The organism is Streptomyces sp. NPDC047042, assembly GCF_040644035.1.
In the GTDB taxonomy this organism is placed as follows: domain Bacteria; phylum Actinomycetota; class Actinomycetes; order Streptomycetales; family Streptomycetaceae; genus Streptomyces.
Window position 1 is genome coordinate 113089 of the sequence record NZ_JBEYVP010000015.1, and the last position, 55077, is coordinate 168165.

Annotated in this window: 54 protein-coding genes and 1 pseudogene (1 of these 55 only partly in view); 31 read left to right on the forward strand and 24 right to left on the reverse strand. The window is 70.7% G+C overall.

What is annotated here, in order from left to right; genetic code table 11:
* Nucleotides 1–75: the 5' end (the start) of an excinuclease ABC subunit UvrC gene (uvrC, locus tag ABZ855_RS19200; RefSeq protein ID WP_360808248.1), read on the reverse strand. Its footprint begins 2097 nt before the window's first position; only the first 75 of its 2172 coding nucleotides appear in the window; its start codon is at nucleotides 73–75; its stop codon lies beyond the left edge, outside the window.
* Between the two features lie 320 nt (nucleotides 76–395).
* On the opposite strand from uvrC, the gene ABZ855_RS19205 reads away from it, so the two are divergent.
* The 3 genes from ABZ855_RS19205 to ABZ855_RS19215 all read left to right on the forward strand — a co-directional run bounded on the left by ABZ855_RS19205 (nucleotide 396) and on the right by ABZ855_RS19215 (nucleotide 3446).
* The gene (locus ABZ855_RS19205) at nucleotides 396–1358 is read left to right on the forward strand and encodes a hypothetical protein (RefSeq protein ID WP_360808250.1); all 963 of its coding nucleotides are present in this window, start codon (nucleotides 396–398) and stop codon (nucleotides 1356–1358) included.
* A gap of 115 nt (nucleotides 1359–1473) precedes the next feature.
* A complete protein-coding gene (locus tag ABZ855_RS19210; protein ID WP_360808252.1) occupies nucleotides 1474–2538 on the forward strand; it encodes a LacI family DNA-binding transcriptional regulator in 1065 nt (354 codons plus the stop codon).
* Entirely contained in the window at nucleotides 2535–3446 is a 912-nt protein-coding gene (locus ABZ855_RS19215; RefSeq protein WP_360808254.1) for a carbohydrate kinase, read from the forward strand. Before ABZ855_RS19210 ends, ABZ855_RS19215 begins: the two co-directional genes overlap by 4 nt.
* A 100-nt stretch (nucleotides 3447–3546) precedes the next feature.
* Here ABZ855_RS19215 and uvrA read toward each other — a convergent pair whose 3' ends face one another.
* The gene (uvrA, locus tag ABZ855_RS19220) at nucleotides 3547–6540 is read right to left on the reverse strand and encodes an excinuclease ABC subunit UvrA (protein WP_360808256.1); all 2994 of its coding nucleotides are present in this window, start codon (nucleotides 6538–6540) and stop codon (nucleotides 3547–3549) included.
* Between the two features lie 223 nt (nucleotides 6541–6763).
* Here uvrA and ABZ855_RS19225 point away from each other — a divergent pair, with 223 nt between their 5' ends.
* The 5 genes from ABZ855_RS19225 to ABZ855_RS19245 all read left to right on the forward strand — a co-directional run bounded on the left by ABZ855_RS19225 (nucleotide 6764) and on the right by ABZ855_RS19245 (nucleotide 11082).
* Nucleotides 6764–7450, forward strand: a complete 687-nt coding sequence (locus tag ABZ855_RS19225; protein ID WP_360808258.1) for a maleylpyruvate isomerase family mycothiol-dependent enzyme — start codon at nucleotides 6764–6766, stop codon at nucleotides 7448–7450.
* Nucleotides 7451–7480: 30 nt separating this feature from the next.
* A complete protein-coding gene (locus ABZ855_RS19230) occupies nucleotides 7481–8137 on the forward strand; it encodes an MBL fold metallo-hydrolase (RefSeq protein WP_360808260.1) in 657 nt (218 codons plus the stop codon).
* Between the two features lie 385 nt (nucleotides 8138–8522).
* Nucleotides 8523–9413 (forward strand): ABC transporter substrate-binding protein, encoded by an 891-nt coding sequence (locus tag ABZ855_RS19235; protein WP_360808262.1) that lies wholly within the window; start codon nucleotides 8523–8525, stop codon nucleotides 9411–9413.
* Nucleotides 9410–10318 carry an amino acid ABC transporter permease gene (locus ABZ855_RS19240; protein ID WP_360808264.1) on the forward strand — a complete coding sequence of 303 codons (909 nt, stop codon included), beginning with the start codon at nucleotides 9410–9412 and terminating at the stop codon, nucleotides 10316–10318. Before ABZ855_RS19235 ends, ABZ855_RS19240 begins: the two co-directional genes overlap by 4 nt.
* A 35-nt stretch (nucleotides 10319–10353) precedes the next feature.
* Nucleotides 10354–11082, forward strand: coding sequence for an amino acid ABC transporter ATP-binding protein (locus tag ABZ855_RS19245; protein ID WP_360808424.1), 729 nt, complete (start codon nucleotides 10354–10356; stop codon nucleotides 11080–11082).
* Between the two features lies 1 nt (nucleotide 11083).
* On the opposite strand, the gene aroQ is transcribed toward ABZ855_RS19245, so the two are convergent.
* Nucleotides 11084–11557, reverse strand: a complete 474-nt coding sequence (gene aroQ / locus ABZ855_RS19250; protein ID WP_360808266.1) for a type II 3-dehydroquinate dehydratase — start codon at nucleotides 11555–11557, stop codon at nucleotides 11084–11086.
* Between the two features lie 103 nt (nucleotides 11558–11660).
* On the opposite strand from aroQ, the gene ABZ855_RS19255 reads away from it, so the two are divergent.
* Together ABZ855_RS19255 and ABZ855_RS19260 are read left to right on the forward strand one after the other, a co-directional pair.
* A complete protein-coding gene (locus tag ABZ855_RS19255; RefSeq protein WP_360808268.1) occupies nucleotides 11661–12707 on the forward strand; it encodes a S66 peptidase family protein in 1047 nt (348 codons plus the stop codon).
* A gap of 59 nt (nucleotides 12708–12766) precedes the next feature.
* The gene (locus tag ABZ855_RS19260) at nucleotides 12767–14071 is read left to right on the forward strand and encodes an MFS transporter (RefSeq protein ID WP_360808270.1); all 1305 of its coding nucleotides are present in this window, start codon (nucleotides 12767–12769) and stop codon (nucleotides 14069–14071) included.
* A 15-nt stretch (nucleotides 14072–14086) separates the two neighbouring features.
* Here ABZ855_RS19260 and ABZ855_RS19265 read toward each other — a convergent pair whose 3' ends face one another.
* The 6 genes from ABZ855_RS19265 to ABZ855_RS19290 all read right to left on the reverse strand — a co-directional run bounded on the left by ABZ855_RS19265 (nucleotide 14087) and on the right by ABZ855_RS19290 (nucleotide 22799).
* A complete protein-coding gene (locus ABZ855_RS19265) occupies nucleotides 14087–15187 on the reverse strand; it encodes an ionic transporter y4hA (RefSeq protein WP_360808272.1) in 1101 nt (366 codons plus the stop codon).
* Nucleotides 15188–15487: 300 nt separating this feature from the next.
* Nucleotides 15488–16489 carry a TerC/Alx family metal homeostasis membrane protein gene (locus tag ABZ855_RS19270; RefSeq protein ID WP_360808274.1) on the reverse strand — a complete coding sequence of 334 codons (1002 nt, stop codon included), beginning with the start codon at nucleotides 16487–16489 and terminating at the stop codon, nucleotides 15488–15490.
* Nucleotides 16490–16774: 285 nt separating this feature from the next.
* The gene (locus tag ABZ855_RS19275; protein ID WP_360808276.1) at nucleotides 16775–18886 is read right to left on the reverse strand and encodes a TerD family protein; all 2112 of its coding nucleotides are present in this window, start codon (nucleotides 18884–18886) and stop codon (nucleotides 16775–16777) included.
* 51 nt (nucleotides 18887–18937) lie between these two features.
* Complete coding sequence (locus tag ABZ855_RS19280; protein ID WP_319200595.1) at nucleotides 18938–19504, reverse strand: TerD family protein; 567 nt, start codon at nucleotides 19502–19504, stop codon at nucleotides 18938–18940.
* Between the two features lie 249 nt (nucleotides 19505–19753).
* Nucleotides 19754–21892 carry an excinuclease ABC subunit UvrB gene (uvrB, locus tag ABZ855_RS19285; RefSeq protein WP_360808278.1) on the reverse strand — a complete coding sequence of 713 codons (2139 nt, stop codon included), beginning with the start codon at nucleotides 21890–21892 and terminating at the stop codon, nucleotides 19754–19756.
* Between the two features lie 40 nt (nucleotides 21893–21932).
* Complete coding sequence (locus tag ABZ855_RS19290) at nucleotides 21933–22799, reverse strand: MHYT domain-containing protein (protein ID WP_360808280.1); 867 nt, start codon at nucleotides 22797–22799, stop codon at nucleotides 21933–21935.
* A gap of 312 nt (nucleotides 22800–23111) precedes the next feature.
* Here ABZ855_RS19290 and ABZ855_RS19295 point away from each other — a divergent pair, with 312 nt between their 5' ends.
* Both ABZ855_RS19295 and ABZ855_RS19300 read left to right on the forward strand, forming a co-directional pair.
* Nucleotides 23112–23687 (forward strand): methylated-DNA--[protein]-cysteine S-methyltransferase, encoded by a 576-nt coding sequence (locus ABZ855_RS19295; protein ID WP_360808282.1) that lies wholly within the window; start codon nucleotides 23112–23114, stop codon nucleotides 23685–23687.
* Nucleotides 23688–23843: 156 nt separating this feature from the next.
* Nucleotides 23844–25136, forward strand: coding sequence for an MFS transporter (locus ABZ855_RS19300; protein WP_360808284.1), 1293 nt, complete (start codon nucleotides 23844–23846; stop codon nucleotides 25134–25136).
* Between the two features lie 27 nt (nucleotides 25137–25163).
* Here the strand turns inward: ABZ855_RS19300 and ABZ855_RS19305 are convergent, their stop codons facing one another.
* Nucleotides 25164–25592, reverse strand: a complete 429-nt coding sequence (locus ABZ855_RS19305) for a VOC family protein (RefSeq protein ID WP_360808286.1) — start codon at nucleotides 25590–25592, stop codon at nucleotides 25164–25166.
* Nucleotides 25593–25694: 102 nt separating this feature from the next.
* Between ABZ855_RS19305 and ABZ855_RS19310 the strand changes: the two genes are divergently transcribed.
* Nucleotides 25695–26600, forward strand: a complete 906-nt coding sequence (locus ABZ855_RS19310; protein ID WP_319199642.1) for a pseudouridine-5'-phosphate glycosidase — start codon at nucleotides 25695–25697, stop codon at nucleotides 26598–26600.
* Complete coding sequence (locus tag ABZ855_RS19315) at nucleotides 26597–27508, forward strand: sugar kinase (protein WP_360808288.1); 912 nt, start codon at nucleotides 26597–26599, stop codon at nucleotides 27506–27508. The genes ABZ855_RS19310 and ABZ855_RS19315 overlap by 4 nt, the downstream gene beginning before the upstream one ends.
* Nucleotides 27509–27595: 87 nt before the next feature.
* On the opposite strand, the gene ABZ855_RS19320 is transcribed toward ABZ855_RS19315, so the two are convergent.
* Nucleotides 27596–28390 carry a methyltransferase domain-containing protein gene (locus ABZ855_RS19320; protein ID WP_360808290.1) on the reverse strand — a complete coding sequence of 265 codons (795 nt, stop codon included), beginning with the start codon at nucleotides 28388–28390 and terminating at the stop codon, nucleotides 27596–27598.
* A 182-nt stretch (nucleotides 28391–28572) separates the two neighbouring features.
* On the opposite strand from ABZ855_RS19320, the gene ABZ855_RS19325 reads away from it, so the two are divergent.
* Nucleotides 28573–29700: a magnesium and cobalt transport protein CorA gene (locus ABZ855_RS19325; protein ID WP_319199639.1), complete on the forward strand. Its 1128-nt coding sequence runs from the start codon at nucleotides 28573–28575 to the stop codon at nucleotides 29698–29700.
* Between the two features lie 78 nt (nucleotides 29701–29778).
* Here ABZ855_RS19325 and ABZ855_RS19330 read toward each other — a convergent pair whose 3' ends face one another.
* Nucleotides 29779–30207: a CBS domain-containing protein gene (locus tag ABZ855_RS19330; protein ID WP_319199638.1), complete on the reverse strand. Its 429-nt coding sequence runs from the start codon at nucleotides 30205–30207 to the stop codon at nucleotides 29779–29781.
* A gap of 134 nt (nucleotides 30208–30341) precedes the next feature.
* Nucleotides 30342–30983 carry a uridine kinase gene (locus ABZ855_RS19335; protein ID WP_360808427.1) on the reverse strand — a complete coding sequence of 214 codons (642 nt, stop codon included), beginning with the start codon at nucleotides 30981–30983 and terminating at the stop codon, nucleotides 30342–30344.
* Nucleotides 30984–31078: 95 nt separating this feature from the next.
* On the opposite strand from ABZ855_RS19335, the gene ABZ855_RS19340 reads away from it, so the two are divergent.
* The 7 genes from ABZ855_RS19340 to ABZ855_RS19370 all read left to right on the forward strand — a co-directional run bounded on the left by ABZ855_RS19340 (nucleotide 31079) and on the right by ABZ855_RS19370 (nucleotide 38482).
* The gene (locus ABZ855_RS19340) at nucleotides 31079–31825 is read left to right on the forward strand and encodes a DUF2293 domain-containing protein (protein WP_360808292.1); all 747 of its coding nucleotides are present in this window, start codon (nucleotides 31079–31081) and stop codon (nucleotides 31823–31825) included.
* Between the two features lie 116 nt (nucleotides 31826–31941).
* Complete coding sequence (locus ABZ855_RS19345; RefSeq protein ID WP_360808429.1) at nucleotides 31942–32421, forward strand: anthrone oxygenase family protein; 480 nt, start codon at nucleotides 31942–31944, stop codon at nucleotides 32419–32421.
* Between the two features lie 116 nt (nucleotides 32422–32537).
* On the forward strand, nucleotides 32538–34025 hold the full coding sequence (locus ABZ855_RS19350) for a glutamate synthase subunit beta (RefSeq protein WP_360808431.1): 1488 nt from the start codon (nucleotides 32538–32540) through the stop codon (nucleotides 34023–34025).
* Nucleotides 34026–34304: 279 nt separating this feature from the next.
* Nucleotides 34305–36452, forward strand: a complete 2148-nt coding sequence (locus ABZ855_RS19355; protein ID WP_360808294.1) for a PEP/pyruvate-binding domain-containing protein — start codon at nucleotides 34305–34307, stop codon at nucleotides 36450–36452.
* On the forward strand, nucleotides 36430–36720 hold the full coding sequence (locus ABZ855_RS19360; RefSeq protein WP_360808296.1) for a PEP-utilizing enzyme: 291 nt from the start codon (nucleotides 36430–36432) through the stop codon (nucleotides 36718–36720). The genes ABZ855_RS19355 and ABZ855_RS19360 overlap by 23 nt, the downstream gene beginning before the upstream one ends.
* Nucleotides 36717–37619 carry a hypothetical protein gene (locus ABZ855_RS19365; protein WP_360808298.1) on the forward strand — a complete coding sequence of 301 codons (903 nt, stop codon included), beginning with the start codon at nucleotides 36717–36719 and terminating at the stop codon, nucleotides 37617–37619. Before ABZ855_RS19360 ends, ABZ855_RS19365 begins: the two co-directional genes overlap by 4 nt.
* Before the next feature lie 158 nt (nucleotides 37620–37777).
* Nucleotides 37778–38482 carry a tyrosine-protein phosphatase gene (locus ABZ855_RS19370; protein ID WP_360808300.1) on the forward strand — a complete coding sequence of 235 codons (705 nt, stop codon included), beginning with the start codon at nucleotides 37778–37780 and terminating at the stop codon, nucleotides 38480–38482.
* Between the two features lie 215 nt (nucleotides 38483–38697).
* Here the strand turns inward: ABZ855_RS19370 and ABZ855_RS19375 are convergent, their stop codons facing one another.
* Both ABZ855_RS19375 and ABZ855_RS19380 read right to left on the reverse strand, forming a co-directional pair.
* A complete protein-coding gene (locus ABZ855_RS19375; protein WP_055525969.1) occupies nucleotides 38698–38913 on the reverse strand; it encodes a DUF397 domain-containing protein in 216 nt (71 codons plus the stop codon).
* Nucleotides 38914–39023: 110 nt separating this feature from the next.
* Nucleotides 39024–39884 (reverse strand): helix-turn-helix transcriptional regulator, encoded by an 861-nt coding sequence (locus ABZ855_RS19380; protein WP_360808302.1) that lies wholly within the window; start codon nucleotides 39882–39884, stop codon nucleotides 39024–39026.
* Nucleotides 39885–40107: 223 nt separating this feature from the next.
* Here ABZ855_RS19380 and ABZ855_RS19385 point away from each other — a divergent pair, with 223 nt between their 5' ends.
* Together ABZ855_RS19385 and ABZ855_RS19390 are read left to right on the forward strand one after the other, a co-directional pair.
* Entirely contained in the window at nucleotides 40108–40788 is a 681-nt protein-coding gene (locus ABZ855_RS19385) for an ATP-binding protein (protein ID WP_360808304.1), read from the forward strand.
* On the forward strand, nucleotides 40779–41231 hold the full coding sequence (locus tag ABZ855_RS19390; RefSeq protein WP_360808306.1) for a hypothetical protein: 453 nt from the start codon (nucleotides 40779–40781) through the stop codon (nucleotides 41229–41231). The genes ABZ855_RS19385 and ABZ855_RS19390 overlap by 10 nt, the downstream gene beginning before the upstream one ends.
* Nucleotides 41232–41260: 29 nt before the next feature.
* Here ABZ855_RS19390 and ABZ855_RS19395 read toward each other — a convergent pair whose 3' ends face one another.
* The 3 genes from ABZ855_RS19395 to ABZ855_RS19405 all read right to left on the reverse strand — a co-directional run bounded on the left by ABZ855_RS19395 (nucleotide 41261) and on the right by ABZ855_RS19405 (nucleotide 44900).
* On the reverse strand, nucleotides 41261–41434 hold the full coding sequence (locus ABZ855_RS19395; RefSeq protein WP_319199629.1) for a hypothetical protein: 174 nt from the start codon (nucleotides 41432–41434) through the stop codon (nucleotides 41261–41263).
* A gap of 153 nt (nucleotides 41435–41587) precedes the next feature.
* Nucleotides 41588–42955, reverse strand: a complete 1368-nt coding sequence (locus tag ABZ855_RS19400) for an amidohydrolase (RefSeq protein ID WP_360808308.1) — start codon at nucleotides 42953–42955, stop codon at nucleotides 41588–41590.
* Between the two features lie 73 nt (nucleotides 42956–43028).
* Nucleotides 43029–44900 carry an FUSC family protein gene (locus tag ABZ855_RS19405; RefSeq protein ID WP_360808310.1) on the reverse strand — a complete coding sequence of 624 codons (1872 nt, stop codon included), beginning with the start codon at nucleotides 44898–44900 and terminating at the stop codon, nucleotides 43029–43031.
* Nucleotides 44901–45165: 265 nt separating this feature from the next.
* Here ABZ855_RS19405 and ABZ855_RS19410 point away from each other — a divergent pair, with 265 nt between their 5' ends.
* From ABZ855_RS19410 to ABZ855_RS19425, 4 genes and pseudogenes are all read left to right on the forward strand, one after another.
* A complete protein-coding gene (locus tag ABZ855_RS19410; protein ID WP_360808312.1) occupies nucleotides 45166–45861 on the forward strand; it encodes a hypothetical protein in 696 nt (231 codons plus the stop codon).
* 85 nt (nucleotides 45862–45946) lie between these two features.
* A complete protein-coding gene (locus ABZ855_RS19415) occupies nucleotides 45947–46885 on the forward strand; it encodes a GNAT family N-acetyltransferase (protein WP_360808314.1) in 939 nt (312 codons plus the stop codon).
* Between the two features lie 132 nt (nucleotides 46886–47017).
* Nucleotides 47018–47416: pseudogene (locus ABZ855_RS19420) on the forward strand (RidA family protein); the annotation flags it as partial.
* Nucleotides 47390–47872, forward strand: coding sequence for a GNAT family N-acetyltransferase (locus ABZ855_RS19425; RefSeq protein ID WP_360808433.1), 483 nt, complete (start codon nucleotides 47390–47392; stop codon nucleotides 47870–47872). The pseudogene ABZ855_RS19420 and the gene ABZ855_RS19425, both read left to right, overlap by 27 nt.
* A 38-nt stretch (nucleotides 47873–47910) precedes the next feature.
* Here the strand turns inward: ABZ855_RS19425 and ABZ855_RS19430 are convergent, their stop codons facing one another.
* Together ABZ855_RS19430 and ABZ855_RS19435 are read right to left on the reverse strand one after the other, a co-directional pair.
* A complete protein-coding gene (locus tag ABZ855_RS19430; RefSeq protein WP_360808316.1) occupies nucleotides 47911–48627 on the reverse strand; it encodes an aspartate/glutamate racemase family protein in 717 nt (238 codons plus the stop codon).
* Nucleotides 48628–48629: 2 nt separating this feature from the next.
* Nucleotides 48630–50126 (reverse strand): NCS1 family nucleobase:cation symporter-1, encoded by a 1497-nt coding sequence (locus ABZ855_RS19435; protein ID WP_360808318.1) that lies wholly within the window; start codon nucleotides 50124–50126, stop codon nucleotides 48630–48632.
* Between the two features lie 240 nt (nucleotides 50127–50366).
* Here ABZ855_RS19435 and ABZ855_RS19440 point away from each other — a divergent pair, with 240 nt between their 5' ends.
* The gene (locus tag ABZ855_RS19440; RefSeq protein ID WP_319199622.1) at nucleotides 50367–51023 is read left to right on the forward strand and encodes a GntR family transcriptional regulator; all 657 of its coding nucleotides are present in this window, start codon (nucleotides 50367–50369) and stop codon (nucleotides 51021–51023) included.
* Complete coding sequence (locus ABZ855_RS19445) at nucleotides 51020–51430, forward strand: (2Fe-2S) ferredoxin domain-containing protein (RefSeq protein ID WP_360808320.1); 411 nt, start codon at nucleotides 51020–51022, stop codon at nucleotides 51428–51430. Before ABZ855_RS19440 ends, ABZ855_RS19445 begins: the two co-directional genes overlap by 4 nt.
* 45 nt (nucleotides 51431–51475) lie before the next feature.
* Here ABZ855_RS19445 and pip read toward each other — a convergent pair whose 3' ends face one another.
* Nucleotides 51476–52447 carry a prolyl aminopeptidase gene (gene pip, locus ABZ855_RS19450; protein WP_360808322.1) on the reverse strand — a complete coding sequence of 324 codons (972 nt, stop codon included), beginning with the start codon at nucleotides 52445–52447 and terminating at the stop codon, nucleotides 51476–51478.
* 61 nt (nucleotides 52448–52508) lie between these two features.
* Nucleotides 52509–53249, reverse strand: coding sequence for a uracil-DNA glycosylase (locus tag ABZ855_RS19455; RefSeq protein ID WP_360808324.1), 741 nt, complete (start codon nucleotides 53247–53249; stop codon nucleotides 52509–52511).
* 89 nt (nucleotides 53250–53338) lie between these two features.
* Between ABZ855_RS19455 and ABZ855_RS19460 the strand changes: the two genes are divergently transcribed.
* Nucleotides 53339–53887 carry an RNA-binding S4 domain-containing protein gene (locus tag ABZ855_RS19460; RefSeq protein WP_360808326.1) on the forward strand — a complete coding sequence of 183 codons (549 nt, stop codon included), beginning with the start codon at nucleotides 53339–53341 and terminating at the stop codon, nucleotides 53885–53887.
* 55 nt (nucleotides 53888–53942) lie between these two features.
* Here ABZ855_RS19460 and ABZ855_RS19465 read toward each other — a convergent pair whose 3' ends face one another.
* Together ABZ855_RS19465 and ABZ855_RS19470 are read right to left on the reverse strand one after the other, a co-directional pair.
* Nucleotides 53943–54437 (reverse strand): DoxX family protein, encoded by a 495-nt coding sequence (locus ABZ855_RS19465; RefSeq protein WP_360808328.1) that lies wholly within the window; start codon nucleotides 54435–54437, stop codon nucleotides 53943–53945.
* An 87-nt stretch (nucleotides 54438–54524) separates the two neighbouring features.
* Nucleotides 54525–55067, reverse strand: coding sequence for an MOSC domain-containing protein (locus ABZ855_RS19470; protein ID WP_360808330.1), 543 nt, complete (start codon nucleotides 55065–55067; stop codon nucleotides 54525–54527).
* Nucleotides 55068–55077 lie beyond the last annotated feature (10 nt).

Genomic DNA, 55077 nt, shown 5'->3' on the forward strand with positions numbered 1-55077 from the left:
GTCGCGGAATTTGTACACCCCGGGAGAGTCCGGGATCTGTCCCGGCTGGGGGCGGTAGCTGGAGGGGTCGGCCATGTCTCACACCCTACTGGCGGGGTGTGACAGCGCGGCGGTCCTGTGGACCGAAGCCCCCGGTCCCGGGGTCGGGCGGGCGGGAAGGTGAGCCTCAGCTGTTGCGTCTGTTGCGCCTCAGGTGTTGTCCCGCCTTGGTCAACACGCTTCAATGCGGGGGAACTCGGGGGCGCTGAACGACCGCGCACACCCGTCAGGACACGGGGCACGAGGACACCAGGACACAGGGGCGAGAACGCCGTGGACGCCCGCCGGGCAACCCGGTTCGCCCCACGCACGCGGTCCGACCAGCCGCCGCGATCATTCACAGAAGGGCCCCCTGCATGCGACAAGGCACACCGCACGCGGACGACGTCGTCGCGGAGGACACCCCCGCGGAACTGGACACGGCTCTGCGAAACGGCCCCTTCCACGTGGCCCTGCGGGCCGCGATCACCGCTCGCGGTCTACCGCTGCAACGCGTCCAGCACCATCTGTGGCGGTACGGGGTCAAGGTCGGCGTCACCAGCCTGAGTTACTGGCAGCAGGGCGCCCGCCGCCCGCAGCGCCCCGAGTCGCTGCGGGCCGTCAGGGCCCTGGAGGAGATCCTCCAGCTGCCGGACGAGGCGCTGATCCGGCTGCTCTCCCAGGACGAGGAGCGCGCCGGCGTCCAGCGCCACGCCGGTCGCTCGTACCGCTCCCTGGTGGAGGCCTCCGGCGCCCTGGAACAGCTGCTGACGGAGCTGTCGGCGCCGCTCGACGGCGACCTGCACACGCTCGGCCTGCACGAACGGGTGCGGATCGGCACCCACCGTGAACTCCTCACCCGGGAGTCCCACCACATCGTGCGCGCCCACCGGGACGACACCGACCGTTTCGTCGCCGTGCACCACGGCGACCCGGGCTGCGCGCCGGACCGTATGTCGGTCCACGCGCTGGAGAACTGCCGCACGGGACGGGTACGCCGGCACCACGAGACCGGAGTGCTCGTCGCCGAGCTCCTCTTCGACACCCGGTTGCGCGCGGGCGACACCTTCCTGTTCCGGTACGCAGTCGAGGACGGCACCGCGGGGGTGTCCCGTGAGTACGTGCGCGGATTCGGTGTCGCGGGCGGCCAGTACGCGCTCCAGGTCCGCTTCGACGACGGTTCCCTGCCGGTGCGCTGCCACCGGTTCGCCCAGCACTCGGCCGCGGCCCCGCGCAGCGGGCGCCAGGACCTGCCCGTGAGCGCCCGCCACCGCTCGGTCCACCTCGTGGAACCCAGGCTGCGGCCGGGGCTCCTGGGCATCGGCTGGGACTGGGAGTAGCGGCTCCCGGCTTGCGTAAGCGCTTACGTAAACGCTTACGCAAGCGTTTACGTCCCGTCGTGGATGCGGTACGTTGCCGCCATCGCACCCGGTCCGGGACGAAAGGCGGGGACCCATGGCGACGATGGCCGACGTCGCACGGCACGCCGGTGTGTCCGTGGCGACCGTCTCCCATGTACTGAACGAGACCCGTGTCGTGCGTCCCGCGACCCGCCAGGCCGTGCTCGACGCGATCGAGGTGCTGGGCTACACCCCGAACACGCTGGCCCGTTCCCTGGTCACCGCACGGACCCGGTCCATCGGGCTCGCGGTGTCGGCGATCAGCAACCAGTACTTCACGGAGATCCTCCAGGGCGTCGAGGCCGGCGCCCTGGAACACGGCTACAGCCTGCTCATCGCCGACCCGCACGACGACCCGGAGCACGAGCGCAAGGTCGTCCAGCTGCTGCACGAGCGCCGCGTGGACGGCATGATCGTGGCCCCCTCGGCGGATCCCGGCGCGCTGATCGCCTATCTGACCCGGCACGACGTACCGACGGTGTTCCTGGACCGGTTGCTCGACACTCCTGCCGACAGCACTCCGCGCTTCGACCAGGTGTGTGCCGAGAACGCCGAGCCCATGGCCCTGGTGATGGACCACCTCATCTCCCTCGGCCACAAACGCATCGGGCTCGTCGCCGGACGCCGCGGCCTCAGCACGACGGCGGAACGGATCGCCGGCTACCGCATCGGCCTCGCCTCCGCCGGGCTCCCCCACGACGAACGCCTGGTGGTCCACGGCGACTCCGAGTCGGAGGGCGCCGAGCGGGCCACCGCCGCCCTCCTCGACCTCGCGGCGCCCCCGACCGCCCTGGTCACCGCCGACAACGCGATGACGATCGGCGCCCTGCGTGCCGTGCGGGAGCGGGGCCTCACCGTGCCGGAGGACGTTGCGCTGTGCTGCTTCGGCGACTTCGCCTGGGCCGATCTCTTCACCCCGGGGCTGACCGCGATAGCGCTGCCCGGCAGGGACATCGGCGCCCAGGCCGTGCGTCTGCTGCTGGACCGGCTGGCCGACCCGGACCGCCCGGCCCGCACCGTGCGCCTCCCGTGCACGTTCGTCCATCGCGAGTCGTGCGGCTGCGCCGACCGGAAACACCCCGCCAACGCCCCGCAGTCCGGGAAAGGACCCGTTTCGTGATCGTCGTCGCCGGTGAGGCCCTGATCGACCTGGTACCGCGCACGGCGGGCGCCCTCGCGGAGCTGCGTCCGGCGCTCGGCGGCGGGCCCTACAACACGGCGGTGGCTCTCGGCCGCCTCGGTTCCCCGACCGCGTTCTGTTCCCGCGTCTCGTCCGACGCCTTCGGCGAGGCACTGCTCGACGGACTCCGTGAAGCAGGCGTCGAGGTGTCGTCCGTGCAGCGCGGCAGCGAGCCGACCACCCTCGCGGTGGCCTCCATAGGCGTGGACGGCTCCGCCGCCTACTCCTTCTATGTCGAGGGCACAGCGGACCGGTTGTTCACGGCACCCGCCCAACTCCCGGACTCGGCCCGGGCGGTGTCCTTCGGTACCTGTTCACTGGTCCTGGAGCCGGGTGCGAGCGCGTACGAGGAACTGTTGCGGAGCTGCGCCGCCCAGGATGTGTTCACGGCGCTCGACCCGAACATCAGGGCGGTGCTCATTCCCGACGCTGACGCCTACAGGGCTCGTTTCCTGAGCTGGCTACCCTCGGTGTCGCTGCTGAAGCTCTCGGAGGAGGACGCGAGGTGGCTCGGCGGAAGCCCGCGCGAATGGCTGGCTGCCGGCCCCGCCGCCGTCGTGGTCACCCGGGGCGGGGACGGGCTGACCGTCTTCACGCGTGACGGCGCGGAACACTCCGTCCCCGGCGAGAAGGTCGACGTCGTGGACACCATCGGCGCCGGCGACACCGTGAACGCCGCCCTGCTGCACGGACTGTCGGCCCGGGACGCCCTCTCCCCGGCGGCCCTGGCCGCTCTCGGCCCCGACGACTGGACCGACCTGCTCCGTTTCGCCGCCCGCGCCGCCGCGATCACCTGCTCTCGAGCAGGAGCGGAACCGCCGTACGCGGCCGAGCTGGGCGCACCGTAGAGGCAGGTACGCACACGGCGGCCCGCGGGGAGTTCCCGCGGGCCGCCGTGTTCGACGTACTGTCCGAGTTCGTCGGCACCGGGTGCCGCTCGTCGGCGGTTCAGGCCTTGCGGGCCCTGGTAGTCGTCGTCTTCTTCGCCGGAGCGGCCTTCTTCGTGGCCGCGGCCGTCTTCGTCGCCGTCGACCTGGCCGCGACCGTCTTCTTGGCGGCCGTCTTGCGCGGGGCCTTCACCGAGGTGCCGTCGCTGACCCGCTCGGCACCCAGGATCTCGCGCAGGAACTTGCCGGTGTGGCTGGCGGGGATCCCGGCGACCTCCTCGGGCGTGCCCTCGGCGACGACGAGACCGCCGCCGGCCCCGCCCTCGGGGCCCATGTCGACGACCCAGTCGGCGGTCTTGATGACGTCGAGGTTGTGCTCGATGACGATGACCGTGTTGCCCTTGTCGACCAGGCCTGAGAGGACCTTGAGGAGCTTGCTGATGTCCTCGAAGTGCAGACCGGTGGTCGGCTCGTCCAGGACGTACACCGTGCGGCCCGTGGAGCGCTTCTGAAGCTCGCTGGCGAGCTTCACGCGCTGGGCCTCACCGCCGGACAGGGTCGTCGCGGACTGGCCGAGCCTGACGTAGCCGAGGCCGACGTCGTGAAGCGTGTTGAGGTGGCGGGCGATCGCGGGGACGGCCTCGAAGAAGTGCCGGGCCTCCTCGATCGGCATGTTCAGGATGTCCGCGATGGACTTGCCCTTGTAGTGGACCTCCAGGGTCTCCCGGTTGTAGCGGGCGCCGTGGCAGACCTCGCACGGGACGTACACGTCCGGGAGGAAGTTCATCTCGATCTTGATCGTGCCGTCGCCCGCGCAGTTCTCGCAGCGTCCGCCCTTGACGTTGAAGGAGAAGCGGCCGGGCAGATATCCCCGCACCTTCGCCTCGGCCGTCTCCGCGAACAGCCTGCGTACGTGGTCGAAGACACCGGTGTACGTCGCCGGGTTCGACCGCGGGGTGCGGCCGATGGGCGATTGGTCGACGTGGACGACCTTGTCGACGAGGTCGTCGCCGTCCACGCGCGTGTGGCGGCCGGGCACGCTGCGGGCGCCGTTGAGCTCACGGGCGAGGTGCGTGTACAGGATGTCGTTGACCAGCGTCGACTTGCCCGACCCGGACACCCCGGTGACCGCGGTGAGCACTCCCAGCGGGAACGACACGTCGATGTCCCGCAGGTTGTTCTCGCGGGCGCCGTGCACGGTGAGCCGGCGGGACGGGTCCTGCGGGCGCCGGATGTCGGGCAGCGGAATGGCCTTCTTGCCGGACAGGTACTGGCCGGTCATCGACTCGTCGTTGGCGAGCAGTTCCTTCAGGGAGCCGCTGTGCACGACCTTGCCGCCGTGCTCGCCCGCGCCGGGACCGATGTCGACGATCCAGTCGGCGACCTTGATGGTGTCCTCGTCGTGCTCGACGACGATGAGCGTGTTGCCCATGTCCCGCAGCCGGACCAGGGTCTCGATCAGCCGGTGGTTGTCGCGCTGGTGCAGACCGATGGAGGGTTCGTCGAGGACGTACAGGACGCCGACCAGGCCCGAGCCGATCTGGGTCGCGAGGCGGATGCGCTGGGCCTCGCCGCCGGAGAGGGTGCCGGCCGCGCGGTTCAGCGAGAGGTAGTCCAGGCCGACGTCGACCAGGAACTTCAGCCGTTCGTTGACCTCCTTGAGCACCCGCTCGGCGATCTTCTTGTCGCGGGCGTCGAGCTTCAGCTGCGCCAGGAAGTCCGCGCAGTCGCTGATCGACATCGCGGCGACCTCGGCGATGGACCTCTCCATGACCGTGACCGCGAGGACGATCGGCTTGAGGCGGGTGCCCTGGCAGGTGGGGCAGGGCACCTCGCGCATATAGCCCTCGAAGCGCTCCCGGCTGGCGTCGCTCTCGGACTCGCTGTGCCGCCGCTTCACGAACGGGACGGCGCCCTCGAAGGGCGTGGTGTACACGCGCTCCCTGCCGTACCGGTTGCGGTAGCGCACCTCGATCTGGGTCTTGTGGCCGTGCAACAGCGCCTTCCTGGCACGCTGCGGGAGACCGGCGAACGGGATGTCCGTACGGAATCCCAGCGCGTCCGCGAGGGCGGTGATGAGGCGGCTGAAGTAGTCCTTGGTGTGGCCGTGCGACCAGGGGTGGATGGCGCCGTCGTCGAGGGACTTGTCCTCGTCGGGGACGATCAGCTCGGGGTCGACCTCCATGCGTGTGCCGATGCCCGTGCAGTCGGGGCAGGCGCCGAAGGGCGAGTTGAAGGAGAAGGAGCGGGGCTCCAGTTCCTCGAAGGACAGGTCGTCGTACGGGCAGTACAGGTGCTCCGAGTACATGCGCTCGCGCTCGGGGTCGTCCTCGGGGAGGTCGACGAAGTCGAGCACGACCATGCCGCCGGCGAGACCGAGGGCGGTCTCCACGGAGTCGGTGAGCCGGCGCTTGGCGGTGTCCTTGACGGTGAGGCGGTCGATGACCACCTCGATGGTGTGCTTCTCCTGCTTCTTCAGCGCGGGCGGGTCGGACAGCTGGATCGTCTCGCCGTCCACCCGCGCGCGGGAGTAGCCCTTGGTCTGGAGGTCCGCGAACAGGTCGACGAACTCGCCCTTGCGCTCGCGCACCAGCGGCGACAGCACCTGGAAGCGGCTCCCCTCCGGCAGCTCCAGGACCTTGTCGACGATGGCCTGCGGCGACTGGCGCGAGATGGGGCGTCGGCACTCGGGACAGTGCGGCTTGCCGATGCGCGCGAAGAGCAGGCGCAGATAGTCGTAGACCTCGGTGATCGTGCCGACCGTCGAGCGCGGGTTGCGCGAGGTCGACTTCTGGTCGATCGAGACGGCCGGCGAGAGGCCCTCGATGAAGTCGACGTCCGGCTTGTCCATCTGGCCGAGGAACTGGCGGGCGTACGACGAGAGCGACTCGACGTAGCGGCGCTGGCCCTCGGCGAAGATCGTGTCGAAGGCCAGGGAGGACTTGCCCGACCCGGACAGGCCCGTGAAGACGATGAGCGAGTCGCGCGGGAGGTCGAGCGAGACATTTTTGAGATTGTGCTCGCGCGCGCCACGGACGATGAGACGGTCGGCCACGCCGGTCCGCACCTTTCTTGAGAGAAGTGACAGGGGCGGGGCCCCCGTGCTTTCTCAGACTAGGGGGAGCCACTGACAACGCCGGTCGGATTCCTGGGGCGGTAACAATCCCCGGCCATCCAGCATGCCCGACGCCGCACTCGACCATATAGCACGCACATTCGATTTGCGGGCCTGGTGAGCCGCCTTCACCCGAACGGGTGGCGGGACTATCGTCGAACCCATGGCCGATCATGAGCGCGACCTGGCATCTGTACGTGAAGCGACGGAACGACTGCTCACCGCAGCGGCGAAATTGAACAACGATTCGGTGGCCGAGCCGTCACGGTTGCCGGGCTGGACTCGCGGCCACGTCCTCGCCCACCTCGCCCGCAACGCGGACGCCCTGGTGAACGTCTTCGAGGGACGTCCTATGTACGCCTCCGGGGAGGCCCGGGACGCCGACATCGACCGGGACGCCCCGCGCCCCCTCGACGTACAGCTCGCGGACGTACGCGAGAGCGCCGCCCGTCTCCAGGACGCGGCGGCCGTGCCCGCGGACTGGTCCCGCACGGTGGAACTGCGCAACGGGGTCACCGACACCGCCTCCAGGGTGCCGTTCCGCCGCTGGATCGAGGTCGAGCTGCACCACGTGGACCTGGGGATCGGGTACGAGCTCGAGGACCTCCCGGCGGAGTTCATCGAACGGGAGATCGCCTTCCTGGCCGACCGGTTCACCGGCCACCCCGAGGTGCTCCACACAGTCGTCACGGACGGCACGCGCGCGTGGAGCACCGGAAGCGAGTCGAACGGACCCGGGGTCACGGTCACCGGGCCGGCGCCCGAGCTGCTGGGGTGGCTCTGCGGCCGGCGCGACGGAGCGGGACTCGACGTACAGGGTGGCACGCTGCCCGCGCTGCCCCCGCTCTAGGGGCGACCGCGTCGCTATAGGCTGACCGCCATGACGTACAGCGGAGCGGTGAAGGTCGGCGGCCCTGCCGATGTGCACGAGTTGCAGGACCTGATGATCACCAAGGTCGCGGTGGGCCCGATGAACAACAACGCCTATCTGCTGCGCTGCCGGGCCACCGACGAGCAGCTGCTGATCGACGCGGCGAACGACGCCCATACGTTGATCACACTGATCGGTGACGACGGGATCGCGTCGGTCGTCACCACACACCAGCACGGGGACCACTGGCAGGCGCTCGCCGAGGTCGTGGCGGCCACCGGCGCACGTACGTACGCGGGCCGGGAGGACGCCGAGGGCATCCCCGTACCGACCGAGGTGCCCGTCGACGACGGGGACACGATCCGCGTGGGGCGCGTGGAGCTCACCGCGCGCCACCTGGTCGGGCACACGCCGGGCTCCATCGCGCTCGTCTACGACGACCCGCACGGACACCCGCATGTGTTCACCGGGGACTGCCTCTTTCCCGGCGGCGTGGGCAACACCCGCAAGGACCCTGAGGCCTTCGCCAGTCTGATCCACGACGTGGAGACGAAGATCTTCGCCCCTCTCCCGGACGAGAGCTGGGTCTATCCGGGACACGGCAACGACACCACCCTCGGCGCGGAGCGGCCCCATCTGCCGGAGTGGCACGCGCGGGGCTGGTGAACCCGGCGGAGAAGAGCGCCCACGCGGTGGTGAACTCCTCTGCGCGGTGGTGAACCCCTCTGCGGGGGCGTGCAGTTGACGGCCGCACGCCCCGTGTGAAACGAACACACACGCTGGTGGCACACGCGCGCTCCCGGCGTGCGCCCTGGCGCAGTGCACTGGAGGCAGCCCCGCACAGGATGACGGCTCCTGGGCGGCACGGGCCGCCGACCTGTCGATCCCCGCCCTCGGTCGGCGGCCCCGGCGTTTTAGCCGACCTTCGCCACCGTGTTCACCCGGGGCCGTTCACCCCGTCGTTCACAGGAATGCAACACGCGTTCCCACTATGCGGACAATTCCGGCTGTGACCTGGACAAATAACACGCCCCGCTGCCACTCTCCCGCCATGTACCTTGCCCTTGCCCCTCATACGCTGCGCCGCGCAGTCTCCGCCGCCGCTGTCGCCCTGCTCGCCACCGCTGTCGGCTGCGCCCCGCAGCCGGAGGAGAAGAGCGCCGCCAAACCCACCGGGACGGCCGGAGCCACCTGCGCCAAGGGCAAGTTGGCCACCCAGACCGCGGGCAAGCTGACGATCGCCACCGACGAGCCCGCGTACGAGCCGTGGTTCAAGGACGACAAGCCGGCCAACGGCGAGGGCTTCGAGTCGGCGGTCGCCTACGCCGTGGCACAGCAGCTGGGCTATGACAAGGCGAACGTCGTCTGGCAGAGCGTGCCCTTCAACAAGGCGTTCGCGCCCGGGGAGAAGACCTTCGACTTCGACATCAACCAGGTGTCGATCAGCGCCGAGCGCAAGAAGGCCGTGGACTTCTCGTCCGGCTACTACGACGTGCGCCAGGCCGTCATCGCGCTGAAGAGCTCCAAGGCCGCGAAGGCGACGAGCATCGCGGACCTCAAGGGCCTCAAGCTGGGCGCCCAGGTCGGCACCACGAGCCTCGACTACATCGACGACGTGGTGAAGCCGGCCCAGGAGCCCGCCGCGTACGCCAAGAACGACCAGGCCAAGTCCGCGCTGCAGAACGGCCAGGTCGACGCCATCGTCGTCGACCTGCCGACCGCCTTCTACATCACCGCCGCCGAGGTGACCGACGCGAAGATCGTCGGGCAGTTCGAGAACCAGGGCGGTACGCCCGAGCAGTTCGGACTGGTGCTCGACAAGGGCAGTGCCCTCACCTCGTGCGTGACGACCGCGGTGGACGCCCTGCGCAAGGACGGAACCCTCGCCTCCCTCGAGAAGCAGTGGCTGTCGGACGCCGTCGACGCTCCGGTGCTCAAGTGACCGCAGTGAAGGAGGAGTCCGGGCAGGAGGACCCGGCCGGCCTGCCGGACCGGGGCGACGGTTACGTCCCCTCGCAGCGCCGGCTCGACCGTGAGCGGTACAAGCGCACCCGCGCGCGCCGCGCCACGTCGATCGCCGCGCTGTCCACCCTGGTCACCGGGGTCGTCCTCTATCTGGTCGTCGTGAGCGCGCCGGGCTGGCCGCGCACCAAGGAGACGTTCTTCAACGGGCAGTACGCGCGCGAGGCGTTCCCCAAGGTCCTCGAAGGGCTGTGGCTCAACGTACGGCTGCTGCTGATCTGCGGTGTCGCGGTGCTCGTCCTGGGCATGCTGATCGCCATCGCGCGCACGCTGCGCGGCCCGGTGTTCTTCCCGCTGCGCGCGCTGGCCGCCGCGTACACGGACTTTTTCCGCGGCCTCCCGCTGATCATCAATCTGATGATCGTCGTACTCGGTGTCCCGGCGCTGCGGCTGCAGGGCATTACCGTGGACCCGGTGCTGCTCGGCGGTACGGCGCTGACGCTGACGTATTCGGCGTACGTCGCTGAGGTGTTCCGGGCCGGCATCGAGTCCGTGCATCCGTCGCAACGGGCGGCCGCCCGCTCGCTCGGGCTGACCAACCGGCAGGCGCTGCGCCACGTCGTGCTGCCCCAGGCGGTACGGCGCCAGGTGCCGCCGCTGCTGAACGACCTGGTGTCGCTGCAGAAGGACACCGGGCTCGTCTCGATCGGCGGCGCGGTGGACGCCGTACGCGCGGCCGACATCATCGTGGGCCGCAGCCTCAACTACACGCCGTACATCGTCGCGGGGCTGGTCTTCGTCGCGCTGACCATCCCGATGACCCGCTTCACCGACTGGGTGACGGCCCGGATGGACCGGCAGCGGGCGCAGGGAGGAACACTGTGAGCGAGATTCCCGACGGCTCCTCCCCCGTGCTCCGTATGGAGTCCGTGCGCAAGACCTTCGGTGAGACGGTCGTCCTGCGGGACGTCGATCTCGAGGTCGCCCCGCACACGGTGACCGCGCTGATCGGCGCGTCCGGCTCGGGCAAGTCGACGCTGCTGCGGTGCGCGAACCTGCTGGAGGAGATCGACGACGGCGCGATCTGGCTGGACGGCGAGGAGATCACCGATCCGCGGACCGACCAGGACGCCGTGCGCCGCCGGATCGGCGTGGTTTTCCAGGCGTACAACCTCTTCCCGCACATGACCGTGCTGGAGAACATCACCCTCGCCCCGCGCCGGGTGCACGGCGTGGACCGCGCCGAGGCGGAGCGGTACGGCCGTGAGCTGCTGGAGCGGCTCGGGCTCGGCGCGAAGGCCGGCGAGTACCCGGACCGGCTGAGCGGCGGCCAGCAGCAGCGCGCGGCGATCGTCCGCGCCCTCGCCGTACGCCCCCGGCTGCTGCTCCTGGACGAGATCACCGCGGCCCTCGACCCGGAACTGGTGGGAGAGGTCCTCGCCGTCGTCCGGGATCTGAAGGCCGACGGCATGACGATGGTCCTGGCGACCCACGAGATGGGCTTCGCCCGCGATGTCGCGGACCAGGTCTGCTTCCTGGAGGGCGGTGTGGTCCTCGAACGCGGTACGGCCGAGCAGGTGTTCGGCGATCCGCAGCAGGAGCGCACCCAGCAGTTCCTGCGGCGGATCGTGGAGGCGGGGCGGCTGTAGGTCAGGCCTGCGCGGTCGCCGCCTGCACCAGCGCTGCGACCCGCTCCACCCCGAACACGTATCCCTGCACACCGCACCCCGCGATGACTCCGTCGGCGCGCAGTGAGACGTACGAGTGGTGCCTGAACGTCTCGCGCTGGTGGATGTTGGAGATGTGGACCTCCAACACCGGCAGGCCGTCGCAGGTGTTGAGGGCGTCGAGGATCGCGACGGACGTGTGCGAGTAGGCGCCCGGGTTGATCACGATGCCCGCGTGGTTCAGGCGCGCCTCCTGGATCCAGTCGACCAGCTCGCCCTCGTGGTTGGACTGCCGGAAGTCCACCGTGCCGCCGTGCCCGGCCGCCGCCTTGGCGCACAGGGCCTCGACGTCGGCGAGGGTGTCGGAGCCGTAGATCTCCGGCTGGCGCTGGCCCAGAAGGTTCAGGTTGGGTCCGTTGAGGATCATGATCGGGGCGTTGGCGAGGGTGCGGGGCACGGTTCCTCCGGTCCGTTCAGGTGTGGCGGCCTGTCGAGGACCGCTGCTCAGCCCCCGGTTTATCACGGTGCGCCGACAACGGGGCGGCCCGTACGCTCCCGGCATGACACACCCTGTGCATCCCCCCAAGCCCTCTCCCGGCGACCGCATAGCCGTCATCTCGCCCGGCGCGGCCCTCCCCGGGCTCTTCCCGCGCCCCCACGAACTGGGCCTGGAGCGGCTGCGCAAGGAGTTCGAACTCGAACCGGTCGAGTACCCGGCGACCCGGAAGATGGGTTCGACGCCCCAGGAGCGGGCCGACGACATCCACGCGGCGTTCGCCGACCCCGACATCAAGGCGGTCATCGCGACGATCGGCGGCGACGACCAGATCACCGTGCTGCCGTTCCTGGACCGGGAGTTGATCCGGGCGAACCCGAAGCCGTTCTTCGGGATGAGCGACAACACAAACCTGCTGGCCTACCTGTACAACACCGGGATCGTCGGCTATCACGGCGCGACCGTGATGACGGCGCTCGGACGTCCCGTGGCCATGGACCCGCTGACCGCCGAGTCCCTGCGGGCCGCCCTGTTCACCTCCGGCGAGTACGAACTGCGGCCCGCCGAGCGCTGGAACGACGTCAACCGCGACTGGGCCGACCCGGCGACCTTCGACGCCGAACCGGAGACCCGTCCCGGCAACGGCTGGACCTGGCTGAACGCCGACCGCGTGGTGGAGGGCCCCGGTTGGGGCGGCTGTCTGGAGATCCTCGGCTGGCTGCTGATGGCCGACCGCGAGATCTCCCACGACCTGACGGTGTACGACGGCGGAGTGCTGCTCCTGGAGACCTCGGAGGAGATGCCGAGCGGCGAGGAGGTCTTCCGCACCTTGCGCAACATGGGCGAGCGCGGACTGCTCCAGCGCTTCTCCGCGCTGCTGATGGGCCGCGCGAAGACCTGGTCCTTCGAACACCCCAACAGCCCCGAGGAGGCCGCTCGTTACGCCGTCGAGCAACGGAAGGCCGTCGAACGCGCACTGCGCGCCTACGCCCCCGGGACGATGACCGTCTTCGACGTGGACTTCGGACACACGGATCCACAACTCGTCCTCCCCTATGGAGGGCCGATAAGGGTGGACGGGGTCAACCGGCGCATCACCGTGACGTACTGATCCCGGTCGGCCCCCGCACGCCCCCGTAACGTGCGGTCACCGTGGGTAGTTGAAGCGGCATGCACGACGTACGCACGGTAAGGGCGCCTTCGATGGTGCGGCTGGCCGCCGCCTCGCTCGCGGGGACGGCCATCGAGTTCTACGACTTCTTCGTCTACGGAACCGCGGCCGCGCTGGTTCTGGGGCCGCTGTTCTTCCCGACCTTCTCCCCGCTGGCCGGGACCCTGGCCGCCTTCGGGACATTCGGTGTGGGGTTCGTCGCCCGGCCGCTGGGGTCGGTGCTGTTCGGGCACATCGGGGACCGGCGGGGGCGACGGCCGGTCCTCGTGGTCTCGCTGCTGCTGACGGGGGCGTCGACGGTCGCGGTCGGCTGTGTGCCGACGTACGAGTCGATCGGCACGGCCGCTCCCGTGCTCCTTCTGGTGCTGCGTTTCCTCCAGGGGCTCGGCCTCGGCGGGGAGTGGGGCGGGGCGGTCCTGCTGACCGCGGAGCACGCGCCCGCCGAACGGCGCGCCCTGTGGGCGAGTTTCCCGCAGATCGGCCCCGCGGTGGGCTTCGTCCTGGCCAACGGGGTGATGCTGGCGCTGTCGGCGTCGCTGACGGAGGCGCAGTTCGCGTCGTGGGGGTGGCGGGTGCCGTTCTGGGCGGCCGGGGTGCTGGCCGTGGCGGGGCTGTGGCTGCGTTCCTCGCTCGCGGAGAGCCCGCGTTTCCTGGAGATCGACGACCACGCGCGCGTGCCGCTCGCCGAGGTCGTGCGCGACCACTGGCGGCTGGTCCTGCTGACGGCGGGCGCGCTCGCGGTCGGCTACGCGGTGTTCTACGCGGTGACGACCTGGTCCCTCGCCTACGGGACGGAACGGCTCGGTGTCAGCCGTACCGTCATGCTGGCCTGCATCATGGCCGCGGTGGTGGTCAAGGGCGCTCTGACGCCGGTGGTGGCTCTCCTGGGTGACCGTTACGGTCGCCGGCCGCTGTGCCTCACGGGTTGTGCCGCCGCTGCCGTGTGGATGTGCCCGATGGTCGCTCTGCTGTCGACCGGTGAACCGCTGCTGATGTTCCTCGGCTTCCTGGTGGCGATGATCGCGTTCGTCACGATGTTCGCGGTGATCGCCGCCTATCTGCCGGAGCTGTACGAGCCCCGCGTACGGTGCACGGGTGCCGCGGTCGGCTACAACCTCGGCGGGGTGCTCGGCGGCGCCCTCACCCCGATCGTGGCGACCGCGCTCGCCGAGCACGGCGGGCGGGTGCCGTGGAGCGTGGGCGCCTATCTGACGGGAATCGCGCTGTTCAGCCTGGGGTGCTTCGCACTGCTGCCGGAGACCCGGCCGGTGCCCCGCCTCGTCGCCCTCCCTGCCACGGACTGACCTCCGCCGTGATGGTCAGGGGTTGATCGCCAGCTCCAGATAGGCCGCGAACAGCACCAGATGTACGCCGCCCTGGAGCGGCGTCGCCCGCCCCGGCACCACCGTCAGCGAGCCCACGACCACCGTCAGGGCCAGCAGCACCATGTGGGTGGCGCCGAGACCGAGGACCAGTGGTCCGGAGAGCCAGACGGACGCCAGGGCCACAGCGGGGATGGTCAGGCCGATGCTGGCCATCGCGGACCCAAGGGCGAGGTTCAGGCTGGTCTGCACCCGGTCCCGGCGCGCGGAGCGCAACGCGGCGATGGTCTCGGGAAGCAGCACGAGCAGGGCGATGACCACACCGACGACGGCATGCGGCAGGCCCGCCGCCTCCACCCCGGACTCGATGGTGGGCGAGACTCCCTTCGCGAGGCCGACCACGCCGATCAGTGCCAGGCCCAGCAGTCCCAGGCTGACCCGGGTGTCACGGCGGCTCGGAAGCTCCGCGTGGCCGTCCGCGTCGATGACCTCGCCCTGTCTGGTGACCGGGAGGAAGTAGTCGCGGTGCCGCACGGTCTGGGTCGCCACGAACAGGCCGTACAGGGTCAGCGAGGCGAGTGCGGCAAAGGTGAGCTGGGCGGTGGAGAACTCGGGGCCCGGCTTGCTCGTGGTGAACGTCGGAAGCACCAGGCTGAGGGTGGCCAGTGTGGCGACGGTGGCCAGGGCGGCGCCGGTCCCCTCCGGGTTGAAGACCGCGGTCCCGTGGCGGATTGAGGCACTGAGCAGGCTCAGTCCGACGATGCCGTTGCAGGTGATCATCACGGCCGCGAAGACGGTGTCCCTGGCCAGGGTGGCGCTCTTGTCCCCGCCGTCGGCCATCAGTGTGACGATCAGGGCGACTTCGATGATCGTGACGGCGACGGCCAGCACGAGGGACCCGAAGGGTTCACCGACCCGGTGGGCGATCACCTCGGCGTGATGCACAGCGGACAGAACGGCGCCGGCGAGGACCAGCGTCACCAGCGCGACCACCACACCAGGAAGATCGCGGCCCCACGTGAAGCCGAGCAGGACGACCGCGGCCACCGGCACGACAGCCGTCCACCGCGTCGCGAGCGACCGCAGCTGCACGATCATTCAGCGATCGTCGCAGACCGACACGGGCCCTGCACACGCACACCGCCGCACGCCCGCCTCCTGACGCCGGCCCCACACACGCTCCACCACAGTGCCCCTTTCGCCCTCTGCCCCGCTTCGACCTGGTGCCCCGAAACAGGGCACGTACTCCGGCGCCCGCCGAGCCGCCCTCCGCAGGCGAAGCCCGGCGCGCACACGTCGCTCCGGTCTCTTGGACCAGCGCGACCAGGCATCGGGAACGGTGGCCGGCAATTCGCCGCCGCACCGTTCCCGAGGTGGTTGTTCCTACGTCCGGCGCGGTCAGGCCTCGATGCTGTCCTTGGGAGCGCCTTCGCTCTCCTTCTGCGCCGCCTCGGCCGCCTCCTGCTTCCTGGAGGCGATCAGGCTGGTGATCGTGGTGATGACCAGGACCCCGCAGATCACCCCGAGGGAGACCGGTATGGAGATCTCCGGTACGTGGACGCCGGACTCGTGCAGTGCGTGCAGCACCAGCTTGACGCCGATGAAGCCGAGGATGACCGACAGGCCGTACGAGAGATGGACCAGCTTCCTCAGCAGGCCGCCGATGAGGAAGTACAGCTGGCGCAGACCCATGAGGGCGAACGCGTTGGCGGTGAAGACGATGTACGGGTCCTGGGTGAGGCCGAAGATCGCCGGGATCGAGTCGAGGGCGAACAGTACGTCCGTGGTGCCGATCGCGAGCATGACGACCAGCATCGGCGTCATGATCCGCTTGCCGTTCTCCTCGATCCACAGCTTGGTGCCGTGGTAGCGGTCGGCCACACCGAACCGCTTCTCGGCAGCCTTGAGCAGCTTGTTCTCCTCGAACTCCTCGTCCTCCTCATCGGCCCGGGCCTCCTGGATCAGCTTCCAGGCGGTCCAGATGAGGAAGGCACCGAAGATGTAGAACACCCAAGCGAAGCTCGCGAGGATCGCGGCGCCGGCGGCGATGAATATCGCACGCAGGACGAGGGCTATGAGGACACCGATGAGGAGCACTCGCTGCTGGTACTGCGAGGGCACCGCGAACTTCGCCATGATCAGGACGAAGACGAAGAGGTTGTCGACGCTCAACGACTTCTCCGTGATGAAGCCCGCGAAGAACTCGCCAGCGGGCTCACCGCCGCTGAAGACGAGCAGCCCCAGGCCGAAGAGTGCGGCAAGGACTATCCAGACGACCGTCCAGATCCCGGCTTCCTTGATTGATACGTCATGGGGTTTGCGCCCGATGAAGAAGTCCACCGCGATCAGAGCGGCGAGACCCACGATGGTCAGGACCCACAGGGTCACGGAAACATTCACTGCGCCTCCGGCAGTACGTAACGGCAAATTTCAGCGTCGTCGCTACCGGAGGTCTCTTCCACCCGCGACAGCCGGGCTCCTTCACGCGCCCGGTGCCTGCGGGCCGACGCCCCGGGATCTGGAGTGATCCGTATTGACGGGTACGCCGCAGCAGGTAGGGAGTACTCCCCTCCGTTGGGAAAACAGTACCCCAATCACCAAGGAAAGGTAAAGAGATTGGTAAAAGAAAACCAAAATCCGCAGGTCGGAAGACTTTACGGATGCTTGGTGAAGGTCCTGGACGCCTCAGCGGTTCCATGAGCGACGGGCCGCCGCCACCTGGCTGAGCACCTGCTGGAGCACCTGGCTGCCCTGCGGCACGACCGATGGCTCGTACGTCCACGCATGACCGACCCACGGGTCGGCGAGGTGGTCGTCGGGTACCGGAGTGAGTCGCAGAAGCGAACGCCACAGTGGATCAAGCAGGGGTCCGTAGACCGAGGCGTCCTCTCGGTCGGCGACCAGCATCAGGTGGACCCCGACGGCCGGGCCCTCGTCGGCGAGGTAGCGCAGCTGGGTCACCGCCCGGTCGTCGAACCCGTGCGGGAAGTCATTGACGATCAACAGCTGCTGAGCGGTGTCGAGATCGGGCGGCAGCGAGTCGGCCGCGCCACCACGCACCGCCATCTGCACCAGGTCGACGCGCTGGGTCAGCCGGCCCAACACGTCCGCGACGCCCGCGGCCCCGGCGGCGGGCGGGCCCGCGAGCACCCCGGTCAGTACGAGCGGCGCGAGGGCCTGGGCGCCCGAGCCGGCCGGATCGATGACGTGCACGGCGAACTCACCCGGCGGATGGACGGCGAGCAGCCGGGCCGCGTGGGTCACCGCCGTGTCCATCGCGAGCCGCCGCAGCTCGTCGGAATCGACGAGCGAACCGTCGAGCGCCTCACCACCGCTGTCGATCCACAGGCCCCGCTCCAACGGCAGCCGAACAAGCATCGGAATGCTCAGGTCGGCGCTCTCTGGCAGCCGCAGATCGCCCAGCCGCAGCGCCATGGGCAGCTCCATCGGTACGCGGTAGCCGTGCCAGACGGGGTTGTCCCAGCGTGCGTACGACAGAGGCAGCGCGGGCTCGACGACCTCCGCCTCCGCGACGAGCTGGGAGAGGTCGCGGTCGAGGGCGGCGCGGGCCTGGTCGACGAGCTGCGCGTGCTTGGCGCGGGCGGCCTCCCGGGCGGCATCGCCCTGGCCGCCGATCCGGCTGCGCGGATCCGCCAGCGCCTTGTCGATCTCCTGTTCAAGACGTGAGTCGGCGAAGTCCACCGCACTGCGGTACGCGGCGACGGTCCGCGCCAGGTCCTCGAACATGCCCCAGACCTGGTTGTAGAGCCGCTCGTCCATGGACCACCCGGTCGCGTCGCCCGCGACCGGCCGCGGCGGCTGCCCGGGCTGGGACGGGGGTGCGGTCGGCGGCGCCGGTGGCGGAGCGGAGGTGCGGCGGCTCGGGTGGCTGTAGTTGATCGGTGCGCCGCCGACGGGGGCGGGCGGCTGGGAGGTGGCGGAGGGGCCAGTCTGCGCGGCTTCCCCCGCACGGCCGCCCACCTGGGGCGAAACGTCCGGTTGTCCGGCCTGCGCCTGCGGGTTCTGCGGGTCCTGGACCCCGTACGGCGACGGAGGTTGCGTCGATGCGGCACCCTGGACGCCCTGCGACGCGGAGCCGGCCTGCTCCGGTGTCCCTGGAGCCAGGGGGTCCTGCGGTCCCTGAGCCGCGTAGGGCGACGCGGACTGGGCGGGTGCGGCCGACGTCGTCCGGCGGGTGCGGTCGCTGTCGGGTGTGCGGGGCGGAGGGGGTGCGACCGAGCGGGAGTGTGCCTGGAACACCGCCTCGTTGATGGCGTCCGCGAGCAGGCGCGCCTCGGGAAGGCCCTGGTCGGTGAGGAGTTGGGCGAGGCCGCCGGAGTATCCCTGGCCGATCGCTCGTACCTTCCAGGCGTCCTGCCTGCGGTACAGCTCCAGGGCGACCACCGCCGACTCGGCCTCCAGGCCCGTGATCGTGTAGCTGGCGATCCCGGTGCCGTCGAGGCCGGTGACGGTGACGAAGGGTGCGGCTACGGCGCCGAAACGAACCGGGCCCCCTACCCCGGACGGCAGCGCGAGCAGCACGCTGACCCGGTGCGCGGACTCCGGCACGGCGCCCAGATCCACGGCGAGGCGGTGATCGGCCGCCGCCTGTCTGGAGACCTCCAGACCGGGGAGCGTGGGCGCGCCGGGATGGGCAACCCACTCGACACCATGGACGGTGCCCTGCTCGTCGCCGATCGTGGCCGCGGCCACGATCGGCGTGCCGGCCGAGATCCGCACTTCGAGACGGACCTGCGAGAGCGGATGGTTCTGCCCCCGGACCAGCTCGGCCGTCATCGCCTTCGTCCCCCCGTGTCGTTCTGTTGTTCGTGGGCTGCCCGGGCCCGGTTACAGGTGCGGCAGGATCGCCGGCATCAGGTCCTGGAAGGTGCGGCCATTGGCAGGCGTGCCAAGGGCGGTCATCTTCCAGCCGGCGCCGGCGCGGTGCACCTTCGCCATGATCTGGGCCGTGTACTGCCCGCCGCCGTCCAGTGTGTAGCGGGCCAGTTCGTCTCCGTTGGCCTCGTCGACCAGGCGGCAGAAGGCGTTCTGCACCTCCTGGAAGGTCTGGCCCGTGAAGGAGTTCACGGTGAAGACGATCTGGTCGATGTGGACCGGCACACGGGGGAGGTCGACGAGGATCGCCTCGTCGTCGCCGCCCTGGCCGACACCGCCGACGAGGTTGTCGCCCGTGTGCCGCACAGAGCCGTCGTCGCTCACGAGGTGGCGGAAGAACACCACGTCGACGGGCTGCTTGTCGGCGAACAGCACGGCGGATGCGTCGAGGTCGATCTCCCGCGTACGCGTGCCGAACAGGCCGCGCCGGGGAGCCGCCTGCCAGCCGAGGCCCATGCGCACCGCGGTCAGGGTGCCCCCGTCGTTCTTCTGCAGGCTGATGGCCTGACCCTTGGTCAGATTGACGCTGCCACTGGGTGTTCCACCCTTGGATACGTCCACCACGCGCTGTTCCCCTCTCGAGCCGTCCCCTGTTTCCGCGGGGTCCGCGGATGACCTGAACCCTACGCAGGAGCACTGACAGTGCCGAAGCCTCGGGCGCACTTTGTGTCGGTGTTGCAACACTGCGCGTACGACGCAGGTCGCGGGGGCGGGTCGGGGTGCCCGGCCGGTGCGGAGACCGGGCACCCCGTGTGCCCCGTGCGGCACTCAGGCGATGCCCGCCTCCCTCATCTGCCGCAGCTCCTTCTTCATCTCCGACACCTCGTCACGCAGCCTGGCGGCGATCTCGAACTGCAGGTCGGCCGCCGCGGCACGCATGCGTGCGGTCATCTCCTCGATCTGGTCGGCGAGTTCGGCCGCGGGGCGGTCCGTCGGCACCGTCTGGCCGGCCTTGCCCTTGCCCGCCTTCGCTCCCTTGGCCGCCTTCCCGCCGAGTGAGGGCACCGGTGCCTTGGCGCCCTTGCCGTCCTTCGACTTGCGATAGCCCGAGCCGAGGAGCTGTTCCGTGTCGACGTCCTCGCGGGCGATCTGCGCGACGATGTCGTTGATCTTCTTCCGGAGCGGCTGCGGGTCGATGCCCTTCTCCTTGTTGTACGCGACCTGCTTCTCCCGGCGGCGGTTGGTCTCCTCGATGGCCTTCTCCATCGCCGGGGTGATCTTGTCGGCGTACATGTGGACCTGGCCGGACACATTGCGCGCCGCGCGACCGATGGTCTGGATCAGGGAGGTGCCGGAGCGCAGGAAGCCCTCCTTGTCGGCGTCGAGGATGGACACCAAGGACACCTCGGGGAGGTCGAGGCCCTCCCGGAGGAGGTTGATGCCCACGAGGACGTCGAACTCGCCGGCGCGCAGTTCGCGCAGCAGCTCGATCCTGCGCAGGGTGTCGACGTCGCTGTGCAGATAGCGGACCTGGATGCCGAGTTCCAGGAAGTAGTCGGTGAGGTCCTCGGCCATCTTCTTGGTGAGCGTAGTCACCAGGACGCGTTCGTCCTTCTCCGCGCGCGTGCGGATCTCGTGCACCAGGTCGTCGATCTGGCCCTCGGTGGGCTTGACGACGACCTCGGGGTCGATGAGACCGGTGGGGCGGATGATCTGCTCGACGAAGCCGTCACCCCGGGACAGCTCGTACTTGCCGGGGGTCGCCGACAGGTAGACGGTCTGTCCGATGCGCTTTTGGAACTCCTCCCATTTCAGAGGGCGGTTGTCCAGCGCGGAGGGCAGCCGGAAGCCGTGGTCGACGAGCGTGCGCTTGCGGGACGCGTCACCCTCGTACATGGCGCCGATCTGCGGGACCGTGTTGTGCGACTCGTCGATGACGAGCAGGAAGTCGTCCGGGAAGTAGTCGATCAGGGTGTTCGGCGGGGAACCGGGGAGGCGGCCGTCGAAGTGCATCGAGTAGTTCTCGACTCCGGAGCAGGAACCGATCTGGCGGAGCATCTCGATGTCGTACGTCGTCCGCATCCTCAGGCGCTGAGCCTCCAGCAGCTTGTTCTGCTTCTCCAGTTCGGCGAGGCGTTCGCCGAGTTCCTTCTCGATGTCGTTGACGGCCCGCTCCATGCGCTCGGGCCCCGCGACGTAGTGGCTGGCCGGGAAGACGTACATCTGCTCGTCTTCGCTGATGATCTCGCCGGTGAGCGGGTGCAGCGTGGAGAGGGCCTCGATCTCGTCACCGAACATCTCGATGCGGACGGCCAGCTCCTCGTAGACCGGGAAGATCTCGATGGTGTCGCCGCGGACGCGGAACGTGCCGCGGGTGAAGGCCAGGTCGTTGCGCGTGTACTGGATGGCGACGAAACGGCGCAGCAACTGATCCCGGTCGATCTCCTCGCCGACCTTGAGAGGGACCATCCGGTCCACGTACTCCTGCGGAGTACCGAGGCCGTAGATGCAGGACACGGAGGCGACCACGATGACGTCCCGCCGGGTGAGCAGCGAGTTCGTCGCGGAGTGGCGCAGGCGTTCGACCTCCTCGTTGATCGAGGAGTCCTTCTCGATGTACGTGTCCGACTGAGGGACGTACGCCTCGGGCTGGTAGTAGTCGTAGTACGAGACGAAGTACTCGACCGCGTTGTTCGGGAGGAGTTCCCGGAACTCGTTCGCCAGCTGGGCGGCCAGGGTCTTGTTCGGCGCCATGACGAGCGTGGGACGCTGAAGTTTCTCGATCATCCACGCCGTGGTGGCGGACTTGCCGGTGCCGGTCGCGCCGAGGAGCACGACGTCCTTCTCACCTGCTTCGATGCGCCGAGCCAGCTCGGCGATGGCCGCCGGCTGGTCGCCGCTCGGCTGGTAGGGGCTGACGACCTCGAAGGGCGCCACCGTGCGTTCGATCTCGGAAACTGGCCGCATGACATCCACCGTACGACCACCCACTGACAACGGGTCCTGATCACCGGTTCTGCGGGGTGCGGGAGCCCTGGTGTCCGTGCCTCTGCCGGGCACCCGGCGGGAGGCGTCGGCCGGGGTGCGGGACCGGAGGGTGGGCCGGGATGCCCGGCTTGTTCTCGGCAGCGCGCAGGTCGGGCTTGCCCTTGACCATCAGCGGATCGAACAGAACGACGACGCCGGCCAGCAGGAGGAAGGCCAGAGGGCCGATCATGAGGGGGGCGAGCAGGGTCGCGGGAGAGGCTCCCTCCGGGCTCCCTGGTGCTGTGTGGAGGTGGACCCGCAGGGCGGCCATGCCCGTGTAGTGCATACCGCTGACGGCGAGCCCCATGACGAGACTGGCGCCCACACTCCACAGGAAGCCGCGGATCTGCCCGGCCGCCCACAGGGCCGCGGTGGCGGCCACGACGGCTATCACGACCGAGGCGGCGACGGTGAGCGTGTTGTACTCCAACTTCCCGTGGAGGCGCATTCCGGCCATGCCCAGATAGTGCATGGAGGCGATACCGAGGCCGGTGATGGTGCCCCCGGTGAACAATGCGGTTCCGCTCGCGCCCCGGTAGCCGACGATGAAGATCCCGATGCCGACCATGAGGATGGCGACGCCCAGACTGGCGAAGGTGAGCGCCATGTCGTAGTGGATCGGGGTCTCCTTGACGGTGAACCCCATCATCGCGATGAAGTGCATGGTCCAGATGCCGGAGCCGATCGCGACCGATCCGAGTGCCAGCCACCCTGGTCGCCACGACTGGGCGACCAGCATCGATCTGGTGGTGCAGCGCAGGCCCAGCGCCCCGCCCAGGCAGGCCATGAGGTAGGCCACCAGCGGTGTGACGATTCCGTAGCTGAATCCGTCGACCGTGCCCTGCATGCGCGGCTGCCCTTCCGCCCTGTTGCATCCCGGATTTCCCTGAAATGCCTCCGTGCCCCAGGACCGGCCAGCGGTCAGGGTTGTGGCAGAGAGTATGACTGGCTCCCGAGGGGTCGAACGATTTTCCGGCAAAGAAACACGGCCTTGCCCCACTTGTGCGGCAGGCGTGTGCACACTCGGGCAACTCCGTTCAATCTGTGTCTGTGTCGTACCTTTTTGCCCGCTGTCCCCCCGCTGTCACTCCTGGCCCCTTCGCACCCCTTCCGAGCCGGGCGCCGGGCATTGTCAGTGGTGGGTCGTACGGTGGGGCACATGGACGGCCATGGGTGGGACGAGCGGCGGGAGCCGGAGAAGCGGCAGCGGGTCGTGTGGGCGGTTGTCGGCACCGACATCGGTCCGCTGCTGCTGGCCGCGACGCACGAGGGTTTGGTGAACGTGGTGTTCCACGCCACGGAGTCGGTGCGCGAGAGAGCTGTGGAGCGGCTCGCCTCCCGGTTCGGCGAGCAACCCGTGGAGGAGCCCGGGTCCCCGCTTCTTGCCGAGGCGATACGCCAGTTCACGGCGTACTTCGCGGGTGAGCGGCACGATTTCGAGCTGCCGCTCGACTGGTCCCTGATCTCCGGCTTCAACCGCCAGGTACTGCGCGAACTGGCGTCGGGTGTGCCCTACGGTGCGGTCGTCGGGTACGGCGACCTGGCCGATCGGGTAGGCCGGCCGGGCGCGGCCCAGGCGGTGGGCGCGGCGATGGGCGCCAATCCGCTGCCGGTCGTGGTGCCGTGCCATCGGGTCGTGGAGAGCGGTGGCGGCCTGGGCGGGTTCGGGGGCGGGCTGGAGACCAAGCGGAAGCTGCTCGCGCTCGAAGGGGTGCTGCCCGAGCCGCTGTTCTGAGGGTTTCGGCGGCGGGGCCCGAGGGTTTCATCAAGAGGGGGCCAGTAGTACGAGGGGACAGTCCCGCACGGAAGGGGTTCCGTGCGGGGGATGCCGTGCGGAAGCAGGGGGGACCGCGCCAGTGAGCACATTCCTCGGCCGTGTGAGCGGGCCGCGGTGACCGCCGTCGAGCGGAGCGTCGGCGTGCCCGTGGCGGGCGAGCAGCGGGCCGCGCTGCGTCGTCGAGTCTCCGGAGTGCTCGTCGCGAGTCAGATTCTCGGCGGGCTCGGAGTGGCCACCGGTGTCGCGCTCTCTTCCGTACTGGCCCAGCGGATCAGCGGCACCGAGTCGCTGTCCGGGCTCGCGCCGACCGCGATGGTCACGGGCACCGCGGTGGCCTCGCTGCCGCTGGCGGCGCTGATGACCGCGCGCGGGAGGCGGCCCGGACTGGTCCTGGGGTATCTCGCGGGTGCCCTCGGAGCGGGCGTCGTCGTGGTCGCGGCAGTCATCGGCAGCTTTCCGCTGCTGCTGTGCGGCATGGCCGGGTTCGGCGCGGCCTCGTCGGCGAATCTGGGGGCGCGGTTCGCGGCCGCCGATCTCGCCGAGCCGGACAAGCGGGCCCGGGCCATCTCGAACGTCGTGTGGGCGGCGACCATAGGGGCGGTCCTCGGACCGAACATCGCCGCGCCCGCCGGCCGCAGCGTGTCCGGGCTCGGGATACCCGCGACAGCGGGCCCCTTTCTCTGGGCGGCCGGGATCTTCCTGGTCGCGGCGGCGACGGTGGCCGTCCTGCTGCGCCCCGATCCGCTCCTCACGGCCCGTGCGCTCGCCCCGGCGAAGGAACTGTCGGCCGAGGGCAGGTCCCTGCGGGCGGGCCTCACCGCCGTCGCCGCCTCGCCGCGCGCCAGGCTCGCGCTCGTGACAGTCGCCGGGTGCCACACCGCCATGGTCTCGGTCATGTCGATGACGCCGGTCGCTCTCGGGCACCACGGTGCGAGCATCGATCTGATCGGGCTGGTCATCAGTGGTCACATCGCGGGCATGTACGCGTTCTCGCCGCTCATGGGGCGGTTGTCCGACCGGGTCGGACGGCTGTCGGGCATCGGTCTCGCCGTGGGGCTGCTGGCCTGCGCCGCGTTCCTCGCGGGCACGGCCGGTGGCGGTCACGGCCGCGTCGCTGTGGCGTTGTTCGTTCTGGGGCTCGGCTGGTCGGCCGGGCTGGTCTCCGGGTCCGCCCTGCTCACCGACTCCGTGCCCGAGGCCGCGCGCGCTGCCGCCCAGGGGCTGTCCGACCTCGTCATGAACACCTCGGCGGGCCTCGGCGGCGCGACCGCCGGGCTCGTGATGGCACAGGCGGGCTACGGCTGGTTGAATCTCGCCGCCGCATGCCTGCTGATACCCGTGGGCGCGCTGGCGCTGTTCACACGCGGCGGCCCGCAGCCGGTTCGGAGCGAGCCGGCAGGCGACTGACCCACGAAACCGCGGGGCCCGCGGTGGTCACACGTAGTGCCGGGCCTCGAAGACGTTGCCGTCGGGGTCGCTGAAGTAGAAACTGCGCCTGGCCGTGCCACGGGCCCCGTAGGAGTCGTACGAGAAGTCCGAGACGGGTACGTCCCGTTCCAGCAGGCGACTGCGCAGGGCGTCGAAGGAGTCGGCGGGCAGGGACAGACACACGTGGTTGACGGGATGGCCCGCGCTGTCGGCGGACCCGGGGAGCATGTTCATGCGCTCCACCAGCGAGAACGGTGCCAGGTCGAAAATGGTTTCCTTGTTGAGACGCACGGAGGGAAACGACACCGTTCCCGCGGCGAATTCGGTGATTCTCAGGGGCTCCATGCCGACCGCCTTCTCGTAGAAGTCGGCAGCGGCCAGCGGATCGCGCACCCAGAGGACGACATGGTCGAGACGCGCCGAGTTGTCCGTCATGTACTCCAGACTCGTGGTCTCTTCCCCCGGCCGCAAGGGTTTGACCAGGCGTGCCGCCCGCCAGAGATGAGGGAAGACCGAACGACAGAAAGCAGGCACGTGATGCTGGTGGTGTCCGAAGAAGTACGGGAAGCGGTCGACGCGCGTCGACCCGTGGTGGCCCTGGAGTCCACGATCATCGCGCACGGCCTGCCACGCCCCCGCAATCTGCAGGTGGCGCTGGAACTCGAGGACGTCGTCCGGCAGGAGGGCGCCGTCCCGGCCACGATCGCCGTACTGGACGGGCGCCCCCATGTCGGCCTGGACAAGGAGCAGTTGGACCGGGTCGCGAACGAGGACGGGATCCGGAAGCTGGGCCACCGCGATCTGCCGCTCGCGGTGGCCGCCGGGGCGAGCGGGGCGACCACGGTCTCCGCGACCGCTCTGCTGGCCGCCCAGGCCGGCGTACGGGTGTTCGCCACGGGTGGGCTCGGCGGAGTGCACCGGGAGTGGACGGTGACCCAGGACGAGTCCGCCGATCTGGGACTGCTGGCACGCACCAGGATCACGGTCGTCTGCGCGGGCGTGAAGTCGATCCTGGATGTGCCGGCCACACTGCAGCGACTGGAGACCCTCGGGGTCGCGGTAGCCGGTTTCGGCACCGGCAACTTCCCCGGCTTCTACCTTTCGGACTCCGGGCATCCGGTGGACTGGACGCTCCACACGCCGGAGCAGGTCGCGGACGTGATGCGGGCCCAGGACGCGCTCGACTCCCCGGCGTCGGCGTTCATCGTCGCCAATCCGGTGCCCGAGCAGCAGCAGCTGGATCCGGAGCTCCACGCGCGCGTGCTCGCCGACGCGCTGCACGCGTGCGAGGAGCAGGGCGTGAGCGGGCAGGCCGTGACGCCGTTCCTGCTCGACTACCTGGTGCGGCACACCGACGGTGCCTCGCTGAGCGCCAATCTCGCAGCGGTCCGCGGCAACGTACGGCTCGCCGGGCGGATCGCGGCGGCCTGGGCCGGGGCGTGACCGAGTCGGGCGGGGCGCTGCTCGTCGTCGGGGACGTCATCACGGACATCGTCGCCCGGCACCGGGGTCCGCTTGCGTCGGGGACCGACACGACCGCCGCGATCCGGACCCTGCCGGGCGGTGCCGGCGCCAACGTGGCCTGCTGGGCTGCCCATTGGGGCCGCTCGGAGGTTCGGCTGCTCGGTCGGGTGGGCCTGGACTCGGCCGCCTGGCACGAGCGTGAGCTGACCGCCTGCGGGGTGCGGCCACGCCTCGTCGTCGATCGCGAGGCACCAACCGGAACGGTGATCTGCCTGGTGGACACGGGCTCGGCGGCCGAGCGCACCTTCCTGACCCAGAGCGGTGCCTCGGCGCGACTGGACCCCGACGACTGGTCGGACGAGCTGCTGGACGGTGTCGCACGACTGCATCTCTCGGGCTATCTGCTCTTCTCGCCGACGAGTCGGGCGCTCGCGACGGTGGCACTGGCGTCCGCACGCGCGCGTGGTGTGCCGGTGAGCCTGGATCCGGCGTCGGCGGGGTACCTCGTCGAACTGGGTGTCGACCGCTTCCTGGATCTGGCGGCGGGGGTGGACGTCCTGCTGCCGAGCCGGGACGAGGCCTGTCTGCTCACCGGGTTGCCCGATCCGGCGGACGCGGCGGCCAAGCTGAGCCGCCACGTCCCGCTGGTGGTCGCCAAGCAGGGTGCCGAGGGTGCGCTGGTGGCCCGGTCCGGGACCGTGTGCGCGCATGTCCCGGCCGTGCCCGCGACACCCCGGGACACGACGGGGGCCGGCGATGCCTTCACCGGCGCGTTCCTCGCCACCCTGCTGACGGGCGCCGCGCCCGAGGACGCGGCGGCGCAGGGATGCCGGGCGGGCGCACGCGCGGTGGAACGGGTGGGCGGAAGACCGCCCGTTCTCGGTTGAGGGCCGTTCTCGGTTGAGGGCCGTTCTCGGTTGAGGCCTGTCCTCGGTTGAGGGTCTACCCACAGCGCCCTCGACCGCCGCCGGCGATCAGCCCTTGCGTCCCCACGCCGAGATCATCGGCGCGGTGGCCAGGTCCATCCCGCCCGAGGCGACGTTGGCCAGGTGGCGGTCGATGTCCTGGTCCGTGGCAAGGCCCTCGGCGACGAGCCGGTCCCGGATCTGACGGATCGTCGCGGACTCCAGCGCGTCGCAGGCGGGCGAGGTGACCGGGAAGTACGCGTCGGCCTGTACGTTGCGCAAGCCCGCCTCGCGCAGCAGTCGCGGGAGTTTGCGGCCGTACGCCAGGTCGGCGCCGCTGTCCGCGAGCAGTTGGCGGAAGCTGTGCCGCAGCCGGTTGGCGAGTTGCTGCTCGGGGCCGTGCTCGTCGGGGCAGAGCAGGGGCTGCAGAGCGGGATCGGCGTCCTCGATCAGCAGCCGTCCGCCGGGGCGCAGCGACTTGATCATCGAGCGCAACGCCCTTTCCCGGTCCGGCACATGAACGAGGACCAGCCGGGCGTGCACGAGGTCGAAGCCCTCCCCCGGCGGCTCGTCGACGCCCACGTCGTGGACGCGTACCTCCACCGGCGGCCGGGCGGCCGGGGCGACCCACGAGGTGTCGAGGTCGGTCGCGACGACCTTTCCGGTCGGACCGACCTTCTTGGCCAGCCAGGAGACCACCGAGGTCCCTCCGACGCCGACCTCCCAGCACCGCCAGCCGGGTCCGACACCGAATCCCTCGAGATGCCGGAAGGTCGTGGGATCGAAGAGAGCGGCGAAGGCGTCGAAGCGTTGTCCCGCCTCGGTCTGCCGGTTGTCGAGGAGATACCCGTCGGTTCGCGTCATGGCGAGATCATCCCAGTCATCCGCTTTGTTCGGCCGGGTCGACGCTCCCGCACCGATGAAAGCGAAACGGAACCTTCCGTTCCCACAGGCTTCTCCGGCGTTCACGCGAGGCTGGCAAACTGACGAGCCAGGCGCAAGGTGCGGACAGTGCGGCGCGAGGAGATCCACGCAAGGAGATCCAGATGTCCATGGCAGGGAATCTGCGGAAGGTCACCGCCCTCGGCAGGGTCGGTGACCTCCGTAAGGTGGCACGGCTGGCACGGCGGCGCCCGCTTGTCGATCTGAGTCACCATGCCCGTTCGCCCCTGGGTACCGCGGTCGTGAACTGTGTGGCCTACGAGTCCGGTGTCCGGATCCCGGCCGGCCAGGATCTCGCCGACGCGGTGCGGCGGGTCCGCAAGAGCGACGAGGGCTTCGTCTGGCTCGGTCTCCACGAGCCGACGGACGACGAGTTCGCGGGCATCGCCCAACTCTTCGACCTGCACCCGCTCGCGGCCGAGGACGCGGTCGACGCCCACCAGCGACCGAAACTGGAGCGGTACGGGGAAACCCTGTTCGCGGTGTTCAAGACGGTCTGCTACGTCGAGCACACCGAGCTGACGGCGACGAGCGAGGTGGTGAACACCGGCGAGATCATGGTCTTCGTCGGCCGGGATTTCGTGATCACGGTACGACATGGCAGGCACGGCTCTCTGGGCCCGCTGCGCGAGGGGCTCGAGGCCGACCCTCAGCAGCTCGCCAAGGGGCCGGCAGCCGTACTGCACGCGATCGCGGACCATGTGGTCGACGACTATCTGCATGTCACCGACGCGGTCCAGGCGGACATCGACCAGGTCGAGTCGGATGTCTTCGCAACGAACGGAGCCCGGGCCGACCCCGGCCGGATCTACCAGCTCAAGCGTGAGCTGCTGGAACTGAAACGGGCCGTCGCTCCGCTGCACCGACCGCTGCAGGAACTGGCAACGCGGCCGATACGGGTGATCGACCCGGAGATACAGGCGTACTTCCGGGACGTCTCCGACCATCAGCTGCGGGCCACCGAGCAGATCGCGGCGTTCGACGAGCTGCTCAACTCGATTCTGCAGGCGCACCTCGCGCAGGTCACGGTCGCGCAGAACGAGGACATGCGCAGGATCACGGCGTGGGCGGCGGTGATCGCCGTACCGACGATGGTCTGCGGTGTGTACGGCATGAACTTCGAGCACATGCCTGAGCTGCGCTGGCAGTTCGGCTATCCGTTGGTCCTCGGTCTGATATCCGTCGTCTGTCTGACGCTGTACCGGAGCTTCAGGCGCAACGGCTGGCTCTGAACACGGCCGACCCCGGCACGCACAACCCCTCGCCCGGCGTGGGCGGCCGGGCGAGGTGCGTGCCGGGGAAGGACGGGATCAACGCATCGTGGTCCGGGCGTAGACGCTCTCGGCCCAGGCCGCGATCTGGTCGTCCGTGAGGTGCTGGGCCAGATCGGCCTCGGTGATCATGCCGACCAGACGCTTGTTCTCGATCACCGGAAGTCGGCGGATCTGATGATCCTTCATCTCTTCGAGCACTTCGCTGACATCGGCGCTCGCGTCGATCCAGCGTGGGGTGCCCTGGGCCATCTCGCCCGCGGTGACCCTCGCCGGGTCGTGGCCCATGGCCACGCAGCCGACGACGATGTCGCGGTCCGTGAGAATGCCGCACAGGCGTTCGTTCTCGTCGCTGATGGGCAGGGCGCCCACGTTGAGCTCGCGCATCATCTGGGCGGCCCGATCGAGGGTCTCGTGGGCGGGGATCCACTGGGCGCCGCGGTGCATGATGTCTCCGGCGGTGGTCATGAAGTACCTCCCGGTGCCGGACGGCCGGCGCGGCACGGAGGGCACCGCTAGTCCCGGCGCCCTACATTCTTGCCGCGCTCCGGGGGAAGCGCACCCGGAAGTAAGCGGCTTTCGGCGGCGGGTCCGGGGCCGGGTCAGCCGTTCCAGGCCGGGTGCCGTGGGTCGTCCGCGCGTATCAGGACGTCGGCGGCGGTGGCGGGGTCCGTCTCGCTCTCGTAGCGCTCGAAGGCGGGAAGGGTCCAGTGCTCGGCCTCGGCGGTACGGCGGCGCAGGGCAGCCGGGGAGAGGAGGACGTGGACGGTCAGATCGAACGGGAACCAGTGGCGCAGCAGGAGGGGGCCGTGCAGCAGCAGAAGGCCACCGGGCGGGAGCTCGACGCGGGGGCTACGAGTGGAGCGGTCGGTGAGCGGGTCGCGGAGGTCGGGCAGGACACGGCCGTCGCCGCCGGGCTCGAGGGGGCCGAAGACCTCGCGCCAGAGGGCGCCGGTGTCGAACCAGCCGTCGTAGTAGGCGTCCACGTCCTGGTGGCCGTACTCCAGGCGGAGGGAGGCGGGGCGCAGGAAACCGGCGGTACCGATGGCGAGCGAGGGTCGGCCGCGGACACGCAGCGCCTCGGCCACGCGTTCGGCGAGGTCTCCGGGGCGGGCCGCCGGGGCCCCGTCGAAGGCGATGCGCGGCCAGGGGCTGCCGTCGTCCGGCTTCAGGTCGAGCACACGTTCGGCGAGGAGGTCGCCGAGCCGGTCCCAGGTGATCGGTTCCAGTCGCACACGGTCCATCATGCCGGGTTGCTGTTGGCGGGAGGGAGCGGCGCATGCGCGAGCAGGTCGGGTCCGGCCGGGGATTCCTGGTTGTCGGCGGGAATCAATCACTCATGACAAGGCGCCCAACTCCTCCGCTCCCACCAGGACTTCTCGTCGTGCAGCCGCTCAAGCGGCGGCAGTGTGCCGAGTGCCGGCGAGGGCCGCTGGCACTGCTGGTGCTGGAGGAGGGGGCGCCTCGGTGTCTCGACTGTGCCGATCTCGGGCATCTGGTGTTTCTGCCGAGGGGCGACACCGCGTTGACGCGCAGGTCGCGGGAGGAGAGCGGGTTGTCGGCGGTGGTCGTGCGGTTCAACCGGCGGCAGGGACGCTACGAGCGACAGGGTGTGCTGGTCGAGGAGGCGGGGCTCGCCCGGGCCGAGGAGCGGTGCCTGGCGGATGCGGAGGCACGGCGCCTGCGTCGGACGCGGGACGCGCGGCGGCGGGCCGCGGAGGATCTGCGGTTCACGGAGGCGTTCGCGCGGGAGATCCGCAGGCTGTTGCCGGGGTGCCCGGCGGACCGGGCGACGGAGATCGCCGCGCACGCCTCGGTGCGGGGCAGCGGGCGGGTGGGGCGGAGCGCGGCGGGGCGGGCGTTGTCCGAGGGGGCGGTGATCTCGGCGGTCGTGGCGTCCGTACGGCATGTGGACACGTCGTACGACCTGCTGCTGATGAGCGGGGTCGCGCGGCACGAGGCTCGGCGGCGGATCGCGGGTGCCGTCGAGGAGAGGCTTCGGGAATGGGGGACGGAAACGGGGGCGGATGGGGAGAGGGGGGAGGATACGGCTTCCGGGACGGTTGTCCGGGCCCGGTCGGCGTGAGCTCGGCAGGGGGTCGTGGGCCGGTCGCCCGCAGGGCCGCGTCGTCGAGCAATGGGCATTGTCAGTGGCGGGGGGTTCACTGGTGGGGACGGATGGGGATCGACCTGGGGGACGGCATGATCGATGGGGCGTACTTCGTACTCGTGGTGCTGGGGGTGCTCGGTACCGGGGTGGTGGCCGGGGTGTTCTGCGGGTTCTCGACCTTCGTGATGAGGGGACTCGCCGCGCTGCCGCCCGCGCAGGGGGTCGCGGCGATGCGGGCGATCAACGTCACCGCGCTGCATCCGCCGTTCATGCTCGTGTTCGTCGGGTCGGCCGTGCTGTGTCTGGTGATCGTCGCGGTCACGCTGGTGGTGTGGCCGGACGAGGGTGCGGTGGAGCTGTTGGTGGGCAGCGCGTTGCATCTGTTCGGCTCGTTCGGGCTCACCATGGGCGCGAACGTGCCGCGCAACGACGCCCTGCTGAAGCTGGAGCCCGGTACGGCGGAGGCCGACGCCTACTGGCCCGTGTATGTGCGCGAGTGGACCCTGTGGAACCACATACGCACGGTCGCCTCCGCCGCGGCCTCGGTGCTCTACATCCTTGCCGTCGCGTGAGTCACCGGGCCCGCTCGGCATGCGGGCCGATGAGTCGTATCGTGTCCGGAAGAGAGTGCCGCCCGATGACGCACGGCCCCGTCACGCGTCCGCACGAAGACGGCAAGGACACCGCCATGGGCGATCCCAAGGGTTTTCTCACCACACCACGCCAGGACTGGTTGCGCAGGCCCGTCGAGGAGCGGGTCCGTGACTGGGACGAGGTCTATGTCCCGGGGGCGCTGCTGCCGGTCATCAGCAAGCAGGCCGGTCGCTGCATGGACTGCGGAGTCCCGTTCTGTCACGAAGCCTGTCCGCTGGGCAACCTGATCCCCGAGTGGAACGACCTGGTCTCCCGGGAGGACTGGCGCGCCGCGAGCGACCGGCTGCACGCCACGAACAACTTCCCCGAGTTCACCGGGCGGTTGTGTCCGGCTCCGTGCGAGGCGGGCTGTGTGCTGGCCATCAACCAGCCCGCGGTGACCATCAAGAACGTCGAGGTGGCCATCGCCGACCGGGCCTGGTCGGACGGCTTCGCGCCGCCGCGGCCGCCGGACCGGCTGTCCGGACGTACGATCGCGGTGATCGGGTCGGGGCCCACCGGGCTCGCCGCGGCACAGCAGCTGACCCGGGCCGGGCACACCGTCGCCGTGTACGAGAAGGACGACAGGCTCGGCGGGCTGATGCGGTACGGGATACCCGCTTTCAAGATGGAGAAGCACCACCTTGAGCGGCGCATCGAGCAGATGCGGGCCGAGGGGACCAAGTTCCGTACGTCGACCGCCGTCGGGCGGGATGTCGGGGCCGCCGAACTGCGGTCGCGCTACGACGCGGTGGTGCTGGCGGTGGGGGCCACGGCTTGGCGTGAACTGCCGCTGCCCGGGCGGGAGTTGGCCGGGGTTCATCAGGCGATGGAGTATCTGCCGCTGGCCAACAGGGTGTGCGAGGGGGATCTGGAGGCCTCCCCGATGTCCGCCGCCGGGAAGCACGTCGTCATCGTCGGCGGAGGTGACACGGGGGCCGACTGTCTGGGCACCGCCGTGCGCGAAGGGGCCGCGTCGGTCACCCAGTTGGACATCTACGCCCAGCCCGGCGGGGAGCGCGACGAGGACGTGGATCCCTGGCCGACGTACCCGAAGGTCTACCGGCTGTCGGCCGCGCACGAGGAGGCCCGCGACCTGGAGTCGGCGCCCGCGGCCGATGCCGACGCCCGGCTCTTCGCGGCGTCCACGCTCCGCTTCACGGGCGACGCGGACGGGCACGTACGGGAGCTGCACCTCGTCGAGGTGGACGCGGAGCGTCGGCCGTTGCCCGGGTCGGACCGGACTCTTCCCGCCGACCTCGTGCTGCTCGCCCTCGGCTTCTCCGGACCCGACCGGCAGGACGGACTGATAGACCAGCTCGGGCTCGCCCTCGACCCGCGCGGCACGATCGCCCGCGACGCGGACTTCGCGACGAACGTGCCGGGCGTGTACGCGGCGGGGGACGCGGCCCGCGGGCAGTCGCTGATCGTGTGGGCGATCGCGGAGGGACGGGCGGTCGCGGCGGCCGTGGACCGCCGCCTGACGGGCGGCACACAGTTGCCGGCGCCGATAGGGCCTTACGACCGGCCGATGACCGTGTAGTACGTCCCGTTCCGTCGGCGCCCTGCAAGGGCCGGACCCCGAGAGTGATCCACCTCGGCTCTCTCGTCGCACGGGGGCAGCGGGTGGTCGCTCTGGGTGGCCTTGTTCCCGGCTGCGGGCGAAATCGGCTTCCAGCCAGGAGGAATACGGCCGACGGTAGGATCATTGGCACAGGAGACGGGGCCTCACGGGCCCGCCGCCGATCCTTCGTTCTGCCGTCAGGCGCAGGGCCACCCCTACGCGTCCCCCCTGTTGGCGGTCGGACCTGGAGGGTGTTCTATGACGACGCTCGATGAACGTCACGGCGAAGGCGCACGCGACGGGGACGACCCCCGCGGCGGGGCGGTCCTGGACGTGGTCGCGCGAGACGGCCGCGACACGGTCGGGGTTCACGGCAGAGTAGCCGTCGCCCTGAAGCAGCCCGCCGCCGCTCTTCCCCTGCTCGCCGGTTCCAAGGCGGCGAACCTCGCTCGCGCGGCCGCCGCCGGACTGCCGGTACTGCCCGGATTCGTCATCACGCGCCCGGCGGTCCCGGATGCCGCACCCGACGACCCGCCAGGCACCACGTCCGGCATCCCCACCGGAGTCGCCTCCGCTGTCTCCTCCGGCATCCCCACCAGCGCCTGGCCCGCGCTGCGCCACGCCTGGGACACGCTCTCGGACGGCGGTCGGCGCCCGCTCGTCGTCCGGTCCTCCTCGCCTCAGGAGGACACCGAGGAATCGTCCCTCGCAGGCCGGTTCGCGTCCGTGCTGGACCTACGCGGCTGGGCCGACTTCCGTGCGGCGGTGCGGACCGTGCTCGACTCCGCGCACCGCCCCGGTGAGGCCCCCGCGCCGATGGCCGTGCTGGTCCAGCCGATGCTGACCGCGCGCGTGGGAGGCGTGATGTTCGGCGCCGACCCTGTCGAAGGGCGCGCCGACCGGATGCTGGTGAGCACGGTGCGCGGCGGCCCGGACAGCCTGGTCAGCGGCGAACAGGCCGGGACCGACTACTGGCTGAGCCTGCGTGGCCGCATGCTGCGCACCGAACCGGCGGACGCCGAGCCTCTGCTGGGCAGCTTCGAACTGCGCCGGCTGGCCCGTCTCGCGCGACAGGCCCGCGAGGTCTTCGACGGGCCGCAGGACATCGAGTTCGGGTTCGACGACCACGGGGGACTGTGGCTGTTCCAGAGCCGGCCGATCACCGCGATGGCCGCCCGGCCGCCGCGCGGGGCCCGGCTGCTGGGCCCAGGACCGGTGGCGGAGACCCTGCCGGATCAGCTGGAGCCCCTGGAGGAGGACCTGTGGGTGGCGCCGATGGCGCGCGGCCTCGCCGCCGCGCTCGACATCGGAGGCACCGCTCCCCGGAGGCGGCTGCGCGCAGTGCCGGTGGTCACGGCGGTCGGCGGACGGGCCGCGGCGGATCTGCTGCTGCTCGGCGCCGTCCCGCCCCGGCACCGCTGGCTCGCCCTGCTCAACCCGGCGCCGGGCGGACGCAGGCTCGCCGCCGCCTGGCGGACGGGCCGGCTGGCCTCGGCGCTGCCCGGGCTCGCCGTCGACCTCGTCGCGGACGTCGACCGCCGTCTGGCCGAGACCCCGCCGCCCGCCGACCTGCCGTCGAGCGAACTGGCGTCCACCCTGCGCTGGACGCGTACGACGCTGGTCGCGCTGCACGCCCAGGAGGCGCTGGCCGGTGCGCTGCTGCATGAGAGCCCGGCGAGCGGGGTCGGCGGCAGGACCCGTACGGCGGCCGGTGCCGCCCTCACCGCGCTCGCGGACGCCCGTGACGCCCGCGTCCGGGGGATGCCCGACGAGCAGGTCGTGACCGCCGAACCGGTGGTGCTGGCCCTGACGGCACCGAGCCTGCGTGGACGGAACCGGCTTCCGGCGGTGGCGCCGATTCTTGAGGACGCCCCCGACAGCGCGGCCGGGGCCCCGCGCGCGGGACGTCGTCCCGACCCGGACGGACACGGACGCGGACACGGTCACCCGGCGGCGGTCACCGGCGTGCGCCCGTCCCGGCGGTCTGTCGACCGGCCGGGCGCCACCGCCCCCGTGCTCCCGCCCCGGGAGGCGCTCAGGCTCCGGGTCCGATGGGTGCAGGAGTTGCAGGTGCGGCTCGTGCGGGAGGGGGCGCGCAGGCTGGTCGTACGCGGAGCGCTGGACGACCGCACGCGGGTGGGTCTGCTGCGGTGGCCGGAGTTCATGACCGCGCTGGAGGGCGGGCCGCTGCCCGCGGACGTGCGCGAGCGGCAGCCACTGCCCCCGACCGCCCCGCTGCCGGACGCCTTCCGGGTCGCCGCCGACGGGACCGTGGTCGCCGAGCACCGCACCGGCCCGGCGGGGGGGCGGAGGCCGTGGCGTGTCCGGCGGGCGGGCCGCCGGGACCGCCTGGGACGGCACCGGGACCCCGCCGGCGGACGCGGTGCTTGTCGTACGGACCCTTGATCCCGCGCTCGCCCCGCTGCTGCCCGGGCTCACCGGGCTGGTCGCGCAGACGGGCAGTCCGCTGTCCCATCTCGCCGTGCTGGCACGGGAGTTCGGGCTGCCCGCGGTCGTCGGGACGAAGGACGCCGTGAGCCGGTTCCCGCCGGGCAGCCGTCTCACCGTCGACGGCACCACCGGCGACGTACGCGCCGATGCCGTACGCAACGGCAACGTGCGCACCGACGACGTACGCACCGGCGACGAGACCGGGGCGGGGGCCGGACGATGAGGCGGATCGCATACGTATTCGGCTGGCTGGCCGCCGCCGGGGCGGGCACCTACGTCGTCATCTACCTCTACCGGTGGCAGTGGCAGCGGGCCGTTTTGTGCGGCGTGCTGCTGCTCGTCGTCGAGGTGATGCTGCTGGGAATCACGCTGATCGGGCGGCTCTCGCGGATCGAGGAACAGGTGCGCGAGAGCCGCCGCGGGCAGCAGGAGGTCCTGGCCCGGCTGCGGGAGCCCCCGGCGCGGCAGAGCGCGACGCGGTTCCGCTGGCTGGACGAGCCCGCCGAACGCACGTACGTCTTCGTGCCGGTGCTCATGGTCACCGGGGTGCTGTTGTCCGGGCTCGCGTGGGTCGTGCAGCGCGTAGCGTCGGTCACCGCGAAGCCCGCCGAACGGCGGCTCGCCGATCGCCTGACCGTCCTGGCCGCGCCCGGCCCGGAGGCCGACACCGACCTGGAGGACCTCCCCCCGGTGGGCGGCAGGCGTTCCAGGGGGTACATCGTGCGGACGACGGCCGTGGGGGTCCTCGGTGCCGCCCTGCTCGGCGCGCTCGTCGCCGGGCTCGCCGACCTCACCGAGACCCGCGAGCAGAAGGCGAACGACAGCGCGGCGACCTCCGTACTGGTCCAGGTCGACCTGCGCGGCAGCGGCAGCCTCGTCTCCGACGAGCGGCGTTCGCTCGCCGCGCGCCAGGTCTGGGAGCAGTGCCGGGACTCCACGTCCGTGCCGCTCAACCGTGCGACCCTCGGCGACCTCGGCGACGGGGTGTTCGCCGGTGTGGTCCGGCCGGCGCTCACCGAGCACGACCGCCTGCGGCTGCGCGGCTGCCTGGAGGACGCCGCCCTCGACCGCGCGCACCTCACGGTCGTCGGTATCGGCGACATGGACGCGGACGACGACTAGGAATGCGTAATCGGGGCATTCGGTACTAAAGCGCACCAAATGAGGCGTACGTCACGTAAAGGCTTCGCTGTCAGTGGCCAGGGTTACGATGCAAAAGCGCTGTCGTCCCCTGCATGAACGTACGAACGCGCCCCCGTCCCCAACCCCCCGGGTCATTCATGGCTGCCATCGCCGCTCCCCCGTCCTCGCTACCACTGCCCACCCGTCGTGCGGTCCGCCGCATCCTGCGGATCCTGAGCAGAGTCGTCATCGGCTATCTCGTCCTGTGGGCCACCGGCGCCCTCGGCATCCTGGCGGTGTCGCACTGGGTCAGCGACGAGACGCCGGCGCCGCCCGGCACCCGCGAGGTCCAGGGCGTCCACCACTTCCAACGCGTGGACAGCCAGGGGCGGTTGTGGCGTGGAGCGGCACCCTCGCCCGCCGGTTACCGGGCGTTGGCGGGTCTCGGCATCGCCACGGTCGTCGACCTGCGCGCGGAAGACCTGAACGCGGCCCAGCTCGCCGAACCGCACAAGGCCGGGCTGGACGTCGTACGGCTGCCGATCCGTGACGGGCAGACGCCCACCCAGGGTCAGGTGCAGCGGTTCCTCGATGTCGTCGCCTCGTCGTCCGGGCCGGTGTTCGTCCACTGCGGCGCCGGCGTCGGCCGTACGGGGACGATGGCGGCGGCGTATCTGGTGCAGGCCGACAAGCAGTTGCCGTCGACGGCGGTCCGGCGCAACCTCGCGGTCGGGCCGCCGTCGATCGAGCAGATCTACTACGGGTTGAGCCTCGGCCGGCAGAAGGCCGAGCAGCCGCCGCTCGCGGTGGTGGCGGTCAGCCGGCTCGTGGACGCACCGCGGCGCATGTGGTCGTGGCTGTGAGCCACGCCGCGTAAGCGAGTCAGGACCTGGTGATTCCGGTCCGTACTGCTACCTCCGCAGGCCTGGCGGGCAGGACTGCGAGCAGACGGCCGACCAGGTCTCATACTCCATCCTCGTCGGAGATGACGTACAGCAAGGCGCGTTAACCAAATCAGAATCAGAGGGCTTGACTGAACACAACGGAAGCTGCGGCCCATGAACGGCCGAACCCGACCTCAGGAGAGCAGGAAGTCGGCCTCCCCCGCCTTGGCGCCCTCGATGAAGGCGAGCATCTCGGCGGTGGTGTAGATCAGCGCCGGACCGTCCGGGTCGGTGGACTGGCGGACGGCGATCCGGCCGTCGGCGAGCTTCATCGCCTCCAGGCAGTTGCCTCCGTTGCCACCGCTCCACGGCTTGTGCCAGCCCTCGCTGCCCAGTTCACCGGCGGGCATGCCGTTGTAGATACGGGCGCTCGCCCGCTCGGCGACCCGTTCAGTGGTCAGCTCATTGATTCGCTCGTGGCGTATCCGGACCTTGGACGTCATGCGATCCATGCAGAGATTCAGAGCTCCTTGCGGAGATCGCGAAGGATCTCCTTCGTGCGATGTGCTGTAGCGGACTGAGCCGCCATGCGGTCCATGACCTCCAGGTGGGTGGCCACCTCGCTGCGCGAATCCAGATAGATCGCGCCGGTCAGGTACTCGCTGTAGACCATGTCCGGGAGTTCCGGCACGGCAAAACGGAAAAGCACGAAGGGCCCGTACGTGCCCGGGTGCGGCCCCGAGGAGAAGGGGGCGACCTGGATCGTCACGTTGGGCAGGTTCGTGGCTTCGAGCAGTCTGTCGATCTGCGCACGCATCACCTCCGGGCCGCCCACCGGGCGGCGCAGAACGGTCTCGTCCATCACGACCCACAGCCGGGGCGCGCCGTCACGGGTGAGCAGTCCCTGGCGTTCCATGCGCAGCGCGACATGGCGCTCGATGTCCTCGGGTCTGGTCTGGCCGATGGCACCCGATTGCAGGACACCGACCGCGTATTCCTCGGTCTGCAGCAGGCCGGGGACGAAGTGGGGCTCGTACTGGCGGATGAGGCTCGCCGCGCCCTCCAGGCTGACGTGCATGGAGAACCAGCCGGGCAGCACATCGTGGAACCGCTGCCACCACCCGGGCTGATTGGCGTCCTCGGCCAGCTGGACGAACGCCTCGGCCTCGTCGTCCGAGACGCCGTACGACTTCAGGAGGAGCTGGAGGTAGGGGATCTTGAGGGCGACCTCGGCCATCTCCATACGGCGGACGGTGGCGGGGGCGACCCTGAGGATGCGTGCGGCCTCCTCGCGTCGCAGGCCCGCACGCTCCCGCAGGTCCAGCAGCCGTCGGCCGAGGACGACCTGTCCGACCGTCGGCGCGGACCGCGGTTCGCTCACGCTCCACCTCCATCGAGCACCGGCGTGCGCCGGTGAGGGTTCCTGACAGCCCGGCGGCGCCACCGGGATTCCGTTCGAAGGTTTATTCGAAAACCTACCGAAAGTCCCAACTGGCGCCGCTCCGAGTGCTGTTGCGAGCAGTGTGCCACGCCGTTCCACTCCGTCACACCGCACTCTGCAATTTTCAGAGTGACACTTGCCAAGTGTTCACGGCGGGGAGATAGTGGCAAGCGTGATTCCGTCCCCGCCCTTAGGAACAGACGCCGCCGCGGACCGCTCCGGTCCCGGGGCCGCAGCCGTGCTGCGCCCCGGGACGGCGGCCGAGCGCCGGTTCCGCTTCGAGCTGGCCGCCCATCCGGGCTCGCCCGCGCAGGCCCGCCGCCTGACGCGCGCCCGGCTCACGGGCTGGTCGGTCTGCGAGGACACCTGCGACACAGCCGCCCTGGTCGTCACCGAGCTGGTCACCAACGCCATCGTGCACACCGCGAGCAGCCACATAGTCTGCGAGCTGCACGACGGCGACGACCTGGTGCGCATAGCCGTGCGTGACGAGGGCTGCGCACCCGGTGTGCCCCACCAGTCACCCCAGCGGCCCGACGACGAGCAGGGCAGGGGACTCCTGCTCGTCGAGGCCATGTGCAGGGCCTGGGGCGCCCAGGAACACGGACCCGGCCTGCTGGTCTGGGCGGAGCTCGCCCGAGCGGCGGTCGACACCGACTCCACGGCGCCCCGCGGCGACCTCGGCTGGGGCGCGCCACCACCCCGCCCTGAAACCGTCGGCGACCCGGAACCGGAGCCCGCGGACGACACAGAGGCACACCACGGCCGCTCCGGACACCATGGACGCCACCAGTTTCAGGGCCACGCGACAACGGGGACGGGGACAGAGGCCGAATGGGTGTAAGGGGTTCGTCCACGGGGGCCCGGGTCGTCAGCATGGACACGCTGGTACGCGTGAGGCGCGGCCTGCAAGGTCCGCCCCGTACGGCCACCCCCCTGCGCCTTCCGATACCGGACGGCATGACCGCCCCCCTGGGCTGCGACGCGGTGGCGGTACCCGCGCGCTTCGGCCCGCAGATACTCCCCCGGCTACCCCGCGTGGGCTGCGTCTTCGCGGACGCCAGCCACTGGTGGTGGCTCGTTCCGGCGGACTCCGACTACGCCCTGGAGTGGCCGTCCCCGGCGCACTACGCCACCGGAGCGGTGGTCCGTGACGCCTCGCGTGTCCCGCCCCTTCTGCACCGCCCGCACGACACTCTCCCGTACACCCCGCCGATACCGCTCTACCTCGCCCTGTGCCAGGTGACGGGGACGATCCCGGCGTGGTCGAGGCCGATCAGCGCCTGAAGCCCTCCCCCGAGGGCCCGGCGGCCGCCTCACTCCCCCGCGACAGCGCCCCGGACGATCACGAGGAACGTGTCCGTGGCGAGGTCCATGACGACTTCCGCGGCCAGGCCCTCGAGCCGCCGCGCCTGTGCGAACTCCTCCGCGGGCCAGGAACCGCGCGGCCCGCCGGCGGGAAAGCGTTCGAGCACCTTTCGCCCGTTCACCCTGCACCTCCATGTAGCGCTGATCTCATAGACTTAAACGCTCATCATGGGGAAAGGGCCTCGCCCAGTGACCGTACTGAGACGTAGTTGACACCCGTTCACCGCCAGATGTGAGGATGACCTCACCCTGTTACATCCCTTGTGCCCTTTTTTTCAGGTGGGGTCGTACTCCTGGATCCGCCTGCCGTGGCTCCGGTCGACGAGAGCGGGCAGCCGTTCCGCCAGCTCCCGGACGATTTCCGGCACGTCGAGGGTGAGCAGCTCGCGGTCGCGCATGAGGACACGGCCGTCGACGATCGTCGTACGGACGTCCGAGGAGCGGGCGCTGTGGACGAGGGTGGCGGCGAGGTCGTGCACGGGCTGGGTGTGCGGACCGGTGAGGTCGACGAGGATGATGTCGGCCTTCCGGCCGGGTGCCAGCGCGCCGATCCGCTCGCCGAGTCCCACCGCCCGCGCGCTCTGCAGTGTGGCGTGGCGCAGGGCCTGGCGGGACGTCAGCCAGCGCGGGTCGCCCTCGCTCGACTTCTGGATCAGCGAGGTGAGGGCCATGGACTCCCACACGTCGAGCGAGCTGTTGGAGGCGGCGCCGTCGGTGGCGAGGCCCACGGGAACGCCGATCTCGCGCAGGGCGCGTACCGGGGTGGTGGTGGGCCAGGCGAACCTGAGGTATCCGCGGGGCGCGGTCGCCACGGCCGTACGTCCGTTCGTGCGTGCCAGGACGGGGAGGTCGCGCTCGACGATGCCGGTGCCGTGCGCGATGAGGACGTCGAGGTCGTCGGCCAGCAGACCGGTGCGGGCCAGGATCTCGATCGGGGTGAGGCCGTGCCGGGCGAGGCTGGCGTCGGTCTGGTCGCGGTTCTCGGCGGCGTGGAGGTGCACGGGAAGCCCGTGCTCGCGGGCGAGGTCCGCGGTGGCGGCGAGGTCGGTGTCGTCGACGGTGTACGGGGCGTGCGGGGCGAGGGCCGTGGTGACGCGGCCGTCGGCGCCGCCCCGGTGCCGCAGCGCGAACTCCAGCGACCTCTCCCGCCCCTGGGGCCCCTGCGAGGAGAAGTACGCCTCGCCGAGATGCGCCCGCATCCCGCACTCCTCGACCACCGCGGCGACGGTGTCCATCGAGAAGTAGTGGTCGGCGAAGCAGGTGACACCGCCCCGGATCATCTCGGCGCAGGCCAGCCGCGCACCCAACTCCACGTCGGTGGCGGTGAGGTTGGACTCGATCGGCCACACGACGTCGTTGAACCACTCCTCGGTGGGCAGGTCCTCGGCGATCCCGCGCAGCGCGACCATCGGGGCGTGCGTATGGCAGTTGATGAGCCCCGGCATCGCCAACTGCCCACGCGCGTGGATGCGTTCGACGGCATCAGGAGGTTCGACGCCCACGCCGATCGCCTCGATGATCCCTCTGCGTACGACGATCGAGGCGTCCTCGGCGAACTCGATCCGCCCGTCGCCGCCGGAGTGGAGGAGGGCGGTGCAGCCGGTGATGACGAGGTCCGCGGGAGCAGCGGGAAAAGGCGTCATACGGCCACCGTACGACGGGCTGTGGCCGGTGAGCGGCGCGAACCGTGAGAACCGGGACGGGCGCCGGGCGGCGTCAACCGGCGAGTGACGTCCCGTCCACCCCCGGTACCCGCATCCGGGTCCGCAACCCGGCGCGCTCGCGCCGCTCGGTGAGTTCGTCCAGGAGTTCGGTGAGGTGGTCGCTGTGCCGGCGGGTGAGGTGTCCGGTGTCGTCGAGGTGGACGGCGCAGGCGGTCGCCGTGTCGACAAGTCGTTCGAGGGTGGCGGCGACCTCCTCCGTCCCCTCTGTGTGCCGTGCCAGGGCGGGCAGTTCGGCCGCGGAGTGCGCGATGGCCGTACGGGCCTCGGCGAGCGCGCGATAGGCCTCGCGGCGCAGCATCCAGCGCGCGTGCCGGTCGTCCGAGCCGCTCAGCACATGCTGGAGGTACGCCTGAGCGGCCTCGGCGGCCCGTGCCAGCCGCGCCCGGACGCCTCCGCCGCGCTGCCCGGGCATCGGGAGATGTCCGACGACGAGTACGAGGGCACACGCGACCAGCGTCTCGAGGATCCGGCTCCACGACGCCTGGGGTTCGCCGCCCACCATCACGAGGGCGAGCACGAGCACCGTGACGACGGCGGTCTGGGCGGCGAAGTGCCGGGTGGCGACCGGGATCAGCGCACCGCTCACGGCGACGAGCGCGACAAGCCCCTCGGGGCGTGGCAGTACGGCGGCGAACCCGGCGAAGACGACGGCCCCAAGAACGGTCCCCGCCGCCCGGCACAGGACGCGCGAGACGAGCGGCCCGAGGTCGGGCTTGACCAGGAAGACGGCGGTGGCCGGAATCCAGTACCAGTGGGCGTGGTGCGTGGCCTGCGCGACGGCGGCCCCGGCCCCGAAACAGAGCGCCACCCGCAGCCCGTACTCACGCCCGCCCGCGTCGACGGCTGTGCGCAGCAGGGCGGCGACGGTACGGCGCCGCGTGTGCAGGTCGTGCGTGTCGCCGCCCCGGTCGAAGGCGTCGGCGGCGTGCAGCAGGGCGTCGTCGAGGGCGCGCAGCCCCGGCGCGGAACGGGCGGGGGCGGGCAGCGGCCCGGTGTGCGTGTTGGTGCGTACGGCGGCGGCGAGTCGCCGGGGCCCTTCCGCCACGCGCGCGTGGAGGGCGTCCCCGGCCCAGGCGAGGGCGGTCGCCGCCTCGGCGATGGGCAGCGCGGCGGCGTACTGGGTGCGCAGCCGCCGCTCGTCCGCCGAACTGGCGTACTGGCGCAGCCGGGGCCCGCCGAGGGCGTCCTGGGCGTGGTCGAGGGCGGCGGTGAGGGCGACGCGGCCTGGGCCGGCCTGGTCCGTGCCGGCGGCGTCGAGGAGGTGGGCTATCGCGTCGTACACGGCGGCCACGGCGGCCCGTTCACCGTCGAAGCGGAAGTCACCGGCGCCGGAGCCTGGGGTGGGGAGCGCGAGACGCAGGACCAGTAGCCAGCCGGCGCCCGCGACGAAGAACAGCGCCCGTTGCCAGCCGGGCTCGGGCAACGGCATCCCGGCCCCGATGGCGGCGGCGACGAGCAGTTGCGTACCGGCGCCGGACGCGACGGGCCCGATGGCGCTGATGCCGCCCGCGAGGAGTCCGAGGCCGGTGAGGAGGAGGGTCAGCGGTACGGCACCGAACTGCTGTCCGGCGTACGTCCCGACGATCAGCCCGAGGGCACCCGCCGACGCGGGCACGCCGAGCCGCCTGACGGAGGAACGCCGGCTGCCCGGCCGGTCGTTGATCCCGGCGAGCATGGCACCCAGCGCGGCGAGGACACCGAGGGAGGTGCGGTCCGCCAATACGCCGACCAGCAGCAACGGCCCTGCGGCCAGCGCACCCCGGATCACCGCGTTCCAGGGCACGGGGCCGCGCTGGGCGCGCAGCGCGTGGGCGAGCCAGGGCGGCAGGGCGAGACGCGGGCGCGGACTGCTGGGGCGGGACACAGGGCTCCTGTCGGGCGAGGGCGGGGGTGCGATGCCTTCGGGCGACGATGGCCGGGCTGTGCTCCAGCGTAGATCGGGGCGGTGGAGGAAACGGGGCGCTGGTATTTCGGGGATGTGACGGTCGCCGCGAAAACCGCGTTCTTTATGAACGCAACAGGAGCAGGGCGCAGGGCTGAGACAGGGCCCGGGGCGATTGTCAGTGGTGGGCGCTTCAATGGGAGGTGTCGTCACAGAGCGTGACGATCGAGCTACGGGGGAGGTGGCCATGGCCTGCCATGCCGGCGATCGGGGCTACGGGGAGAGCCACGGACAGCAGGACGATCAGGGGTACGAGGAGGAGGACGGGCAGCGGTACGTCACATTGGCGGGACTGCGGACTCGCGGGTGGACCGGCGGGATGGTGCACCGGCTGCTCGGGCCGCCGGACCGGCTGAGTGTCAATCCACGGTTCAGGGCGGCGCCGCAGGTCCGGTTGTACCGCGTCGAGCGGGTCGAGGCAGCCGAGCGGACCGACGAGTTCCAGCGGGCGGCGGCGACTTCGGCCCGGCGGTCGGAAGCGGTGCGCGACACTGTGCGGCGACGGCGGCTGGAGGTCCTGGAGCGGATCAGGACCGAGCCGATCGAGGTACCGCGCCTGGAGCCGGGCAAGCTGGCCCTGCGGGCGGTGGAACACCGGGCACGCCGGGAGGCGGCGGCCGACGGCCCAATCGAACCGGCCGGCGGCAACTCCGCACCTGACACGGGTCGCGTCGGCCGAGCCACCCTCACCCCCTGGAAGGTCGAGTATCTGAGGCACCGCATGAGCCACTACGACCAACTCCTGGACGGCCTGCCGGGAGGCGAGCGGGACTCCGGCCGGGCCGAGGCCGAGGAACTGCTGCGCCGACGGATCTGCGCGGCCATCGCCGAGGCGTACCCACCGCTTGAACAGGAGTGCGAGAGGCAAACACGCGATCAATGAGCGGGTCCATCGCCAAGGTGAACCCCCGGATGAGATCCCCTCCCGGACCGGACAGACACACCACCCACGTCCCTACGCTCCGGCCATGGAAGATGATCTCGCCCAGCGCGTGCACGAACGCCTGACGGCATGCCCCGGCCTGCGCGCGGTCGGGCCCGCCGAAGAGCACCGGTTCGAACTCTGGGACCTGGCCTCACTCGCCGAGGGCGCCCTCGGCGAGTGCGCCGACCCGGACTCGATCACGGTCGCGCACGAGAAGCGGTTACGCCTGCGGCTCGGGGCGTCCGGACGGGAGTACGAGCACAACGACGACTACCGCAGGAGGTACTGGATCTGGGACACCGCCGAAGACACGCGGTACGGACGGCCGAAGGGGCCGCTCGGAACCGTCGCCGTGGACACCTGGCCGAGCGGGGTGGGCTCGCTGCGCGTCTCGTCGCTGTACGTCCATCCCGTGGCCCGGCGGCGCGGCCTCGCCTCGTCGACGCTGGACACGGTGTACGAGGCGTGCCGCGCCGAGGGCCTGCACGGCTTCCGCCTCGACACGTGCTGGACCTGGCAGCGGAGCGTTCGCTACTACCTCAACCGGGGCCTGTGGGTGACGTCGTGGAAGCACGCGCTCGGACTCGCCCGGCTGTCGTATCTACCCCGGTACGAAGTCAGGGACGACAAGGGCGAGTTGACGTTCCTGGTCACGTCTCCGGATGCGCGCACGCCTGGCGACCCGGTCCCGCTGCTCATCGCCGACGCGGTCGACGGGCGGCTGCGCCTGCGGGAGACCGAGCACTATGCCCGTACCCGCGATGAGCTGAACGCCGTCCGGTACTACGCGCGGTCGACGCTCGCGCTGCATCTCGCGGTGCGTGGGCTGCCGTTGGTGAGAGGGGAGGAGGAATGGGCCGAGGCGGTCTCGGGCCGGTGGTGCGACATCGGCGACCCGGAGGGGCTCGCGCAGAAGATCGAGATCTTCGAGCAGGTCGCCCGCGACGACGGCTGGCGACTCACGGGCCTGTACGACCGATAGGAAATCCGGGTGCACCGCCTCCCGGTACTGCGCATGATCGGTAGGTCGTCGGTGGGCAACCCATGCGCCCGCCCTCGTTTTCACTGTCCCGTCTCCCGCTTCTCGCCTCCCGCCGCTCTCCAGGAGTCCGCCGTGATCAAGCGCGTCACCGTCCCCGGCCTGTTCCCGCCGCCCGTCTACTCCCACGCCTCCGTCGTCGAGGCGGGGACGCGTCTCGCGTTCCTCGCCGGCTCTGTGCCGCTCGACGCACATGGGCGGATCGTCGGCGTGGGGGATCCGGTGCGGCAGGCAGGGCAGGTGATCGCCAATCTGGGCGAGCAACTGCGGGCGGTGGGCAGTGACTTCGCGCATGTCCTGTCGACCGACGTGTACGTGGTGAGCGGCGAGCCCGAGGTGCTGTCCGCCGTCTGGAAGGTCGTCGAGGCCTCTGGTCTGTCCGCCGGACCTCATTCGTCGACCCTCCTCGGAGTGGCCTGCCTCGGCTACCCGGGCCAGTTGGTGGAGATCACGGCAACGGCCGCCGTCCCGAAGATCGCCCTCCGCCGTGCGGTGGCCGGCGATGCCCGCGCCGCGGCCGACGTGCTGCTGCGGTCCAGAGCCGTCGCCCTGCCGACCGTCGCCTGGCCGAAATCCGACGACGAGGTCCGTGACTACTTCCGGGACGTGGTGGTTCCTCACCGCGAGACCTGGGTCGCGGAGGCGTCGGACGGGGGCGGGATCGTCGGCGTGATGGTGCTCGACGGCGACAAGGTGTCCCAGCTGTACCTGCACCCGGAGTGGCGTGGGCACGGCATCGGTGATCTTTTCGTCGCCCTCGCGAAGGAGCGCAGCCCTGGCGGACTGTCCCTGTGGACCTTCCAGGTCAACAAGCCCGCCCACCGCTTCTACGAACGGCACGGATTCGTCGCCGTCGAGCACACGGACGGCAGCGGAAACGAGGAGCGGGAACCGGATGTGCGTTACGCCTGGCGACCTAACCAAGGGTGAGGAGCCCCGCTCTCATTCCCCGCTCTCATTCCCCGCCCTCACTCCCCCGGCCGCCCCCAGCCCCGTCTCTTGGGCAACGGCTTCGCGTACCCGCCCGCGCGGCTCGTCGTCAGTCCCAGCGCGACCAGCGACTCGGCCAGCTTGACCGCCGCTCCCACCCCGTCGACCACCGGCAACCCGAGTTTCTCGCCGACCGCCCGCTGCAGGCCGGTCATCCCCGCGCAGCCCAGGACGAGTACCTCGGCCCCCGCCGCGACCGCCCGCTCGGCCGCGGCGACGAACGCCTCCTCGGTCCGCCGGTCGTCGCCCAGGTCGAGGACGCCAAGGCCGGTGCCGACGACGGCGGCGCAGTTCCGGCCGACGCCGGCGGTGTCGAGGCTGTCCTCGATCTGGCCGCACGACCGCTCGAGGGTGGTGACGACCCCGTACCGCCGCCCGAGCAGACAGGCGAGGTGCGCGGCGGCCTCGGTGATGTCGACGACGGGTACATCCACCAGCTCCCGTACGCCTTCCCGCCCGTGCTCCCCGAACCCGGCCATGACGACGGCGTCGTACGGACCCTCGTATGTGCGCAGGGTGTCGAGGACGGCGGCGGCCGAGAGATAACTGTCGAGCCAGCCCTCCGCCGACTCGGGTCCCCACGCGGGGGTGAGACCGCGCACGGTGGTGCCCGGGCCTGCGACGGCCCGGGCACCTCGTACGATCTCCTCGGTCATCTCCTGCGTCGTGTTGCAGTTGGTGACGACGATCCGCACGTTCAGCCCGCCACGGAAGTGCCGGAGGCGGGAGCGGACGGCTCGTCGGAGAGGGCCGCTGCCCGCTCGTCGCGGCACAGGAGCGCGTACAGCCCCGCCGCCAGCGCCGTACCGATGAACCACGAGTACGGGGCAACGTCGCTGAAGTCCTTCACCAGGGCGAGTACCGCCGCGACGCCGGCCGCGGGCAGAAAGGCCCACAGCGCCTTGGGGTTGACGCCCTTGCGGTAGTAGTAGCGCGATCCGGGCTGGGCGTTGAACAGTTCGTCGACGTCGACGCGGCCCTTCTTGACCCAGAAGTAGTCGAGCATGATCACACCGAACAGCGGTCCCAGGAAGGCGCCGAGGCCGCCGAGGAAGTACTGGACGACCGTGGGGTTGGAGAAGAGGTTCCACGGGGTCACCACCAGCGCGGCGACCGTGCTGATCATGCCGCCGACCTTGAAGGTGATCTTCTGCGGCCAGACGTTGGCCAGGTCGTAGGCGGGTGAGACGAAGTTGGCGACGATGTTGACGCCCATGGTGGCGACGGCGAAGGTCAGGGCCGCCAGTACCAGCACCCAGGTGTTGCCGACCTTGGCGACCAGCTCCGCCGGGTCGGTAATGGCCTCACCGAACACCTCGATCGAACCGGCGGTGACGATGACCGAGACGATCACGAAGGCCGTCGAGTTGAAGGGCAGCCCCCAGAAATTGCCGCGCTTGACGGTCTTGTAGTCGGGCGCGAAGCGCGAGAAGTCGCAGAAGTTGAGCATCAGCGTGCCGTACGTGGCGAGGATCAGCCCGATCGCGCCGAACCACTGCCGCCACTGCTCGCCGACCGACACCGGGTGCGGAGTGGAGGTGAGCGAGATGCTCCAGCCGGCCTTGGCGAGGATCCAGACGGCGAGCGCGATCATGACGAGCCAGATGGCCGGCCCGCAGAAGTCCTGGAACTTCCGTACGGACTCCATGCCCTGGCTGATGATCAACGCCTGGATCAGCCACAGCGAGACGAAGGACACCCAGCCGAGCGCGTCGAGCCCGAGGAAGGAGCTGTGCGTCCAGGATTCGAGGCCCGGCCAGGCCGCGAGCAGCATGACGTTGACGGCGACGGATGCCAGGTAGGTCTGGATGCCGTACCACATGATGGCGATGACAGCCCTGATGAGGGCGGGGATGTTGGCACCCCAGACGCCGAAGCTGATCCGGCTGACCACGGGGAACGGAACGCCGTGCCGCTGGCCGATCTTCCCCATCCAGTTCATGCCGACGTAGATGATCACGAAGCCCACGAGCAGGGAGGTGAAGATCTGCCAGACGTTCATACCGAGGACCAGCAGGCCCGCCGCGAAGGTGTAGTTGCCGAGGTTGTGGACGTCGGACATCCACATCGCGAAGAGGTCGAAGACCTTCCAGTTGCGCTTGCCCGCGGGCGCGAGGTCTTCGTTGGTGAGCCGGGGATCGGGGACGAAGGCTGGGGTGGTGCCGATGGCTTCGGCTCTGTCGGCGAGGGACACGGGAGCTCCATGGGCGAGGGGACGGGGCGGGAGAGGCGGGTTGCAGCGGAGGCGGGGCGAGCGGGGGGCGGAGGAGAACGACAAACGGCAGCAGACCGCAGCAGAGTAGATCGGAACGGGGCCAGCTGCGCCATGTTTGGTATACCAAACTGCGCACATGCTCCTCCCGTCAAGAGTCGGGTCCGATGTCCGCTCTGTTACGGCTCCGTAAATCACGCCCGGGTCGGCGAAGATGGGCCCATGACGAAGATCGAACCGCTCGGAGCGGTGCGCGAGCGCGTCCTGGCGGCCCTGCGCGAGGAGATCATCGCCGGTCGGCTCGGCCCCGGCGACCGACTGGTCGAACGCGAACTGGCCGAACGCTTCGGGGTGTCCCGGGTCCCCGTCCGCGAGGCGATCCGGGCCCTGGTCGCCGAGGGCTTCGTCTTCTTCGAGACCCCGCGGCGCACGGTCGTACGCCGCCTCACCCCGACCGACGTGGCCGAGCTCTTCGAACTGCGCGAGGCGTTGGAGGTCTACGCGTCAGGCCTCGCCGCGTCCCGCGCGACCCCGGCGGACCTGGCCGAACTCGCGGAACTCCTCGACCGGGCCGCCGCGGCGACGGCGGCGGACGACGCGGAGACGATCACCGACGTCAACACCCGCTTCCACGACCGCATCCTGGCCACGGCCGGCAACAGCCTGCTGATCTCGGTCATGGAACCGGTCGACGGCAGACTCCGCTGGCTCACCCGCCGAAACGAGGAGTGGCCCCAACTCCTCACCGAGCACCGCGAGTTGTACGACGCGATCGCGTCCGGCGACCCGGCGCGGGCCCGCGCCCACGCACTGACCCACGTCCAGGCCAACCACCGCTCGACGGTACGGCACCTCTTCGGAACGGAGGGCGAGCTGTGAGCGCCCGTACGGTGATCGGCGCCGCCCGCACCCGCCCCTGCACCCTGATCGTCTGCCGTGGCTGCTGTTGCGGCGACCCGCGCAAGTACCCCGGCTACGACCACGACTGGCAGCTGGAGCGACTGCGGGCGGCGGCCACGGCCTCCGCCGGCCGCCTCGCGGTCCGTACGACGGACTGCCTCGGCCCCTGCGACCAGGCGAACGTCATCGTCGTACAGCCGTCGGGCGAGGGCCGCAGGCGTGGTGGGAAAGCCGTGTGGATCGGCTGGTCGATGGGCGACGACTGCACCGACGAGATACTCCGCTGGGCGGAGGCGGGTGGCCCCGGCGTGGCCCCTCCCCCGGCCTCGCTGGAACTCCAGTTCATACAGTCGGCGGGCGAACGCACCCGCGCCCGCCGCCGTTAGAGGACCGGCTACGGCTGACCGCCGCCCCCTTACGGCTGGGCCGGCTCAGCCACGGGCGGCGTACCGGTCCGTGGCCGCCACCAGCTCGTCCACCATGCCCGGCGCTCCGGCGTTGTGGCCCACCTCGTCGACGACGATCAACTCGCTGCCGGGCCAGGCGTGATGGAGCCGCCACACCGTGCCGAGCAGATTCCCGGGATCGAGGCTGCCCTGGACGAGGGTGCCGGGGATGCCTTTGAGCAGGTGCGCGTCGCGCATCACGACGCCGTGCGCGCCCTCGTTCCCTTCGCCCAGGAAGTGGTCGCCGCCCCAGTAGTGGGTGACGGTCCGGGCGAAGCCCATGCGGAACACCGGGTCCTCGTAGCGCGGTACGGAGCGGGGCGGCGCCGGGATCATGGCCGTCTCCCAGTCGGTCCACGCCCGCGCGGCGCGCTCTCGCACCTCTGGGTCGGGCGACTCCAGCAGCCGGTTGTACGCGGCGGCCAGATTCCCGTCCCGCTCGTCCTCGGGCACCCCGGCACGGAATCGCTCGAACGCCTCGGGGAACAGATTCCCCAGTCCTCTGGTCAGCAGGGCCACTTCGGCGTCGGAACCGGTCGCAACCGCGGTGAGCACCAGTTCGGACACGACATCCGGATGCGTCTGGGCGTAGCGAAGCCCGAGCACCGAACCCCACGACACGCCCCAGACCAGCCACCGCTCGATCCCCAAGTGCCGCCTCAGCAGCTCGAGATCGGCCAGGATATGGGCCGTCGTGTTGACGCTCATATCGGTGTCGTAGGCGCTCGCGTGCGGCGTCGAACGCCCGGCCCCACGCTGGTCCAGCAGCACGATCCGGTACTCCGCCGGATCGAAGTACCGGCGGAAGTTCGCGCTCGCTCCCGACCCCGGCCCACCGTGCAGCATCACCGCCGGTTTGCCCCGCGGGTTGCCGCAGACCTCCCAGTAGACGCGGTTGCCGTCGCCGACCTCCAGCATGCCGTGGTCGTACGGTTCGATCTCCGGATACAGGCCCATCGGGGCAACGTAACGCGCCCGCGCCGGTCCGGTCCCCCCATTTTCCGCGCAGCCGCTCCCGCTACCGGTGGGGCAGGCCGGCGGCGCTCGCCGCGTCCCGCAGTACGTCCTGGAGCATCGCGGGTGTGAGGCGGCCGGTGAAGGTGTTGCGCTGGCTGACGTGGAAGCACCCGAAGAGCCGCAACCCGCCGCCGAGGGTGACCCGCGCCCCGTGCCCGAAGGCGGGGCGCGGACGCGGCACGCTCCAGCCGGCCGCGTCGAGGGCGGGCAGCGTCGCCTGCCAGCCGAACGCCCCGAGCACCACCACGGCCCGCAGTGTCGGCCGGAGCAGTTCCAGCTCGCTCAGCAGCCAGGGCCGGCAGGCGTCCCGCTCCTCGGGCGTCGGCTTGTTGGCGGGCGGGGCGCAGTGCACGGGCGAGGTGATGCGTACGCCGTACAGGTCGAGCCCGTCGTCGACACTCACTGATGTGGCCTGCGACGCCAGCCCCACCTCGTGCAGCGCCGCGTACAGCACGTCTCCCGAGCGGTCCCCGGTGAACATCCGCCCGGTCCGGTTCCCGCCGTGGGCAGCGGGCGCCAGTCCGACGATCAGCAGCCGGGCGTCCGGCGGCCCGAACCCGGGCACCGGTCGCCCCCAGTAGTCCCAGTCGGCGAAACCGGCCCGCTTGGTACGGGCGACCTCCTCCCGCCAGGCGACCAGCCGGGGGCAGACCCGGCACCCGGCGATCCGCTCGTCGAGCAGGGCCAGCGTGGTCGGCCCGGTCAGCCCGGTTGCCCCGGTTGCCGGATCACTGGTGTCCATGCGTCCACGGTAGAACGGCGGAGAGGAACGCCGCCGCGACCGGAAAAACCCGTCCGGTCCGCCCGATCCGGCGTACTAAGGTCGGGGGCATGGCATCTGGCAGGGCTTCCGAGGGCGCGAACACCGAAGACGGCGCACGGGTGGAGAACGGCACGCGGGCCGAGAACGGCACGCACGTCGAAGATGGCACCGCCGCCGGGACGGCGCCGGCCTCCTCGGCAGTGGCGGCGGCGGACGCAGCCGGTCCCGCGAGCGGTGAGACCGTCCGCATCGACAGCTGGATCTGGTCCGTACGTCTGGTGAAGACCCGCTCCATGGGCGCGACCGCCTGCCGAGGCGGCCACGTCCGTGTCAACGGCGAGCGCGTGAAGCCCGCGTACTCCGTGCGCGTCGGCGACGAGGTACGCCTCCGCCACGCGGGCCACGAACGGATCGTCGTGGTGAAGCGCCTGATCCGCAAGCGGGTCGGGGCGCCCGTGGCCATCCAGTGCTACGTCGACAACAGCCCTCCGCCGCCACCCCGCGAGGCCGTCGCACCGGCCGGCGTCCGCGACCGCGGCGCGGGCCGCCCGACCAAGCGGGACCGCCGCGAGATGGAACGCCTACGAGGTGTCGGCGGACCCGGCGACGCCTCGTAGGACGGCCGCCGGGCCCTCCCCGGAGGGCGGGCCCTCATGCGTCACACCACACCTTCTACGCCTGGCGCCGCACCAGCCGCAGCAGATCCGCGTTGTGCCCTCGGCGGGCCCAGGCTATGAGCGTGAGCGGCACCATGAGGATCACCGGTGTCGCCGCGTACTGCCCGTCGAAGACGGTGACCTGCACGACGAACGCGCCGACCATCAGCGCGCTCAACGCCATCGCGGCCACCGACTGCAGCACCGGGATCAACAGGGCGACGGCTCCGGCCAGTTCGAGCAGGCCAATGGTGTACATACCCGCGCTGCCCCAGCCGATCCTGTCGAAGGACTCGGCGGCCGACGGGTGCGCGATCAGCTTGGGCAGCGCACTCGCGAAGCCGTAGAACAGCGCCAGCACCACCTGAAGCGCTCGCAGTGCGATCCAGGCGCGCCGCGCCCGAGCGGACCCGGCCCCTGACCCGGTGGCAGTGCCGTGAGTGGTGGAAACGTCGGAGCCGGCGGTGACGGTGAGGGACGTGGTGGGGGCGGGGGCGGTGGTCTCGGACATGGAAGTCTCCCGTGTGAGCGGTTGGGTTGCTTTCGCAGAGGTAGACCGACCGTCGCCCCAGAACTCATCGCCGCCCGGCGGTACTTCTCAGACCGGCCGCAGTGCCTGGTGCGGCCCGCTCGGGAGCTCCACCTTGACCGTGTCTCCGGGGCGCACCTCACCCCCTTCCGTCACGACGCTCATGATTCCGGCCTTGCGGACGACGTTCCCGGCGGCGTCCCGACCGACCACCTGCTTGAGCAGCCCGTCCTGGTATCCGTCGATCTGCAGGCAGGGATTGCGCAGGCCGGTCACCGTCAGCACCACGTCGTCGCCGATGTGCAACAAGGTGCCGACCGGAAGTGCCAGCAGATCGACACCCCGGGTGGTGATGTTCTCGCCGAGCTCACCGGGCGCCACCTCGAACCCCTGCTCGGCGACCTCGGCGAGGAGTTCCTCGTGCACGAGGTGCACCTGGCGCAGATTCGGCTGCGTGGGATCCTTCGCCATGCGCGAGCGATGCCTGACGGTCGTCCCGGCGTGTATGTCCCCTTGGACGCCGAGCCCGGCCAGCAGTCTGACGCTGTCCCGGTTCGGCTTGCTGAACGAGTACACCCCGTTGCTGCTGACCGCCACCACTGTGCCGCTCATCCCTGAGCAC

Bases quoted from the DNA above. Each gene is read 5' to 3' on its own strand.
- ABZ855_RS19410 (WP_360808312.1), top strand. From the start codon at position 45,166: ATGGCCTGCCATGCCGGCGATCGGGGCTACGGGGAGAGCCACGGACAG.
- ABZ855_RS19290 (WP_360808280.1), bottom strand. From the start codon at position 22,799: ATGCAGGGCACGGTCGACGGATTCAGCTACGGAATCGTCACACCGCTG.
- ABZ855_RS19345 (WP_360808429.1), top strand. From the start codon at position 31,942: ATGATCGATGGGGCGTACTTCGTACTCGTGGTGCTGGGGGTGCTCGGT.
- ABZ855_RS19375 (WP_055525969.1), bottom strand. From the start codon at position 38,913: ATGCCCGCCGGTGAACTGGGCAGCGAGGGCTGGCACAAGCCGTGGAGC.
- ABZ855_RS19230 (WP_360808260.1), top strand. From the start codon at position 7,481: ATGACGTACAGCGGAGCGGTGAAGGTCGGCGGCCCTGCCGATGTGCAC.
- ABZ855_RS19390 (WP_360808306.1), top strand. From the start codon at position 40,779: ATGGGTGTAAGGGGTTCGTCCACGGGGGCCCGGGTCGTCAGCATGGAC.
- ABZ855_RS19225 (WP_360808258.1), top strand. From the start codon at position 6,764: ATGGCCGATCATGAGCGCGACCTGGCATCTGTACGTGAAGCGACGGAA.
- ABZ855_RS19235 (WP_360808262.1), top strand. From the start codon at position 8,523: ATGTACCTTGCCCTTGCCCCTCATACGCTGCGCCGCGCAGTCTCCGCC.
- ABZ855_RS19350 (WP_360808431.1), top strand. From the start codon at position 32,538: ATGGGCGATCCCAAGGGTTTTCTCACCACACCACGCCAGGACTGGTTG.
- ABZ855_RS19455 (WP_360808324.1), bottom strand. From the start codon at position 53,249: ATGGACACCAGTGATCCGGCAACCGGGGCAACCGGGCTGACCGGGCCG.
- ABZ855_RS19265 (WP_360808272.1), bottom strand. From the start codon at position 15,187: ATGATCGTGCAGCTGCGGTCGCTCGCGACGCGGTGGACGGCTGTCGTG.
- ABZ855_RS19355 (WP_360808294.1), top strand. From the start codon at position 34,305: ATGACGACGCTCGATGAACGTCACGGCGAAGGCGCACGCGACGGGGAC.
- ABZ855_RS19415 (WP_360808314.1), top strand. From the start codon at position 45,947: ATGGAAGATGATCTCGCCCAGCGCGTGCACGAACGCCTGACGGCATGC.
- uvrB (WP_360808278.1), bottom strand. From the start codon at position 21,892: ATGCGGCCAGTTTCCGAGATCGAACGCACGGTGGCGCCCTTCGAGGTC.
- ABZ855_RS19460 (WP_360808326.1), top strand. From the start codon at position 53,339: ATGGCATCTGGCAGGGCTTCCGAGGGCGCGAACACCGAAGACGGCGCA.
- ABZ855_RS19465 (WP_360808328.1), bottom strand. From the start codon at position 54,437: ATGTCCGAGACCACCGCCCCCGCCCCCACCACGTCCCTCACCGTCACC.
- ABZ855_RS19370 (WP_360808300.1), top strand. From the start codon at position 37,778: ATGGCTGCCATCGCCGCTCCCCCGTCCTCGCTACCACTGCCCACCCGT.
- ABZ855_RS19330 (WP_319199638.1), bottom strand. From the start codon at position 30,207: ATGACCACCGCCGGAGACATCATGCACCGCGGCGCCCAGTGGATCCCC.
- ABZ855_RS19320 (WP_360808290.1), bottom strand. From the start codon at position 28,390: ATGACGCGAACCGACGGGTATCTCCTCGACAACCGGCAGACCGAGGCG.
- ABZ855_RS19440 (WP_319199622.1), top strand. From the start codon at position 50,367: ATGACGAAGATCGAACCGCTCGGAGCGGTGCGCGAGCGCGTCCTGGCG.
- ABZ855_RS19470 (WP_360808330.1), bottom strand. From the start codon at position 55,067: ATGAGCGGCACAGTGGTGGCGGTCAGCAGCAACGGGGTGTACTCGTTC.
- ABZ855_RS19295 (WP_360808282.1), top strand. From the start codon at position 23,112: ATGGACGGCCATGGGTGGGACGAGCGGCGGGAGCCGGAGAAGCGGCAG.
- ABZ855_RS19275 (WP_360808276.1), bottom strand. From the start codon at position 18,886: ATGACGGCCGAGCTGGTCCGGGGGCAGAACCATCCGCTCTCGCAGGTC.
- ABZ855_RS19245 (WP_360808424.1), top strand. From the start codon at position 10,354: ATGGAGTCCGTGCGCAAGACCTTCGGTGAGACGGTCGTCCTGCGGGAC.
- ABZ855_RS19335 (WP_360808427.1), bottom strand. From the start codon at position 30,983: ATGGACCGTGTGCGACTGGAACCGATCACCTGGGACCGGCTCGGCGAC.
- ABZ855_RS19205 (WP_360808250.1), top strand. From the start codon at position 396: ATGCGACAAGGCACACCGCACGCGGACGACGTCGTCGCGGAGGACACC.
- ABZ855_RS19210 (WP_360808252.1), top strand. From the start codon at position 1,474: ATGGCGACGATGGCCGACGTCGCACGGCACGCCGGTGTGTCCGTGGCG.
- ABZ855_RS19340 (WP_360808292.1), top strand. From the start codon at position 31,079: ATGACAAGGCGCCCAACTCCTCCGCTCCCACCAGGACTTCTCGTCGTG.
- ABZ855_RS19255 (WP_360808268.1), top strand. From the start codon at position 11,661: ATGACACACCCTGTGCATCCCCCCAAGCCCTCTCCCGGCGACCGCATA.
- ABZ855_RS19260 (WP_360808270.1), top strand. From the start codon at position 12,767: ATGCACGACGTACGCACGGTAAGGGCGCCTTCGATGGTGCGGCTGGCC.
- ABZ855_RS19325 (WP_319199639.1), top strand. From the start codon at position 28,573: ATGTCCATGGCAGGGAATCTGCGGAAGGTCACCGCCCTCGGCAGGGTC.
- ABZ855_RS19310 (WP_319199642.1), top strand. From the start codon at position 25,695: ATGCTGGTGGTGTCCGAAGAAGTACGGGAAGCGGTCGACGCGCGTCGA.
- pip (WP_360808322.1), bottom strand. From the start codon at position 52,447: ATGGGCCTGTATCCGGAGATCGAACCGTACGACCACGGCATGCTGGAG.
- ABZ855_RS19400 (WP_360808308.1), bottom strand. From the start codon at position 42,955: ATGACGCCTTTTCCCGCTGCTCCCGCGGACCTCGTCATCACCGGCTGC.
- ABZ855_RS19365 (WP_360808298.1), top strand. From the start codon at position 36,717: ATGAGGCGGATCGCATACGTATTCGGCTGGCTGGCCGCCGCCGGGGCG.
- ABZ855_RS19305 (WP_360808286.1), bottom strand. From the start codon at position 25,592: ATGACGGACAACTCGGCGCGTCTCGACCATGTCGTCCTCTGGGTGCGC.